General features: G+C 70.2%; 48 protein-coding genes and 1 pseudogene (2 of these 49 only partly in view). 33 read left to right on the top strand and 16 right to left on the bottom strand.

The annotated features are described in order from the left end of the window. On the bottom strand, nucleotides 1–840 hold the 5' portion of the coding sequence (locus H286_RS0107815) for an AraC family transcriptional regulator (RefSeq protein WP_028497443.1). Its footprint begins 36 nt before the window's first position; 840 of the gene's 876 nt are visible here — the first part of the coding sequence; the start codon lies at nucleotides 838–840; its stop codon lies beyond the left edge, outside the window. Between the two features lie 206 nt (nucleotides 841–1,046). On the opposite strand from H286_RS0107815, the gene H286_RS0107820 reads away from it, so the two are divergent. Next, nucleotides 1,047–2,210: an acyl-CoA dehydrogenase family protein gene (locus H286_RS0107820; protein ID WP_020097692.1), complete on the top strand. Its 1,164-nt coding sequence runs from the start codon at nucleotides 1,047–1,049 to the stop codon at nucleotides 2,208–2,210. A 64-nt stretch (nucleotides 2,211–2,274) separates the two neighbouring features. Then, nucleotides 2,275–3,615, top strand: a complete 1,341-nt coding sequence (locus H286_RS0107825; protein WP_020097693.1) for a CotH kinase family protein — start codon at nucleotides 2,275–2,277, stop codon at nucleotides 3,613–3,615. A 79-nt stretch (nucleotides 3,616–3,694) separates the two neighbouring features. Here H286_RS0107825 and H286_RS0107830 read toward each other — a convergent pair whose 3' ends face one another. Then, nucleotides 3,695–4,456: a GntR family transcriptional regulator gene (locus H286_RS0107830; protein ID WP_020097694.1), complete on the bottom strand. Its 762-nt coding sequence runs from the start codon at nucleotides 4,454–4,456 to the stop codon at nucleotides 3,695–3,697. A gap of 152 nt (nucleotides 4,457–4,608) precedes the next feature. Between H286_RS0107830 and iolC the strand changes: the two genes are divergently transcribed. The 8 genes from iolC (at nucleotide 4,609) to H286_RS0107870 (ending at nucleotide 13,898) form a co-directional block, all read left to right on the top strand. Continuing rightward, entirely contained in the window at nucleotides 4,609–5,571 is a 963-nt protein-coding gene (gene iolC, locus H286_RS0107835) for a 5-dehydro-2-deoxygluconokinase (RefSeq protein ID WP_020097695.1), read from the top strand. Beyond that, nucleotides 5,568–6,485, top strand: a complete 918-nt coding sequence (locus tag H286_RS0107840) for a Cgl0159 family (beta/alpha)8-fold protein (RefSeq protein WP_018187941.1) — start codon at nucleotides 5,568–5,570, stop codon at nucleotides 6,483–6,485. The genes iolC and H286_RS0107840 overlap by 4 nt, the downstream gene beginning before the upstream one ends. Beyond that, nucleotides 6,482–8,023, top strand: a complete 1,542-nt coding sequence (locus H286_RS0107845; protein WP_020097696.1) for a CoA-acylating methylmalonate-semialdehyde dehydrogenase — start codon at nucleotides 6,482–6,484, stop codon at nucleotides 8,021–8,023. Before H286_RS0107840 ends, H286_RS0107845 begins: the two co-directional genes overlap by 4 nt. Before the next feature lie 39 nt (nucleotides 8,024–8,062). Then, complete coding sequence (gene iolB, locus H286_RS0107850) at nucleotides 8,063–8,971, top strand: 5-deoxy-glucuronate isomerase (RefSeq protein WP_020097697.1); 909 nt, start codon at nucleotides 8,063–8,065, stop codon at nucleotides 8,969–8,971. Then, nucleotides 8,971–10,896: a 3D-(3,5/4)-trihydroxycyclohexane-1,2-dione acylhydrolase (decyclizing) gene (gene iolD / locus H286_RS0107855; protein ID WP_020097698.1), complete on the top strand. Its 1,926-nt coding sequence runs from the start codon at nucleotides 8,971–8,973 to the stop codon at nucleotides 10,894–10,896. Before iolB ends, iolD begins: the two co-directional genes overlap by 1 nt. After that, entirely contained in the window at nucleotides 10,893–11,810 is a 918-nt protein-coding gene (locus H286_RS0107860) for a sugar phosphate isomerase/epimerase family protein (RefSeq protein WP_020097699.1), read from the top strand. The genes iolD and H286_RS0107860 overlap by 4 nt, the downstream gene beginning before the upstream one ends. A gap of 33 nt (nucleotides 11,811–11,843) precedes the next feature. After that, complete coding sequence (iolG, locus tag H286_RS0107865) at nucleotides 11,844–12,854, top strand: inositol 2-dehydrogenase (RefSeq protein WP_020097700.1); 1,011 nt, start codon at nucleotides 11,844–11,846, stop codon at nucleotides 12,852–12,854. A 93-nt stretch (nucleotides 12,855–12,947) separates the two neighbouring features. Continuing rightward, nucleotides 12,948–13,898 carry a hypothetical protein gene (locus tag H286_RS0107870; protein ID WP_020097701.1) on the top strand — a complete coding sequence of 317 codons (951 nt, stop codon included), beginning with the start codon at nucleotides 12,948–12,950 and terminating at the stop codon, nucleotides 13,896–13,898. Nucleotides 13,899–13,970: 72 nt separating this feature from the next. On the opposite strand, the gene H286_RS0107875 is transcribed toward H286_RS0107870, so the two are convergent. The 7 genes from H286_RS0107875 to H286_RS0107905 all read right to left on the bottom strand — a co-directional run bounded on the left by H286_RS0107875 (nucleotide 13,971) and on the right by H286_RS0107905 (nucleotide 21,364). Continuing rightward, nucleotides 13,971–15,215 carry a saccharopine dehydrogenase family protein gene (locus tag H286_RS0107875; protein WP_020097702.1) on the bottom strand — a complete coding sequence of 415 codons (1,245 nt, stop codon included), beginning with the start codon at nucleotides 15,213–15,215 and terminating at the stop codon, nucleotides 13,971–13,973. Between the two features lie 22 nt (nucleotides 15,216–15,237). Further along, complete coding sequence (locus H286_RS0107880) at nucleotides 15,238–16,782, bottom strand: APC family permease (RefSeq protein WP_020097703.1); 1,545 nt, start codon at nucleotides 16,780–16,782, stop codon at nucleotides 15,238–15,240. Between the two features lie 144 nt (nucleotides 16,783–16,926). After that, complete coding sequence (locus H286_RS0107885) at nucleotides 16,927–17,721, bottom strand: energy-coupling factor transporter transmembrane component T (protein ID WP_020097704.1); 795 nt, start codon at nucleotides 17,719–17,721, stop codon at nucleotides 16,927–16,929. Further along, nucleotides 17,718–19,460: an ABC transporter ATP-binding protein gene (locus tag H286_RS0107890; protein ID WP_020097705.1), complete on the bottom strand. Its 1,743-nt coding sequence runs from the start codon at nucleotides 19,458–19,460 to the stop codon at nucleotides 17,718–17,720. The genes H286_RS0107885 and H286_RS0107890 overlap by 4 nt, the downstream gene beginning before the upstream one ends. Before the next feature lies 1 nt (nucleotide 19,461). Beyond that, nucleotides 19,462–20,016: an ECF transporter S component gene (locus tag H286_RS0107895; RefSeq protein ID WP_020097706.1), complete on the bottom strand. Its 555-nt coding sequence runs from the start codon at nucleotides 20,014–20,016 to the stop codon at nucleotides 19,462–19,464. Nucleotides 20,017–20,077: 61 nt separating this feature from the next. Further along, entirely contained in the window at nucleotides 20,078–21,052 is a 975-nt protein-coding gene (locus H286_RS0107900) for a pirin family protein (RefSeq protein ID WP_020097707.1), read from the bottom strand. A gap of 3 nt (nucleotides 21,053–21,055) precedes the next feature. Continuing rightward, entirely contained in the window at nucleotides 21,056–21,364 is a 309-nt protein-coding gene (locus tag H286_RS0107905; RefSeq protein WP_018187956.1) for a GNAT family N-acetyltransferase, read from the bottom strand. A gap of 196 nt (nucleotides 21,365–21,560) precedes the next feature. On the opposite strand from H286_RS0107905, the gene H286_RS0107910 reads away from it, so the two are divergent. The 8 genes from H286_RS0107910 (at nucleotide 21,561) to H286_RS0107945 (ending at nucleotide 31,868) form a co-directional block, all read left to right on the top strand. Next, the gene (locus H286_RS0107910; protein ID WP_020097708.1) at nucleotides 21,561–23,822 is read left to right on the top strand and encodes a carbon starvation CstA family protein; all 2,262 of its coding nucleotides are present in this window, start codon (nucleotides 21,561–21,563) and stop codon (nucleotides 23,820–23,822) included. 1 nt (nucleotide 23,823) lies between these two features. Continuing rightward, entirely contained in the window at nucleotides 23,824–24,060 is a 237-nt protein-coding gene (locus tag H286_RS0107915; RefSeq protein ID WP_196800634.1) for a YbdD/YjiX family protein, read from the top strand. Nucleotides 24,061–24,083: 23 nt separating this feature from the next. Next, entirely contained in the window at nucleotides 24,084–25,271 is a 1,188-nt protein-coding gene (locus H286_RS0107920; RefSeq protein WP_018187959.1) for a sensor histidine kinase, read from the top strand. Further along, nucleotides 25,268–25,987: a LytR/AlgR family response regulator transcription factor gene (locus H286_RS0107925; RefSeq protein ID WP_020097710.1), complete on the top strand. Its 720-nt coding sequence runs from the start codon at nucleotides 25,268–25,270 to the stop codon at nucleotides 25,985–25,987. Before H286_RS0107920 ends, H286_RS0107925 begins: the two co-directional genes overlap by 4 nt. Further along, nucleotides 25,984–26,349, top strand: a complete 366-nt coding sequence (locus H286_RS0107930) for a hypothetical protein (RefSeq protein ID WP_020097711.1) — start codon at nucleotides 25,984–25,986, stop codon at nucleotides 26,347–26,349. The genes H286_RS0107925 and H286_RS0107930 overlap by 4 nt, the downstream gene beginning before the upstream one ends. After that, on the top strand, nucleotides 26,346–27,803 hold the full coding sequence (locus H286_RS0107935; RefSeq protein WP_020097712.1) for a sodium/solute symporter: 1,458 nt from the start codon (nucleotides 26,346–26,348) through the stop codon (nucleotides 27,801–27,803). Before H286_RS0107930 ends, H286_RS0107935 begins: the two co-directional genes overlap by 4 nt. 283 nt (nucleotides 27,804–28,086) lie before the next feature. Further along, nucleotides 28,087–29,247: a glycoside hydrolase family 3 N-terminal domain-containing protein gene (locus H286_RS0107940; protein WP_020097713.1), complete on the top strand. Its 1,161-nt coding sequence runs from the start codon at nucleotides 28,087–28,089 to the stop codon at nucleotides 29,245–29,247. Nucleotides 29,248–29,369: 122 nt separating this feature from the next. After that, nucleotides 29,370–31,868 carry a DEAD/DEAH box helicase gene (locus H286_RS0107945; RefSeq protein ID WP_020097714.1) on the top strand — a complete coding sequence of 833 codons (2,499 nt, stop codon included), beginning with the start codon at nucleotides 29,370–29,372 and terminating at the stop codon, nucleotides 31,866–31,868. On the opposite strand, the gene H286_RS0107950 is transcribed toward H286_RS0107945, so the two are convergent. Beyond that, nucleotides 31,865–32,407, bottom strand: a complete 543-nt coding sequence (locus H286_RS0107950) for a pyridoxine/pyridoxamine 5'-phosphate oxidase (protein WP_020097715.1) — start codon at nucleotides 32,405–32,407, stop codon at nucleotides 31,865–31,867. The two genes, H286_RS0107945 and H286_RS0107950, sit on opposite strands and share 4 nt — an antisense overlap. Nucleotides 32,408–32,460: 53 nt before the next feature. Between H286_RS0107950 and H286_RS0107955 the strand changes: the two genes are divergently transcribed. Genes H286_RS0107955 through H286_RS0107965 form a run of 3 tightly spaced genes read left to right on the top strand, consistent with a single transcriptional unit; the run spans nucleotide 32,461 to nucleotide 33,739 of the window. Further along, nucleotides 32,461–33,003, top strand: a complete 543-nt coding sequence (locus tag H286_RS0107955; protein ID WP_020097716.1) for a DUF1697 domain-containing protein — start codon at nucleotides 32,461–32,463, stop codon at nucleotides 33,001–33,003. Then, on the top strand, nucleotides 32,988–33,473 hold the full coding sequence (locus H286_RS0107960; protein WP_020097717.1) for a GNAT family N-acetyltransferase: 486 nt from the start codon (nucleotides 32,988–32,990) through the stop codon (nucleotides 33,471–33,473). The genes H286_RS0107955 and H286_RS0107960 overlap by 16 nt, the downstream gene beginning before the upstream one ends. Next, entirely contained in the window at nucleotides 33,473–33,739 is a 267-nt protein-coding gene (locus H286_RS0107965) for a hypothetical protein (protein ID WP_018187968.1), read from the top strand. Before H286_RS0107960 ends, H286_RS0107965 begins: the two co-directional genes overlap by 1 nt. Here the strand turns inward: H286_RS0107965 and H286_RS0107970 are convergent. Further along, nucleotides 33,736–34,959, bottom strand: coding sequence for an HNH endonuclease signature motif containing protein (locus H286_RS0107970; RefSeq protein ID WP_036324246.1), 1,224 nt, complete (start codon nucleotides 34,957–34,959; stop codon nucleotides 33,736–33,738). The genes H286_RS0107965 and H286_RS0107970 overlap by 4 nt on opposite strands. A 71-nt stretch (nucleotides 34,960–35,030) precedes the next feature. Beyond that, nucleotides 35,031–35,483, bottom strand: coding sequence for a GNAT family N-acetyltransferase (locus H286_RS0107975; RefSeq protein WP_020097720.1), 453 nt, complete (start codon nucleotides 35,481–35,483; stop codon nucleotides 35,031–35,033). 87 nt (nucleotides 35,484–35,570) lie between these two features. Here H286_RS0107975 and recQ point away from each other — a divergent pair, with 87 nt between their 5' ends. Then, a complete protein-coding gene (gene recQ / locus H286_RS0107980) occupies nucleotides 35,571–37,631 on the top strand; it encodes a DNA helicase RecQ (protein WP_020097721.1) in 2,061 nt (686 codons plus the stop codon). Between the two features lie 21 nt (nucleotides 37,632–37,652). Here recQ and H286_RS0107985 read toward each other — a convergent pair whose 3' ends face one another. Continuing rightward, a complete protein-coding gene (locus H286_RS0107985; protein ID WP_020097722.1) occupies nucleotides 37,653–38,096 on the bottom strand; it encodes a MarR family winged helix-turn-helix transcriptional regulator in 444 nt (147 codons plus the stop codon). Nucleotides 38,097–38,155: 59 nt separating this feature from the next. Here H286_RS0107985 and H286_RS0107990 point away from each other — a divergent pair, with 59 nt between their 5' ends. Further along, nucleotides 38,156–38,524 carry a VOC family protein gene (locus H286_RS0107990; protein ID WP_020097723.1) on the top strand — a complete coding sequence of 123 codons (369 nt, stop codon included), beginning with the start codon at nucleotides 38,156–38,158 and terminating at the stop codon, nucleotides 38,522–38,524. A 6-nt stretch (nucleotides 38,525–38,530) separates the two neighbouring features. Here H286_RS0107990 and H286_RS0107995 read toward each other — a convergent pair whose 3' ends face one another. Further along, nucleotides 38,531–39,601, bottom strand: a complete 1,071-nt coding sequence (locus tag H286_RS0107995; protein ID WP_020097724.1) for a Gfo/Idh/MocA family protein — start codon at nucleotides 39,599–39,601, stop codon at nucleotides 38,531–38,533. Nucleotides 39,602–39,683: 82 nt separating this feature from the next. Next, on the bottom strand, nucleotides 39,684–41,192 hold the full coding sequence (locus tag H286_RS0108000) for a SulP family inorganic anion transporter (protein ID WP_020097725.1): 1,509 nt from the start codon (nucleotides 41,190–41,192) through the stop codon (nucleotides 39,684–39,686). A 128-nt stretch (nucleotides 41,193–41,320) separates the two neighbouring features. Here H286_RS0108000 and H286_RS0108005 point away from each other — a divergent pair, with 128 nt between their 5' ends. Then, nucleotides 41,321–41,689: a MerR family transcriptional regulator gene (locus tag H286_RS0108005; RefSeq protein WP_020097726.1), complete on the top strand. Its 369-nt coding sequence runs from the start codon at nucleotides 41,321–41,323 to the stop codon at nucleotides 41,687–41,689. 6 nt (nucleotides 41,690–41,695) lie between these two features. Here the strand turns inward: H286_RS0108005 and H286_RS0108010 are convergent, their stop codons facing one another. Beyond that, the gene (locus H286_RS0108010; protein ID WP_020097727.1) at nucleotides 41,696–43,834 is read right to left on the bottom strand and encodes an alpha-galactosidase; all 2,139 of its coding nucleotides are present in this window, start codon (nucleotides 43,832–43,834) and stop codon (nucleotides 41,696–41,698) included. Between the two features lie 235 nt (nucleotides 43,835–44,069). Here H286_RS0108010 and H286_RS0108015 point away from each other — a divergent pair, with 235 nt between their 5' ends. The 9 genes and pseudogenes from H286_RS0108015 to H286_RS0108055 all read left to right on the top strand — a co-directional run. After that, nucleotides 44,070–46,178 (top strand): acyl-CoA dehydrogenase family protein, encoded by a 2,109-nt coding sequence (locus tag H286_RS0108015; RefSeq protein WP_020097728.1) that lies wholly within the window; start codon nucleotides 44,070–44,072, stop codon nucleotides 46,176–46,178. A 35-nt stretch (nucleotides 46,179–46,213) separates the two neighbouring features. Beyond that, entirely contained in the window at nucleotides 46,214–46,777 is a 564-nt protein-coding gene (locus H286_RS0108020) for a DNA-3-methyladenine glycosylase I (RefSeq protein WP_036324347.1), read from the top strand. 80 nt (nucleotides 46,778–46,857) lie between these two features. Continuing rightward, on the top strand, nucleotides 46,858–47,133 hold the full coding sequence (locus tag H286_RS0108025; RefSeq protein ID WP_231370917.1) for a hypothetical protein: 276 nt from the start codon (nucleotides 46,858–46,860) through the stop codon (nucleotides 47,131–47,133). Next, nucleotides 47,130–48,713 carry a hypothetical protein gene (locus H286_RS0108030; protein WP_020097730.1) on the top strand — a complete coding sequence of 528 codons (1,584 nt, stop codon included), beginning with the start codon at nucleotides 47,130–47,132 and terminating at the stop codon, nucleotides 48,711–48,713. The genes H286_RS0108025 and H286_RS0108030 overlap by 4 nt, the downstream gene beginning before the upstream one ends. A gap of 77 nt (nucleotides 48,714–48,790) precedes the next feature. Further along, complete coding sequence (locus H286_RS0108035) at nucleotides 48,791–49,276, top strand: hypothetical protein (RefSeq protein WP_020097731.1); 486 nt, start codon at nucleotides 48,791–48,793, stop codon at nucleotides 49,274–49,276. 5 nt (nucleotides 49,277–49,281) lie between these two features. Further along, entirely contained in the window at nucleotides 49,282–49,923 is a 642-nt protein-coding gene (locus H286_RS0108040) for a hypothetical protein (protein ID WP_020097732.1), read from the top strand. A gap of 45 nt (nucleotides 49,924–49,968) precedes the next feature. Next, complete coding sequence (locus H286_RS0108045; protein WP_020097733.1) at nucleotides 49,969–50,409, top strand: cupin domain-containing protein; 441 nt, start codon at nucleotides 49,969–49,971, stop codon at nucleotides 50,407–50,409. Nucleotides 50,410–50,412: 3 nt separating this feature from the next. Continuing rightward, nucleotides 50,413–52,708 (top strand): annotated as a pseudogene (locus H286_RS14525) (ATP-binding cassette domain-containing protein). A 179-nt stretch (nucleotides 52,709–52,887) separates the two neighbouring features. Next, nucleotides 52,888–57,671, top strand: partial view of an Ig-like domain-containing protein gene (locus H286_RS0108055; RefSeq protein WP_020097736.1) — the 5' portion only. 1,321 nt of this gene lie beyond the right edge of the window; only the first 4,784 of its 6,105 coding nucleotides appear in the window; the start codon lies at nucleotides 52,888–52,890; its stop codon lies off the right edge, out of view.

Genomic DNA, 57,671 nt, shown 5'->3' on the forward strand with positions numbered 1-57,671 from the left:
CTCGCACGTCGCGGACGAGAAGTCGTCGGCGCGATCGAGGACGGCGACGATCGACGGCCCCGGTCGCAGTCGCCACGGGTTCGCCGGGAACCAGTCGGTCGCCGTCGCCGCCCACGTCGACTGCAGCGCCTGCGGGTAGGCGCCGCTCGTGCGGAACACCGCCCACGTCCCGGCGGGTACGTCGACGACATCGAGGTCCGCGGGAACCGTGCTGCCCTCGGCGCGAGCGACCCCGTGCAGATAGGTCAGCTTGCTGCCCTCGGTGTAGTCGGGGTCGACGTCGGCGCTGACCTGCAGCAGGCCGGCCGGGTCGGTGTCGCTCAGCCCCTTCAGTCGCGCGTGCTCGGTCGCGGGGAGCGCGGCGATGTGCGCCTGGATGGCGGGGTTCACCCCGCGATGCATGAGCGGCACGCGTGCCGCTCGCCCGATCAGGCGGAAGGCCGGTCGTTCGACGATGCGGGTGTCCATGGGGATGCTCCCTTCTACGGTCAGGCGGAACCTGAGCCGGGGTTGTGTGCGGAGGGGGCCTCCGTCACGCCGTGCGACGGAAGGGGCGATGCCGTGCACCGCCCGGAACGCCCGGGCGAACGCCTCGGTCGAGCCGTAGCCGTAGCGCACCGCGATCGTCAGCAGGTCTTCGCCCCCGACCACGTCGCCTGCCGCCGCGGTCATCCGTCGCCGCCGGACGTACTCCGACAGCGGCATCCCCGCCAGCGACGAGAACATCCGGCGGAGGTGGTACTCCGTCGTGCCGTGCGTCCTGGCCACTGCGCCGACATCCAGCTCGTCGCCGAGATGCGCCTCGATGTGCTCGACCGTGCGGGTGAGTGCGGTGATCACGGTGTCTCCCTCCGGCACCCACTCTCCTCTTCGTTTCACGACGATGCCCGATATCTGCGGACCGGAACGGTCGGCTGAGCCGCGGAACTGAGTCGCGCCCACCCTGGCATCCGATCCCACGACGCGCGTACAGTGGAGGCTGGCGACGCCGCCACGAGCGCAGCGTCGCGCGAGTGTGAGAGCACTGACACGAAGGGGGTCCGCGCATGGAGCGGAACATCTACGACGAGGATCATGAGGCGTTCCGCGACGTCGTCAAGGAGTTCGTCAAGCGGTACGTCACGAACGAGAAGCGCGAACAGTGGGATGCCGCGGGCGAGATCGACCGCGCCACGATGCTCGCGGCGGGCGAGGCCGGCGTCATCGGCCTGAGCGTCCCCGAGGAGTTCGGCGGCGCGGGCATGCTGCAGGACTACCGCTTCCGCACCGTCGTCAACGAGGAGATCATCCGCGCCGGAGCGGGTTCGCTCGCCGGCGCCTTCGGCATCCAGGACGACCTCGCTGTGCCGTACCTCGTGCACATGGGCACGCAGGAGCAGAAGCAGAAGTGGCTGCCGCGCATGGCGACCGGCGAGATCCTCGGCGCGCTCGCGATGACCGAGCCCGGCGCGGGCTCGGACCTGCGCGGCATCTCGACCACTGCGAAGAAGACCGACGGCGGGTACATCGTCAACGGCGCGAAGACGTTCATCTCGTCGGGGACGACGTCCGACATCTTCGTCGTCTTCGTCAAGACGGGCGAGGGCAACCGCCCCGACGCCTTCTCGCTCCTGCTGCTCGAGGCCGACATGGCCGGGTTCGACCACGGCAAGAAGCTGCACAAGATGGGCTTCCAGGGTCACGACACCGCCGAGCTCAGCTTCACCGACGTCTTCGTGCCCGATGAGAACCTCATCGGCGGCGAGGAGGGCAAGGGCTTCATCCAGCTGATGATGAACCTGCCGCTCGAGCGCCTGTCGATCGGCGTCGCCGGCGCGGCCGCCGCGCAGGCCGGTGTCGAATGGACCATCGCGTACACGAAGGACCGCGAGGCCTTCGGTCAGCGGATCATCGACTTCCAGAACACGCGCTTCGCGATGGCCGACCTCGTCACGACGGTCGACGTCATGTGGGCCTACATCGACCGCGCGATCGCCCTCTACGGCGATAACAAGCTCTCGGCGGAGGATGCCGCCCAGGTCAAGTTCTGGGCCACCGAGCGTGAGTGGGAGGTGCTCGACGCCTGCGTCCAGCTGCACGGCGGCTACGGCTACATCATGGAGTACCCGATCGCGCGCGCGTTCCTCGATGCCCGCGTGCACCGCATCTACGGCGGCACGAACGAGATCATGCGCGACATCGTCTCGCGCCGTATCGCCGGCAAGCGCTGAGTCCCGAAGGCTGCCTTTAGTCGCGTCTTAGGCGCGATTAAGGGAGGCGGGGTGTCATCGACGCATGCGCATTCGACACCTCCGCCTCACTCTCTCGCTCGCCCTCGTCTCGGTCGGTGCCCTCGTTCTGGCGGGATGCGTCGCGCCGGCCGTCGAGGAGGGGCGAGAGGGGACGGATGCCGCAGGCGCCGCGACCTCGACGGCCAGCTTCTGGGACTCCTCGACGGTGCATGCGATCTCGGTCGACGTGGATGAGGATGCGCTCGCCCAGCTTCTGAAGACGTACGGGAGCACGGGTGACAAGGAGTGGATCGAGGTCACCGTCACGATCGATGGCCAGGTCTACGAGCGCGCGGGGCTGAAGCTGAAAGGCAATTCGTCGCTGAAGAGCGTCACGAGCGATGACGACCCCAGCGGCATCCCGTGGGTCATCCGGCTCGACAAGTTCGTCGACGACCAGAACCACGAGGGCATCACCGAGTTCGTCGTCCGAGGCAACAGCTCCGAGACATCGCTCAACGAAGCCGTCGCACTCGATCTCCTCGACCGGGCGGGGCTCGCCAGCGAGCAGGCCGCGGCCACGCGGTTCACGATCGGGGGGTCCACGTCGCTACGCCTCGTCGTCGAGAACCCGGGCGAAAGCTGGAACGAGTCCACCCTCGGCGCGACCGCGCTCTACAAGGCCGAGTCGGGCGGGGATTACTCCTACCGCGGCGACGACGCGGAGTCCTACACGGACGTCTTCGATCAGGAGGCGGGCGAAGACGATCTCAGTCCGCTCATCTCGTTCCTGGAGTTCATCAACGATTCCGACGACGACACGTTCAGCGCCGAGCTGTCGGAGCACCTCGATGTGACGGAGTTCGCCACCTACCTCGCGTTCCAGGACCTCGGCGACAACTTCGACGACATCGACGGGCCGGGCAACAACTCCTACCTCGCCTACGATGCGGACACCGACCTGATGACCGTCGTCAACTGGGACCTCAATCTCGCCTTCGGCGCTTCGCCAGGGGATGCCGGGGCAGGCGGTGCCCGCGGTGACGGGATGGCGATGCCCGACCGCGGCGACGCGGGAGCGCCCGAGGGTGATGCCGGGGCGGACCGACCCGCCCGGCCGGACGATACCGGTGGTGTCGCCGGGCCGGAGATGGGCGGAGGCGGGGGTCGCGGCGGCTCCAACATCCTGGCCACGCGCTTCCTCGCCGACGAGGACTTCCACGCGCTGTACGAGAGCGAGCTGGAGAGACTGCGCGACCTCTTCTACGGATCAGGGGCCGCGGAGGAGATCCTCCAGACGTGGTCGGACGCGCTCGTGGCCGGTGCCGGCGACCTCGTCGACGCCGACGTCATCGCCTCGGATGCCGCGGATCTGACGGCCTCCTTCGAACGCCTCGCTGACTGACGTCTACCGAGGTCCCGATCGGGCCGGAAACGATGCGCTGTTTCCCGGCCCGATCGGGACCTCGATCGCGCGCGGCTTCTTACTTGGCGACGAGCGTCGTCTCGAAGCTGTAGAGGTCGGGGCGGTAGCAGTGGTGGCCGTACTCGAAGGCGCGGCCCGAGTCGTCGAACGCGACGCGCTCCATCGTGAGAACGGGACCCGCGGTGTCGATGTCGAGGAGTTCGCCCTCGTCGCCGCGCGCGCTGCGTGCGCCGATCTTCTGCTTGGCGACGCGGATGGTGATGCCACGCGCGCGAAGGATCTCGTAGAGGCCGTGCTCCTCGAGCTGCTCGCGGGTGATGTCGGCGAACTCCGGCGGCAGGTAGTTCTCGAGCACGGCGACGGGCACTCCGTCGGTGCTCCGCTGCCGACGGACGAAGAGGACGTCATCGCCGGGCGTCAGGCCGAGGCTGTGGGCGACGACGTCGGTGGCCGGGATGACCTCGTGCCCGAGGACGCGGGTCGCGGGGACGTGCGAGGAGTTCTTGAGGTCCTCGTAGAGGCTCGTCAGCTCGACCGCTCGCGTCACCTGCCCTTGGACGACCTGCGTGCCGATGCCCCGGCGTCGCACGAGGAGTCCCTTGTCGACGAGCTCCTGGATCGCGCGGCGGATGGTGGGGCGGGAGAGGCCGAGGCGCTGGCCGATCGCGATCTCGTTCTCGAGGCGTCCGCCGGCCGGGATCGCCCCGGAGTGGATGGCGGCCTCGAGCCGGCTGGACACCTGGAAATACAGCGGCACGGGACCGGTGCGGTCGAGGTCGGTGAAGAGTTCCGCGGGCCAGTAGGTGTCGGCATCGACCACAGCCCTCACACTCCTTCTGATGGATGACGGGTGTCGTCGGCGTTTGTACCGACAACATCACGTGACAGGCTAACGGCACATCGGTCCTGGCCTCCGGATTTGTCTATGTGTTATTGTTAGGACATGTTCGCGCCTCGAGACACGACCGTCGGATGACCTCTCGCGCCACCGCCCCCGAGGTCCTGTCGCTCGGCCGTCTCGGCGTCGACATCTACCCGCTGCAGATCGGTGTCGGCCTCGAAGAGGTCTCGTCGTTCGGCAAGTTCCTCGGCGGAAGCGCGGCCAACGTCGCCGTCGCAGCCGCCCGCTACGGGCACGACGTCTCGCTCGTCTCGCGCGTCGGCGACGACCCGTTCGGCCGCTACCTCCGCGCCGAACTGGACCGCCTCTCGGTCGACCCGACGCTCGTCGCCGTCGACGGCACCTACAAGACGCCGCTCACCGTCTGCGAGATCTTCCCGCCCGACGACTTCCCGCTGTACTTCTACCGCGAACCGAAGGCGCCCGACCTCGAGGTGACGCCCGACCAGCTGCCGGACGACGTGCTGGCGGAGGCATCCATCTTCTGGCTCACGGTCACCGGCCTCAGCCAGGAGCCGAGCCGGTCCACTCACTTCGACGCCCTGCGTCGCCGCGGCCGCGCGCGCCACACCGTTCTCGACCTCGACTACCGGCCCATGTTCTGGCCCGATCCCGCCGAGGCGAGCGCGCAGGTGTCCGCCGCCCTCGAACACGTGACGGTCGCCGTGGGCAACCGCGAGGAGTGCGAGGTCGCCGTCGGCGAGACCGACCCGATGCGGGCGGCCGACGCCCTGCTCGAGCGCGGCGTCGAGCTGGCGATCGTGAAGCAGGGACCCGAGGGCGTCTTCGCGAAGACCCGCACCGAGACCGTCGTCGCGCCGCCGCATCCCGTCGACGTGGTCAACGGGCTCGGCGCCGGAGACGCGTTCGGCGGTGCCCTCTGTCACGGCCTGCTGCTCGGCTGGGACCTGGAGCGGATCCTCCGCTTCGCGAATGCGGCCGGCGCCATCGTGGCGTCGCGCCTGGAATGTTCGACGGCGATGCCGACGACCGACGAGGTCGAGGCGATCCTGAGCGCGGGGAGCGCGACATGAGCGACCGAGTCATCAGCGAGGCCGCCTTCGCGCGTCTGCGCGAGTTGCGCGCTTTCGACCCCGAGGCGATCCGGCACGCTGTCGCGACCCGCACCCGGCGCCACCTCGACACCGGCGACGGCCGCCTCTTCATCGTCGCTGCGGATCACCCCGCCCGCGGTGCACTGGCCGTGGGGTCGGATGCCGCGGCCATGGCCGACCGCTACGAGCTGATCGAGCGCCTTGCCATCGCGCTCAGCCGCCCCGGGGTCGACGGTGTCCTCGGCACCCCCGATGTGATCGACGACCTCGCCGCCCTGGGCCTGCTCGACGGCAAGATCGTCGTCGGCTCGATGAACCGCGGCGGCCTGCGGGGATCCTCCTTCGAGATGGACGACCGCTACGGCGCCTACGACGTGCCCTCGATGATCTCCGCGAACCTCGACTTCGCGAAGGTGCTCATGCGCATCAACCTCGAGGACCCGGCGACGGCCGCGACCCTCGAGGCGACGGCGCACGCCGTGACCGCGGCGGCGGGCGCCGGCATCCCGATCATGCTCGAGCCGTTCATGAGCTCGTGGCGAGACGGCCGCATCGTCAACGACCTGTCGACGGATGCCGTGGTCCTGTCGGTCGCGATCGCGTCGGGCCTCGGCGGGTCGAGCGCGTACACGTGGATGAAGCTGCCCGTCGTGCCCGACATGGAGCGGGTCATGGCGGCAACGACCCTCCCGACGCTGCTCCTCGGCGGGGACTCGGGGGAGGACCCCGACACCACCTTCGCCTCATGGCAGGATGCCCTCGCGCTTCCCGGTGTCCGCGGACTCACCGTCGGCCGGACCCTCCTCTACCCGCCCGACGGCGACACCGCGGCTGCGGTCGACATCGCGGCCGGTCTCGTCCACTCCTCCCTCGTCACGAAGGAACACTCATGAGCACCCTCTCCACCCAGACCCGCGTCATCGGCCACTGGATCGGCGGCGCGCACCGTGCCTCGACGAGCGGGCGGACGGCTCCGGTGTACAACCCGGCGACGGGCGCGGTGCAGGCAGAGGTCGCCCTGGCCGACCAGGCCGAGATCGACGAGGCGATCGCCGCGGCCGAAGAGGGCTTCCGCGTGTGGTCCGCGTTCTCGATCGCGAAGCGTCAGGGCGTGCTCTTCGCGTTCCGCGAGCTGCTGAACGCACGCAAGGGCGAGCTGGCCGAGCTCATCACGAGCGAGCACGGCAAGGTCGTCTCGGACGCCATGGGCGAGATCCTCCGCGGCCAGGAGGTCGTCGAGCTCGCAACCGGGTTCCCGCACCTCATCAAGGGTGCGTACTCCGAGAACGCGTCGACCGGCGTCGACGTCTTCTCGATCAAGCAGCCCCTCGGCGTCGTCGGTGTCATCTCGCCCTTCAACTTCCCCGTCATGGTGCCGCTCTGGTTCGCCCCGATCGCGATCGCAGCCGGCAACGCGGTCGTCCTCAAGCCCAGCGAGAAGGACCCGTCGGCCGCGCTCTGGCTCGCCGAGCTGTGGGCGGAGGCGGGCTTGCCGGCCGGCGTCTTCACGGTGCTGCAGGGCGACAAGCTCGCCGTCGACGGGCTGCTGCACAGCCCCGTCGTGCAGTCGATCTCGTTCGTCGGCTCGACTCCGATCGCGCAGTACATCTACGAGACCGCATCGCGGAACGGCAAGCGCGTGCAGGCCCTCGGCGGCGCGAAGAACCACATGCTCGTGCTCCCCGACGCCGACCTCGACCTCGTCGCCGACCAGGCGGTCAACGCGGGCTTCGGCGCGGCGGGCGAGCGGTGCATGGCGATCAGCGTCGTCCTCGCTGTCGAGCCGGTCGCCGACGAGCTGATCGCCAAGGTGACCGAGCGCATCGCGAAGCTCCGCATCGGCAACGGCGCGGGCCAGGACGGCGTCGAGCCCGACATGGGACCGCTCATCACCGACGTCCACCGCGACAAGGTGTCCTCCTACGTCGACATCGCCGAGGCCGACGGCGCGACGGTCGTGGTCGACGGTCGCGGGTTCACGGTCGACGGCCACGAGGACGGGTTCTTCTTCGGACCCACCCTCCTCGACCACGTCCCGACGACCTCCCGCGCCTATACCGAGGAAATCTTCGGACCCGTCCTCTCGGTCGTCCGCGTCGAGAGCTACGACGAGGGCCTCGCGCTCATCAACTCGGGCGAGTTCGGCAACGGCACCGCGATCTTCACCAACGACGGCGGCGCCGCGCGCCGGTTCCAGCACGAGGTGCAGGTGGGCATGATCGGCATCAACGTGCCGATCCCCGTCCCCGTCGCGTACCACTCGTTCGGTGGCTGGAAGAAGTCGCTGTTCGGCGACGCGAAAGCGTACGGTGTCCACGGGTTCGACTTCTTCACCCGTGAGAAGGCGATCACCAGCCGGTGGCTCGACCCCGCCACGCGTGCCCTCGGCGAGCACGGCGGCATCAACCTCGGCTTCCCCCAGAACACCTGATCGCACGCCGCCCGGCGGCGGCATCCCGAGAGCGCGAAGATGAGCATCGAGAACACCTGGTTCCACCGCCGCGGCGACCTCGCCGCAGACGGCTGGGAGAGCGTCGTCGGCCGGGGCACCCCCGGCTGGCAGCACACCGGCATCCGTGTCGCCGACCTCGCGGACGGCGATGCCGTCGAGCTGGCCGAGACCGACGTCGAGCGCATCATCGTGCCGCTCGCGGGCTCGTTCGAGGTCGACCATGCAGACGGCGACGACAGCGCACGGACGACGCTGCAGGGTCGTCGGTCGGTCTTCGCCGGCCCGACCGACGTGGTCTACCTCCCGGTCGGACGGACGGCGACGCTCACAGGCCGCGGCCGTGTGGCCGTCGCGGAGGCCCCGGCATCCGTCCGCCATCCGTGGCGCCACATCGCCGCGGCGGAGACCCCCGTCGAGCTGCGCGGCGCGGGATCGTCGAGCCGACAGGTGCACAACTTCGGGACGCCGCAGGCGCTGGATGCCGACCGCCTCATCGTCTGCGAAGTGATCACCCCCGCCGACAACTGGTCGTCGTACCCGCCGCACAAGCACGACGAGCACGTCCCGGGGCACGAGTCGCGCCTCGAGGAGATCTACTACTTCGAGTCGGCGCCGGTCGCGGGGTCGGCGGCCGCCGAGGACAGTGCCTTCGGGATGTTCAGCACCTACTCCTCGCCCGCGGGCGAAATCGACATCGCCGCGATGGTGCGGACGGGCGACATCGCCCTCGTGCCCTACGGCTACCACGGCCCCGCCGTCGCCGCGCCGGGCTACGACCTGTACTACCTGAACGTCATGGCCGGGCCCGACCCCGGCCGGGCGTGGCTCATCAGCGACGACCCCGCGCACGCGTGGGTCCGCGACACCTGGACGGAGCAGGACGTCGATCCGCGGCTCCCGTACCCGACCGAGGAAGGCCGATCCTGATGGCAGAGACGAAGCGGATGACGGTCAGCCAGGCGCTCATCGAGTTCCTGGCCCACCAGTGGACGGTCGACGGCGACGTGCGCGAGCGCACGATCCCCGGGGTCTTCGGCATCTTCGGTCACGGCAACGTCGCCGGCATCGGCCAGGCGCTCACTCAGCTGAACGTCCACGATCCCGACCTCATGCCGTATCACCAGGCCCGCAACGAGCAGGCGATGGTGCACCAGGCCGTCGGCTACGCGCGGATGCACCGCCGCCGCGGCACGTATGCCGCCGCGGCATCCGTCGGTCCGGGCGCGGCCAACATGCTCACGGGAGCCGCCCTCGCGACGACCAACCGCCTTCCCGCGCTGCTCCTGCCGAGCGACACGTTCGCGACCCGCGTCGCCGACCCCGTCCTGCAGCAGCTCGAGCAGCCCTGGGACATCGGGCTCACGGTCAACGACGCGTTCCGCCCGCTCTCGAAGTTCTTCGACCGCGTGCAGCGGCCCGAGCAGCTCTACTCGATCGCGCTCGCCGCGATGCGGGTGCTGACCGACCCCGCCGAGACCGGCGCCGTCACGATCGCCCTCCCCGAGGACGTGCAGGCCGAGGCGCTCGACGTGCCCATCGAGTTCCTGCAGGACCGCGAGTGGCACATCCGCCGTCCGCTCCCCGAGCGCGGACCTCTCGAGCGCGCGGTCGCCGCGATCCGCTCGGCGAAGACCCCGTTCATCGTGGCCGGCGGTGGGGTCATCTACTCCGAGGCGGAGGAGCAGCTCCGCGCGTTCGTCGAGGCCACCGGCATCCCCGTCGGGACGACCCAGGCCGGCGGCGGATCCCTCGCGTGGGACCACCCGCAGTACCTCGGCGGCGTCGGCGCGACGGGCTCGCTCGCGGCCAACCGCCTGGCGGCCGAGGCCGACGTCGTCATCGGGATCGGCACCCGCTACAGCGACTTCACCACCGCATCGCGGACGGCCTTCCAGAACCCGGACGTCGTCTTCGTCAACATCAACGTCGCCGCCTTCGACGCCTACAAGCACGGCTCGGAGCTGCCCGTCGTCGCCGACGCCCGCGAAGCACTGGTCGCGCTGACGCGGGACCTCGAGGGCTTCCGCGTCACGGCCGACCACGCCGAGCGGATCGCCCGACAGAAGGCGGAGTGGGACGAGATCGTCGACCGCGCGTTCGCGCCGTCGGGTGCCGACCGTCCCGGTCAGCCCGAGATCATCCACGCCGTGCACGCCGTGACCGACCCCCGCGACGTCATCGTGCAGGCGGCCGGATCGCTCCCCGGCGACCTCCACAAGCTGTGGCGCGTGCGGGACCCGCTCGGCTACCACGTCGAATACGCGTTCTCGTGCATGGGCTACGAGATCGCCGGCGGGCTCGGCGCGAAGCGCGGGCTCGTCGCCGCGGGGGATGACCGCGACGTCGTCGTCATGGTGGGCGACGGGTCGTACCTGATGCTCAACAGCGAGCTCGTCACGGCGGTCGCCGAAGGCATCAAGATCATCGTGGTCCTCATCCAGAACCACGGCTTCGCCTCGATCGGTCACCTCTCCGAGACGGTCGGGTCGCAGCGCTTCGGCACGCAGTACCGCACCTACGACCCCGCCGCGAAGAACTTCCAGGGTGGCGACGTCCTCCCCGTCGACCTCGCCATGAACGCCCGCAGCTACGGCCTCGACGTCGTCGAGATCGCCGAAGGACCGGATGCCGCGGCGAACCTGACCGATGCCGTCGCCGCCGCGAAGGCATCCGATCGGTCGACGTTCATCCACATCAACAGCGATCCGCTCGTCTACGCTCCCGACAACGCCGGGTGGTGGGACGTGCCCGTCCCGGAAGTGTCGACCATCGAGTCCACGCAGCAGGCCCGCGAGGCCTACGTCGGCGAACGCGCCGCGCAGCGCCCCCTCCTCGGCGGAGGTCAGCGATGAAGGCGGTCGTCGCCGGCGCTCCGGTCAGCTTCGGTGTCTTCGAGCTCACCCCGGAGGGCGCCGAGACGATCTCGCCCGACGCGATGATGGCGGCGCTCGCCGAGGCGGACTACGCCGGCATCGACCTGGGCCCCCTCGGGTTCCTCGGTGAGGACGCCGCCCTCCGGGGCCGCCTCGAGCGGTTCGGCCTCGGGCTCGCCGGCGGTTGGGTCCAGCTGCCGTTCTCGGACGACGACGCCTTCGCCGCCGCCCTGCCCGACCTGCGCGCGGCGCTCCGCCAGTTCTCGGCGGGTGCCGAGGCCGGCGCCGGCCCCCTGCCGCTTCCGACGCTCGCCGACGACGGGTCGTCGCTCCGCCGCGGTGCCCCGGGTCGCGGCGCCGAGGTCGACCGGCTCGACACGGATGCCTGGGGCCGCCTCACCGACAACGTCGCCCGCGCCGCGCGCATCGTCCGGGGCGCCGGCTTCGAGCCGACGTTCCACCACCACGCGGGGACCTTCGTCGAGTCGCCCGACGAGATCGACCGGTTCGTCGCCGACACCGACGTCGACCTCACCCTCGACACCGGACACCTCTTCATCGCGGGCGGCGATCCGCTCGCCGCCGTCGAGCGCTGGGGCGACCGCATCAACCACCTGCACCTCAAGGACGTCGACCTCGCCGCGCTCCGACGGGTCCTCGCCGCAGGCGGGGGGATGCCGGAGGTCTGGTCGGGCGGCTCGTTCGTCGCCTTCGGCCAGGGCGACATCGACCTCGCCGCCGTCATGACCGCCCTCGACGCCCGCGGGTACGAGGGCTGGGTCGTCGTCGAGCAGGACGTGCTCAACGGACCCGACGTCGCCCTCGACGCCTTCGTCACCGCCCGCTCCGCCGATCAGGTCACCAACCGCGACGCCCTGCGCGCCTGGGTCTGACACCGAATCCCTCTCTCGACGAACAGGAACGACATGACCGCCACCCCCGTCCGCTTCGGACTCTTCGGCTCCGGACGCATCGGTCAGGTGCACGCCGCGAGCATCGCCGCCTCACCCGACGCCGAGCTCGCGTGGATCGCCGACCCGTTCATCGACGGGGCCGAGCGGCTCGCCGCCCAGTACGGCGGCAAGACCACGACCGATCCCGCCGAGGTGTTCGCCTCGGGCGAGGTCGACGCGGTGCTCGTCGCCTCGCCGACCCCGACGCACGTCGACCTCATCCGCGCCGCGGTGGAGGCCGGCATCCCGGTCCTCTGCGAGAAGCCGATCGACCTCGACATCGCCCGCGTCGAGGCACTCCGCCCCGTCGTCGCCGCAGCCGGGGTGCCCGTCGCGCTCGGGTTCAACCGTCGGTTCGACCCCGGCTTCCACACGGCGCGTTCGCGCGTCGCTGCGGGCGAGATCGGCCGCCTCGAGCAGCTGACGATCATCAGCCGCGACCCCTCGGCGCCGCCGGCGTCGTACGTCGCCGTGTCGGGCGGCATCTTCCGCGACATGACGATCCACGACTTCGACATGGCGCGCTACTTCCTGCCCGACATCGTGCAGGTCACCGCCTTCGGCACGACGACCTTCGACGACGGCGCCCGCGAGCACGGCGACTTCGACACGACCACCGCCATCCTCAAGTCCGCCTCGGGTGCGCTCGTCACGATCATCAACTCGCGCCACAGCACGACCGGGTACGACCAGCGCATCGAGGCGTACGGCAGCGACGGCGACCTCACCGTCGCCAATCAGGGCACGAGCCTCGTGAGCCTGTCGAACGCGAACGGTGTCGCCGCCGGTGCGCCGTTCGAGGCATCCATGGTCACCCGCTACACCCCCTCGTACCGGGCCGAGCTGGCGGAGTTCCTCAAGCTGGTGCGCGGCGAGGAGTCCGCGAGCCCGACGTTCGACGACGGCCGCGCCGCGCTGCTTTTGGCAGACGCGGCGCAGCGCTCGGCGACCGAGGGTGTGTCGGTCGCCGTCGACCTGACCTGACGTCGTGATGAGGTCCCGATCGGGCCGGGTGAGCGCACGCGTTTCCCGGCCGGATCGGGACCTCGCCGTCGCTGCCCCGTACGATCGACCCTCGTGAGGGATGCCGCCGACGATCGCCGCTCGTGGGCGTTCCCCGTCGTGGCCCTCGGGGCGGGACTCGCCCTGTTCGCCCTCGCCGTGGCGGTCGTCCTCGTGACGTCCGACCTGGACATCTGGTCGATCCTGCTGGCCGTCGTCGGCGGATGGGCGCTCGGTGCCGCTTTCGTCGGCGCGGTCGAGCGTCTCGGTGCGGCGGGCCTGATCGTCCACGTCGTCGTCGCGATCGCGGCGGGAGCCGTGCTCGCCACCGTCGGCTCGTGGGGCGGCCCGCAGGGCACCCCGGTGCTGCGCGCGGTCGTCGTCGCCGGCGGGATCGCTCTCGCCCCGGCATCCGCGTGGATCTGGATCGCCCTCTTCGGACGCGTCCTCGGCCGCATCCGGGTCGGGCGGCGACCATCGCCGCCGTCGACTCTCGATTGGCGTGCTGCGCCGGCGGGAGGCGCCGCCGTGGAGGTCCGCGCGGTGTCGATGTCGATGCGTGGCCTCGCTGCGGGGATCGTCCTCGCGATCATCGCCGCCGCCGTCCCCGTCATCGCCGTGCTGATCGGCCTCTCGGACGTCCTCCCGCGGCTCGGGCCCCGCTCCCTCGTCATCCTGGTCGCGCTTCCCTTCGCGGGGCTCGCCTACCTCGCTCTGTGGGCCGTCGTCCAGCGCCGGTCGGCGACATACACGATCACGTTCGGTGCCTCTGACGTGCGCATCGCGAACGCCGGGCGCGAGGAGCGGTTCGCCTACCGCGACATCGATCTGCTCCGCTGGCGCGAGCGCGGCGAGTACGCGCGCCTCGAGGTGCGGACCGCCACGACGCACCGCACTCTGCTCGTGGGACTCACCCGCACCCCCGCCCTGCCACCCCTGTCGCGGCGGACGGTCGGCCTGTTCGAGGCCGAGGGGCTCACCGCGCAGGTCTCGCGCGACCGCGCGCTCACGACCTACCGGCGCTGAGCCGCTGTCGAAGTCCCGTTCGGGCCGGGAATGCGCGCCCGTTTCCCGGCCCGATCGGGACCTCGCCCCTCCTCAGGCCTCGGACCGTACGGGATGCGGCTGCTCCCGCATGCCCCACGGCGAGCCGTAGCCCTCGGGCTTCGGTGCGGCGAGCAGCTCGAGAAACGGCTTCGCGTCGAACGCCTCGGGACCGAGCACGCCCGTCCCCGACCAGGTGCCGCGGGCGAGCAGCTCGAGCGCGATGACGGGGTTGATCGCCGTCTGCCAGACGACGGCCTGCGAGTTGTCCTCGCGCATCGTCTGCTCGTTGTCGGCCACGTGGTACAGGTACGTCGAGCGCGGCTGCCCGTCCTTGCCGGTTCCCGTCACCCACACGCCGGCGCACGTCTTACCGCTCATCTTGTCGCCGATGGTGGCCGGGTCGGGGAGGGCCGCCGCCACGACGTCGCGCGGTGAGACCTGCACCCCCTTCACGGTCAGCGGGTCGGTCTTGTCGAGGCCGAGCTTGTTGAGCACCCGCAGCACCTCGATGAACTCGTCGCCGAGGCCGTACTTGAATGTCACGCGCTTGGCCTTCGTCCACCGCGGCATGAGGAGCACCTCTTCGTGCTCGACGTTGACGCACTCGACCGGTCCGATCCCGTCGGGGAAGTCGAACACCTCCGGCTCGCTGAAGGGCTCGGTGACGTACCAGCCCTTGCCCTCCTCGTAGATCACGGGCGGGTTCAGGCACTCCTCGATCGTCGTCCAGATCGAGAACGAGGGCGCGAAGTCGTACCCCGCGACGACGAGGTTCGCGCCGTCGCGCACGCCCAGCTCGTCGATCTCGTCGAACAGCTCGTCCTCCGCGTAGCGGGCGAACACGTCCGACAGGCCCGGCTCGACGCCGATCCCGACGAGCGCCAGGCGCCCGGCATCCTGCCACTCCTGCTCCTTCGCGAACTGCGCGTCGCCGAGCTTGACGCCCACCTCCTCATACGGGCGATCCGGATGCCGCTGCGACAGGCTCATGGCCATGTCGAGGTACGTCGCCCCGGCCGCGAACGCGCCGTCGAAGATCGGCATGACGAACCGCGGGTCGACGGCGTTCAGCACGTGGGTGGCGGAGTGCTCGCGGAGGAGGGATGCCACGGACTCGGCGTTCGAGGCATCCACCTGCGCCGCGGCGAACCGCTCGTCGCCGAGCTCGTCCACGAGCGCCTGCGGGCGGGCCGGGTCGTAGTCGGCGATGACGACGGTCTCGAAGAAATCGCGTCGGCGGAGGATGCGGGCGGCGGCACTGCCGACACCGCCCGCGCCGATGATGAGGATGCGCATGCGGAGGGTTCCTTTCGGGCGGTCAGATGCCGCCGTCGATCGAACGGGGGAGCGAGCTGGTGTCGTCGGGGACGAGGACGGGGGTGTCGCGGTTGAGGCTCTCGCCGCGGAAGAAGCGCTTGGCCCGAGGGAAGAAGAACCAGACGACCATGAGGACCGCGCCCAGCGCGAGCGCCCCGATGCCGACCACGAACGTCGAGCCGACCCCGAGCAGAGTGCCGTAGTAGCTGTAGTCGGGGGCCAGCATGTCGATCGCCGACTGGATGAACGCGTACGTCAGCATGAGCGCGCCGATGAGCGGGAACAGCCCCTTGAAGAAGAAGTCGCGCGCGGAGCGGAAGAGGTCGGCCCGGAAGTACCAGACGCACGCGTACCCCGTGATGGCGTAGTAGAAGGCGATCGCGAGGCCGAGGGAGAGGATCGTGTCCTGCAGGATCGCGTCGCTGATCGTCGTCATCACGACGTAGTAGACGATCGCGACGACGCCCATGACGAGCGTCGAGAACGACGGGGTCCGGTAGTCGGGGTGGACGTCCTTGAACTTCGCGGGCAGCGCCCGGTAGACGCCCATCGCGAGGGTGCCGCGGGCGGTCGGGAGGATCGTGGTCTGCGTCGACGACACGGCCGAGATGAGCACCGCCACCACCAGAAGCCACCCCCACGGACCGAGCAGTCCGTCGCGGATGCCGAGGAAGAAGTCGTCCGCGTTCTCGGGATTGCCGAGCCCGCCGCCCTCTTCGCCGATGCCCGCGTACATCATCGCGGCGATCGTGACTGAGACGTAGGTGACGAGCAGGAGCACGCAGGTGAGCAGGGCCGCCAGTCCCGGGATGCGCTTGGGGTCCTTCGTCTCCTCGTTGAGGGCGAGGCACGTGTCCCAGCCCCAGTAGATGAAGATCGCGAGCAGGATCGCCTCGACGAACCCGCCCCAGTCGCCGAAGGCGAACGGGTTCAGCCACTCCCAGCTGAACGGCGTCGCCGCCGGTGCGTCGCCAGCGAAGAACTGCGTCAGGGCGGCGATGACGAAGACGATGAGGGCGAGGTACTGGATGCCGAGCAGCACGTTCTGGATGCGCTCGCCGATCTCGACCCCCCGCCACGAGATCCAGGTCATCGCCGCGATGAAGGCGACGGCCACGACGATGATGCGCCAGTCGTTCTGCTCCTCGAACTCCTGCCCGAGGAGCGCCCAGAAGTACACCGAGCCGACCTGAGCGAGGTTCGCGAGCACGATCATGCCGGCGATCGCGACGCCCCATCCGCCCATCCAGCCGACCCACGGCCCGAACGCCTTGGTCGCCCACGTGAACGCCGTCCCGCAGTCGGGGACGGCGTTGTTGAGCTCGCGGTAGGCGAAGGCGATGAGCAGCATCGGGATGAACGCGATCACGAACGCGATCGGCGCCTGCCCGCCGACGGCGAGGACGACGTAGCCGAGCGTCGCGACGAGCGAATAGACCGGCGCGGTCGAGGCCAGGCCGATGACGGTCGAGCCCCAGAGGCCGAGCGTGCCGGCGGCGAGCCCCTTGCCGTCCGGCCGGGTCAGGTGAACGGGTGTCGTGGTCACGCGGGCCTCCTCAGAAACGCGAGCCGCTCCCGCGATCGGGTGCGGCCTGCGGCATCGGGAGCGTCGGGCCCTGCGGGAAAGTTGCCTCACAGTAGCACCGGGTTCCTCGCGGCACGAGACCCGATTTCAGGAGGCCCGGTGCGCTCAGAGACCCCAGGGGAACAGCGCCGCGAGCGTCGCCGCCGACACCGCCCAGAACGCCAGCACGAAGACGGTGTCGCGGCGCCGCCAGGGCAGCAGGTACCGCTCGGTGCGGTCGGGGTGGGCGCCGAAGGCGCGGGCGTCCATCGCCAGGGCCACGCGCTCCGCGTGCCGGATCGCTCCGGCCAGCAGCGGCACCACGTAGCCGGCGCCACGGGCGACGGCGGCGAACGGGCCGCGTCCGCCGTGCGCGCCCCGCACCCGATGCGCCTGGCGGATCAGTTCGAGCTCGTAGGCGAACCGCGGCACGAAGCGGATCGCCGCGAGCGCCGCGTAGCCGATGCGGTACGGCACGCGCAGCTGCTGCACGGATGCGCGGACGAGGTCCGGCCCCGTCGTCGTGAGGCCGGCGATGAGCCCCAGGGCGAGGATCGCGGCGAGCCGTGCGCCCGTCGCGAGACCCACCTCGACCGCGCCGGCGTGCAGGGTCCACGCGCCGACCCGCAGCACCGCCGGGGTGTCGTCGACGAGCGCGGCATCGACCCACAGTCCGAGCGCGAGACCCATGATCGCCGCACCGATCGGGAGGCCGACGAACAACAGGGCGGCGACGCGCCACGACATCCGTCTGCCGACGAGGAGCAGCAGATAGGCCAGCGCGAGGAACGTGAGCGGCGTGACGAGGTCACGCGCGACCACGAGCACGATCATCGCCGGAAGCGGCGCAGCCAGCTTCGCGAGCGGCGAGAGATGGGCGAGGAAGCCCGGCGATCCGGCCGCGGAGGGGTCGACCGTCATCCGCGTCCTCCGGCGAGGTCGCGGAGCGCCGTGATCCCTGCGAGCTGCGGATGCCGGGTGACGCCCCGCAGCGCCCGTTGCAGCGCGGGGCGCCGCAGCCCCGCCTCGCGGAGCAGGGCCTCGTCGGCGAAGACGTCGCGGGTCGCGGCATCCGCCCTGATCCGACCGTCGTGCACGACGACGGTGCGCTCGGCGTACTCGGCGACCAGCTGCATGTCGTGCGTCACGACGATGACCGTCGTGCCCGCCTCGTTGAGGTCGCGGAGCAGCTGCAGCAGCTCGTCGGCGCGCGCGCGGTCCTGCCCGAACGTCGGCTCGTCGAGAGCGAGCACGGGCGCGCCGGCGATGAGCGCCGTGCCGACGGAGAGGCGCCGCTTCTGGCCGCCGGAGAGCAGGAACGGGTGCACGTCGGCCTTGGCCTCGAGGCCGAACCGCGCGAGCATCCGCGTCGTGCGGGTGCGGATCTCGGCGTCTTCGAGGCCGCGGCCGCGCAGGCCGTGGGCGAGCTCGTCGAAGACGGTGTGGGCGATGAACTGGTGCTCGGGGTTCTGGAAGACGAAACCGATCCGGCGCGACAGGTCGCGGAGCGCGGTGGTCGCGGGGTCGGCGCCGTCGACCCGCACGGTGCCATGGGGCGGTGCGAGCACGCCCGCGATCGCCTGCACGAGGGTCGTCTTGCCGGCCCCGTTCGCACCGACGACGGCGACGAACTCGCCTGCCCCGATCGTCAGGTCGACGTCGTGCAGCACCGTCCGCCGCCCGCGCCGCAGCGTCAGGCCGCTCACCTCGACCGCCGGGTGTGCCGAGTGCAGGTCGGGACGGGGCTCCGGGCGCTCTTCGACCCGCCCGAGCAGCGAATCACCTGCGCGGGGCACCGGAGCGTCGGCCGATTCGAGCGCCTCGTGCAGCTCGGGCGGGGTCAGGGGCAGCCGCGGCAGGTCCCAGCCCGCTCGGCGAAGGGCGAGGGCGGCCATCGTCGAGACGGGCAGCCACACGCCGAGGGCGTCGAGCTCATCGGCGCGGTCCCGCAGCACCTCGTCCACGCCGCCGTCGGCGATCGTGCGCCCGTCCGCGTCGAGCACGACGACCCGGTCGGTGAGCTCGGCGGCGGCGTCGAGGTCGTGCTCCACGAGCAGAACCGACCGGCCGTCGGCGGCGACGTCGCGGAGGGCCGCGTACACATCCTCGATGCCGGCCGGGTCGAGGTTCGCGGTCGGTTCGTCGAGGACGAGCAGCTCGGACCTCATCGCCAGCGCGCACGCGATCGCGAGCCGCTGCTTGCCTCCGCCCGATAGGCGGTCGGGGTTCTCCGCGCGCCTGTCCCACAGCCCGACCCGGCGGAGTGCCTGCTCGGTGCGGGCGAGCACCTCGGCCACCGGCATCTGCAGGTTCTCGGGACCGAAGGCGACCTCGTCGAAGACGCTCCCCGTCACGAGCTGCGCGTCGGGGTCCTGGAACACCATGCCGACGTGGCGAGCGAGGGTCGCCACCGGTGTCTCGCGGGTCGACAGGCCGCGCACCGTGACGGTCCCTTCGAGCCGCGCCGGCACGGCCTGCGGGATCAGCCCGTTGGACGCGAGCGCGAGGGTCGACTTCCCCGATCCGCTCGGACCCAGCAGCAGGACGACCTCACCGGGGCGAACGTCGAACGAGACGGATGCCGGTGCCGCGGCATCCGCTCCCTCGTGCGTGATCGCGACGCCGCGCAGATGCAGCAGCGGCGCCGGGTCGTCGGGCACGTCAGCCGGTCCTGACTCCGCGGGCGACGCCCGCCCGGCGCAGGCGCTCGCCGAGGGCGAGTCCCGCGGCCGTCCAGAGGATCGGGCCGGCGAGGGCGATGACCAGGTAGGCGATCTGGGCCCACACGGCGAGCTTGCCGAGGTCGGCGGCCGCGAAGACGACGGCGGCGACGAGGACGCCGATCACGAGGGCCGCGGTGAAGAAGCGCCACGCGCCCCACGAACGGTAGCGGGTGAGGGCGGCGACGCCCTCCTGGATCGCGCCGAACAGGAGGGCGGTGCCGACGAAGCGCCAAATCCATGCCGGGTTGACGGCGCTGGCGACGAGGGCGGCGAGCACGTGGGTCGTGAGGGCGACGAGCGGCAGGCGGAACACCTGCTGGGCGATGATCCCCGGCAGCACGTGCGATCCGAGCACGAGGCCGTACGCCCACGGGGCGCCGATGAGCACGAGAGGGGTGATCGCGCCCGCCACGCCGCCCAGGAGGCCGGTGGCCACCCCGAGCGCCGCGCATACGAGCAGCACGCGCGTGGACAGCAGGGGGGTCCGGGCCACGGTTTCAAGGCTATCCGCGCAGGGTGAACCGCCGGGCCGTGCGCGGGCCGTGGAAAACCGCTCAGAGACGCCGGCGACGTTTCGTGAGGCGCACCGTGGGCAGCGGGGGCGCCGGGATCCGCTCGTCGCCGTGCGTGACGACGTGTCCGAAACGCGGCGAGTCCGCCTCCCACTCGTCACGTGCGGCGACGATCTCCTCGTGGCTGCGCCCGACGAAGTTCCACCACATGACGATGTCGCTCTCGAACGGTTCGCCGCCGAGCACGAAGACCGTGACGTCGGTCGGTGCCTCGATCTCGATGACCTCTCGTGCGAGGCCCAGGTAGAGCAGGTCGTGGTCGCCGAGCGTCACGGACTCCTCGTCTCCGGCGTGGACGAGAGGAGCCCCGTCGACCCCGACGAGGGCGTGCTCCCACGCGGGGTTCAGTGGAATCCGCACCCGGGTCCCCGCGGGGATGAACACCTCCGCGCCGACGATCGGCGTGTACATCGTGGCGGGAGAGTGGATGCCGGCGAGCTCGCCGACCACGACGACCGCCGCTGCGCCGTCGCCCAGGTCCACGACGGGCAGGTCGGTGTGTCTCTCGAAATCGGGCCCGCCGTGGCGGCGCGACTCGGGGAGCGCGACCCAGAGCTGGAGGGCGTCGGTGACGGTGGGCTCGTCGCCCATCGAGTACTCGGAGTGGGCGATGCCCGCCCCGCTGGTCATGATGTTCAGCTGCCCGCGCTTGATGACGACGTCGGAGCCGATCGTGTCGCGGTGGCGGGTCTCGCCCGCGAAGGGCCACGTGACGGTCTGCAGCCCGATGTGCGGGTGGGGTTCGACGCGCATCGTCGTCACCTGAGGGCCGAACCGATCGAGGAAGCACCAGGCGCCGACCATCGGCAGCTCGCGCTGCGGCAGGGCGCGGTGCACCTGCATGCCGCGGACGCCGCCGAGGGGGACTTCGCGCGCGGTCAGCAGCAGTGCGCGCGGGCCGTCACAGGATGCCGGGGCGTCTACGGTCTCGGTCGGGTCGGCGTCGAGGCGGGTCATCCCTCACTCCGCGTCGGGGGAGGCGACCGTGAGGCCGGGGACGTCGTGCTCCGAGAGGTAGCCCGCGACGAACGGGCACTCGGGGACGACCGTCGCGTGCCGGTCGGCGAGGTCCGACAGGGCGTCGGCGACGAGGGTCGAGCCGAGACCCTGACCCTTGTAGGCCGGGTCGATCTTGGTGTGGGGCATCACGGTGCGGCCCGCGTCGTCGGTCGTGAAGAGCGTGTAACCCGCCACCGCCCCGTCGACGTGGATCTCGTAGCGGTTCTTCTCATCGTTGCGCGTGACCGTCGGTGCGGCGTCGTGTGCCACAGGGACCCCCTCTGTCGTGTGGGATCAACCGTAAGCGGCGTGACTGCCTTCCCGCCAGGACTGGACAGCGCGAGGTCCGACCGCTCGTCGCGCCGACCGTGCCGCTCGTCGCAGCGCCCATCGACCGCGCCCGGGGGAGCGGCATCCGTCTTCCTACCCTGACGTGTACGCAAAGACGCGCCCGAAGGAGTCGCCCATGTCTGCACCGTCGCGCCGTGGCAAGGCCGCCACGCTCGAACCCGATCCCTCCCTTCCCCCCGTCGCCCTCACCGAGGAGCAGAAGACCAAGGACGGCCGCTGGACGCCGCTGAAGATCGTCGTCTGGGCGCTCATCGCCCTCGCCGGTGGTCTCGGCTGGACGATGCTCGCGATCGTCCGCGGTGAGACCGTCAACGCGATCTGGTTCGTGTTCGCCGCCGTCGCGACCTACCTGATCGGCTACCGCTTCTATTCGAAGGTCATCGAGAAGCATCTGCTGCGCCCCGACGACCGTCGGGCCACCCCGGCAGAGGTGAAGCAGGATGGCAAGGACTACGTCCCCACCGACCGTCGCGTCCTCTACGGCCACCACTTCGCCGCTATCGCCGGTGCCGGCCCGCTCGTCGGTCCCGTGCTCGCGGCGCAGATGGGCTTCCTCCCCGGCACCATCTGGATCATCGTCGGCGTCGTGCTCGCCGGCGCCGTGCAGGACTACACCGTCCTGTTCTTCTCGATGCGCCGCGGTGGCCGGACGATCGGTCAGATGGCCCGCCAGGAGCTCGGCCGCATCGGCGGCACCGCCGCGATCGTCGCGTCGCTGCTGATCATGCTGATCATCGTCGCGATCCTCGCCCTCGTCGTCGTCAACGCGCTCGGCGAGAGCCCGTGGGGCGTCTTCTCGGTGTCGATGACGATCCCGATCGCCCTGTTCATGGGCCTCTACCTGCGGTACCTCCGCCCCGGCAAGGTCACCGAGGTCTCGATCATCGGCTTCGTCCTGCTGATCGCGGCGATCGTCGCCGGCGGCTGGGTCGCCGAGACCGCGTGGGGTCAGGAGTTCCTGCACCTCGACCGCAGTGTCATCGCCTGGGGCATCATCATCTACGGCTTCATCGCCGCGGTCCTCCCCGTCTGGCTGCTTCTCGCCCCGCGCGACTACCTGTCGACGTTCATGAAGATCGGCGTCATCGTGATGCTCGCGGGCGCGATCGTCCTCGTCCGTCCCGAGATCACCGTCCCCGCCGTCACCGACTTCGCGATCGCAGGAACCGGGCCGGTGTTCGCAGGTCCCCTGTTCCCGTTCCTGTTCGTGACCATCGCGTGCGGTGCGCTCTCGGGCTTCCACGCGCTCATCGCGTCGGGCACGACCCCCAAGCTCGTCGAGAAGGAGCGGCAGACGCGCTTCATCGGCTACGGCGGCATGATCATGGAGTCCTTCGTCGCGATCATGGCCCTCGTCGCCGCGATCTCGATCGACCAGGGCATCTACTACGCGATGAACGCCTCGGCCGCCTCGACGATGGGCACCGTGGAGGGCGCGGCCGCGTTCGTGAACTCGCTCGGCATCACCGGAGTGAACCTCACCCCCGACATGCTGACGAGCACCGCGGCGGCGGTCGGCGAGGAGTCGATCGTCTCGCGCACCGGTGGTGCGCCGACCCTCGCGCTCGGTCTCGCGCACATCATGCAGCAGGCCCTCGGCGGCCAGGCGATGATGGCGTTCTGGTACCACTTCGCGATCATGTTCGAGGCGTTGTTCATCCTGACGGCAGTGGATGCCGGTACGCGCGTCGCGCGCTTCATGCTGCAGGACTCGATCGGCCACTGGGTCCCCAAGTTCCGCGATGTCTCGTGGCGTCCGGGCGTGTGGATCACAACGGCGATCATGGTCGCCGGCTGGGGAGCGATCCTCATCCTCGGTGTGACCGACCCGCTCGGCGGCATCAACACGTTCTTCCCGCTGTTCGGCATCGCCAACCAGCTGCTCGCCGCGATCGCGCTCGCCGTGGTCCTCGCGATCATCGCGAAGCGCGGCCCGTCGTACGTCCGGTGGCTGTGGATCGTCGCCCTGCCGCTCGCGTTCGCGGCGGTCGTGACGATCACCGCGTCGGCGTACAAGATCTTCTCGCCGAACCCGGCGATCGGATACTGGTCGAACCACTTCCGCTACCGCGACGCGCTCGCTCAGGGCGACACGACGCTCGGCGAGCCGGCGGTCATGGAGGCCGTCATCCGCAACACCTTCGTGCAGGGCACCCTGTCGATCGTGTTCGTGACCCTCGCGATCATCGTGATCATCGCCGCCGTGTGCGTCACGATCGCCGCGATCCGCCGCGGCGGCGGCGAGAACCACGAGGACGAGGCGGTGCCCTCGCGCCGCTTCGCTCCCGCCGGGTTCATCGGCACGGCTGCCGAGCGCGAGCTCGAGAAGCAGTGGGAGCCGATCCTCGCCGACGAGCGCACCGCGAACCGGCACTGACATGAGTACACGGACGGATGCCGCGGTCTCGCCGATGCGGGCGATGCTCGACCTCGTGCTGCGGGCGGGTCGCGGCATCCGCTGGTACGTGACGACCCTCATGGGCGACACGGCGTACGCGACGTACGTCGCGCACCACCGCCGGGTGCACCCGGATGAGGAGCCCATGACCGAGCGGCAGTTCTGGCGTCAGAAGATGGACGACCAGGACCGCAACCCGGGCGCCCGCTGCTGCTGACGCCCGCGATCTAGGCTCGTCGCATGACCGATGCCGTCGTCCTCGCCGCTCTGCTCGGCGTGGTCGGCGGCATCGTGCTGTCCGCCCTGCTGCTCCTCGCCCGCCGCTACGCCCGGGGCGCGGGAGGGCTCGGCAGCGAGGCCGAGGAGGCCACCTACCGTGCCCTCCACCAGGCGAGCCTCGCGGCGCCCTACCTGCGCGGCGGGCTTGCGACCCCCGACGTCGCGCGCGCCGCGCGGCACCTGCGGGCCGTGCTCGGCAGCCCCGCCGTCATGCTCGTGGTCGGCGACGTCGTCGTCGCCCGCGACGGACAGACCGAGGGGCTGGATGCCGCGGCCCACCGCATCGCGGCGCAGGTCGCCGAGACCGGCAAGCGCCGCGTCTTCCCGCGCGCCGAGGGCGGGGACGGGCTCGAAGCCGTCGGCGCGCCGATCCGTGTGGACGGCGCCGTCGCGGGCGTGCTGGTCGCCTTCGCCGCCCCCGTGCGGGCCGCGCTCGTCCGCGCGGCGGGGGAGGTCGCCGAGTGGTGCGCCGCGCAGGCGACGCTCGGGGAGTTGGATGCCTCGCGCGCTGCACTCGCCGAAGCCGACCTGCGTGCGCTCCGGCAGCAGATCTCGCCGCACTTCATCTACAACGCGCTCACCGCGATCGCTTCGTTCATCACGACCGATCCGCCTCGCGCACGCGAGCTGGTGCTGGAGTTCGCCGACTTCACGCGGTATTCGTTCCGGCGCCAGGGGGAGTTCACGACGCTGGCGGAAGAGCTCCGCAGCATCCACTCCTATCTCGAACTCGAGCGGGCGCGCTTCGGCGACCGCCTCACCGTGACGCTGCGGATCTCGCCCGAGACGCTGTCCACCGTCATCCCGTTCCTGTCGGTGCAGCCGCTCGTCGAGAACGCCGTCCGACACGGGCTCGAGCCGGGGGAGGGCGGGGGGACGATCCTCATCGCCTCGGAGGATGCCGCGACCCACACCGAGATCACGGTCGAGGACGACGGCGCGGGCATGGACCCGGACGAGCTGCACGCGCTCCTGACGCGTGCCGGCGATGCGGCGAACGTGGGCCTGCGGAACGTCGACACCCGGCTCCGGCAGCTCTACGGAGCCGAGGGCGGACTCGTCGTCGAGACGAACACGGGCGCCGGTACCCTCGTGCGCATGCGGATCCCGAAATCGCAGCCGCACCACCTGACGCGAGGCGAGGAGTGAGCGTCGTGATCGACGTCCTGGTCGCCGACGACGAGAAGCCCGCGCTCGACGAGCTCGCCTTCCTGCTGCGCGGCGACGACCGCATCGGAGAGGTGCTCACGGCGTCGTCGGGAGCCGAGGCGCTGCGCCTGCTCACCGAGAGGCCGGTCGCGGCGGCTTTCCTCGACATCCACATGCCCGGGCTCTCGGGTCTGGACCTCGCGACCGCGCTGAGCGCGCTGGCGTCCCCGCCGGCCGTCGTCTTCGTGACCGCGGACGACGCGCACGCCGTCGACGCGTTCGAGCTGCGCGCGCTCGACTACCTGCTGAAGCCCGTGCGCCTCGAACGGCTGCGCCGCGCCGTCGACCGCATCGCGCAGAACGACCGTCCCACCGAGTCCGACGAGGTGCTGCCCGTCACCGTCGGCTCCGCCGTGCGGTTCGTGCACCGCCGCGACGTCCGCTGGGTGCGCGCCGAGGGCGACTACACCCGCCTGCACACCGACGGCGACTCCGGGCACCTCGTCCGCATCCCGATCTCGGAACTCGAGTCGCGGTGGGCGGATGCCGGTTTCGTCCGGATCCATCGCTCGTTCCTCGTGCGCGCGGCATCCGTCACCGAGGTCCGACTCGCGGGAGCGGAACCGACCGTCTGGGTCGGCGAGACCGCGCTGCCGGTGAGCCGGCGCCTGCTCCCGGCCGTCCGTGACGCCCTCGTCGGCCGGAGCGGGTCGTGAGCGCTCAGCGTGTGCGCGTCACCGCCGGGGCGGGGCGTCCGGGGGCACCGACCCGCGGCATCGCACTGCCGGGCACGCCCGTCGACGACGCCGAGGCCGCGTACGCGAGAGCGCTCCGCCGCTCGCAGCTGCGGCTGGCCGTGGGGACCGTCCTCGGGTTCGTGACCGTCGCCGCCGCCCTGCTCGCGGTGCTGGCGCTCGTTCCCGAACTCGACGAGATCGCGCTGCTCGGCGTTCCGCTGTCGTGGCTGCTGCACGCGTTCGGGTTCTACCCCGTGATCGCCGGGTTCGCGATCCTCTACGTCCGCGGCGCCAACCGCAACGAGCGGCGCTGGCGGGCGCTCCGGGACGAGGAGGCGTGAACGCGCTGCTCGACCTCGTCGCGGTCGCGGCCGTCGTCGGCGCGACCGTTCTCATCGGCGCGTACGGCCTGCGGATCTCGCGGACCACGAGTGACTTCTTCGTGGCATCCCGCACCGTCAGGCCCGTCTGGAACGCCTCCGCGATCAGCGGGGAGTACCTCTCGGCCGGGACCTTCCTCGGGCTGTCGGGACTCGTCCTGCTGAGCGGTGCCGAGGGGTTCTGGTTCCCCATCGGGTACGCCGCCGGCTACCTGCTCGTGCTGCTGTTCGTCGCGGCGCCGCTGCGTCGGAGCGGCGCGTACACGATCCCCGACTTCATCGAGGCGCGGCTCGAGTCCCGGGCGGCCCGGAGAGTGACGAGCGCCGCGTGCCTGCTCATCGGCTGGCTGTACATCGTGCCGCAGCTCCACGGCGCCGGCATCACGCTGGAGGTCGTGGCCGACGTCCCGCCGTGGGTCGGTGCAGTGCTCGTCGCGGTCCTGGTCGCCGCGGCCGCCGCGGCCGGCGGCATGCGGGCGATCACCTACGTGCAGGCGTTCCAGTACTGGCTCAAACTCACGGCGCTGCTCGTGCCCGCCGTGCTCATCGTGTTCGCGGTCGGCGGGGGTGCGCGCGACATCGACCCGCTCGTAGTCTTCCCCGCCGAGGCCGGGCCCTCGGGGCTCGACGCCTACGCCGCGGGATCGCTGCTGCTCGCACTGCTCCTCGGCACGATGGGCCTTCCTCACGTGCTCGTGCGGTTCTACACGAGCCCCACGGGCGGGTCGGCGCGGCGGACCACGGTGCTCGTCATCGTGATGGTCAGCGCCTTCTATGCCGTGTCGAGCGTGATCGGGCTGCTCGCACGGGTCGTCGCCCCCGATCTCGCCCAGCCGGGCATCGCCGACACCGTCGCGCTCGTCCTGCCCGCGCGGGTGTTCCCCGGTCTCGCGGGGGAGCTCCTCACCGCGCTCGTCGTCGCCGGTGCGTTCGCCGCGTTCCTCGCGACGTCGGCGGGGCTCACCGTCTCGCTCGCCGGCGTCATCAGCCAGGACGTGTTCTCGGGATCGGTCCGCTCGTTCCGGCTGTCGGCCGTCCTCGTCGCCCTCGTGCCACTCGCCATCGCCCTGCTGACCCAGCCGGCAGGACTCGTGGCCTCGGTCGGCGTCGTCTTCGTGTTCGCGGCATCCGCTCTGTCACCCGTCCTGCTGCTGTCGATCTGGTGGTCGCGGCTGACGGCGCGCGGCGCGGTGGCGGGAATGATGACCGGCGCGGTCGCGTGCGGCCTCGCGTTCGTCGTGCACGCGGCGGTCGGCGGAGTCGGCGTCGCCGCTCCGCTGCTTGCGCAGCCCGCCGCGTGGACCATCCCGCTGGCCACCGTCGTCACCGTCGTCGTCTCGCTCACCGACCGCGCCGGCGCACCCGTGCGAGCCGCCGCCTACCTCGCGAGACTGCACACGCCCGGGCGCGGCTGAGGCGCGCGTGTAGGCGAGGGCGCGTGTCGGGCGATCCGGTGCGCCTCTCCACGCGTTCGGTAGCCCCGCTGCCACGCGTTCGGTAGCCCCGCTGCCACGCGTTCGGTATTCAGTCTCGAGGCCGACCGGTGACGGGTGGGTGCCTGGAAATGCGGTGCGGCGCGGCCTTATGAGCATCCGCCGAGACTGAATACGGAACAGCGAGCCCGGCGCACGACGGCCGGTGCAGGCGCAGAATGTCTGTGTGCCTCGGTCGTGGAGATGGTCCGTACTCGCCACGGTGATGGCCGCGTCGATCCTTGCAGGGTGTGCCGCCTCTCCCACGGGGTCCTCGTCGCCGTCCGTCGCACCCTCCTCCGGGGCGTCACCATCGGCGCCCTCTCCCGCCACGTCGCCCTCGGCGGTCCCATCGCCGTCCCGGACGCCGGACGCGATCGACGCACTCTCGCTCGAGCAGCGGGTCGGCCAGCTCTTCATGGTCGGGACCCCCGCGACCACGGCGTCGCCAACGGCGCTGGCCGCCGTCCGCGACCGGCACGCCGGCGGCATCTTCCTGAGCGGGCGATCGCATGCGGGGGTCTCCGGTACGGCGGAGGTGGTCGCACGGTTCACGGCACTCGACCATCCCGAGGGGGCTCCGCTCTGGGTCGCGACCGACCAGGAGGGCGGCGAGGTCCAGGTGCTGCGCGGGCCGGGGTTCGATGCGATGCCCTACGGCATACGCCAGGCCGACCTGCCGTCCGATCAGCTGCAGGCGAAGGCCGAGGCATGGGGGCGCGAGCTCGCCGACGCGGGAGTCAACCTCGATCTCGCCCCCGTCGCCGACATCGTCACGAGCGAGGCGACCCGTTTCGACAACCCGCCGATCGGCGGGTACGGCCGCCAGTACGGCTACGACGCGTCGACCGTCGCCGACAAGGTGGGCGCCTTCGCGGACGGGATGCGGGATGCCGGCATCCTCCCCACGTTCAAGCACTTCCCGGGCCTCGGCCACGTGTCCGCGAACACCGACACCACGGCTGACGTCGTCGACAGGGCGGTGACGCCGGACGGTCCGGACGTCGACCTCTACCGGCCGCTCACTGCGGCGGGTCCGTCGGCGGTGATGGTCTCGTCGGCGATCTACGACCGGATCGACGGATCCACCCTGGCGGTGTTCTCGCCGAAGGTCGTGGGGCTCCTCCGGAGCGAGGTCGGCTTCGACGGTGTGGTGTTCTCGGACGACCTCTCGGGCGCGGTGGCCGTGTCGGCCTGGTCGCCCGCTGACCGCGCCGTGAAGGCGATCTCGGCCGGCGTCGACGTGGTGCTCGTCTCGGCGAAGCCGTCGGTGTTCCCCGCGATGTACGACGCGGTGCTTGCGAAGGCGAAGGCCGACCCGCAGTTCGCCGCACAGGTCGACGCCGCCGCCGCTCGCGTGCTTGCGGCGAAGGCCGACATGCCCTGACGCACTCGGGCCTGTGCCGAGTGCAGGGCGAGACGCCCCTGCGGAGCCGTTCGAGGGCGTCCGGGGTCGATCGGACCTGCACTGGGCACGCCGTCCCGCCGCCGGTGGGGCAGACTCGTGGGATGACCTCGACGCTCCGGGACCGCATTCCGGCGGGGTCGACCCCCGACGCCGTCTACGAGGGCTTCCTCGAATGGACGATCGAGCGTGGCATCGACCTGTATCCGGCGCAGGATGAAGCGGTCCTCGAGCTCGCGTCCGGATCGCACGTGATCCTCGCGACGCCGACCGGCACGGGCAAGTCGCTCGTCGCCGTCGCGGCACACGCGGCATCCCTCGCCCGCGGCGGCCGCACGTACTACACGGCTCCCATCAAAGCCCTCGTCAGCGAGAAGTTCTTCGCTCTCGTCGACATCTTCGGACCGGATGCCGTGGGCATGGTCACGGGCGATTCGTCGGTGAACCCCGACGCGCCGATCATCTGCTGCACCGCCGAGATCCTGGCGAACGTCGCACTGCGGCTGGGTCCCGACGCGGAGATCGACCAGGTCGTGATGGACGAGTTCCACTACTACGGCGACCCCGACCGCGGGTGGGCATGGCAGGTGCCGCTGCTGCTCCTCCCGAAGGCGCAGTTCCTGCTGATGTCGGCCACCCTCGGCGACGTCACGGTCATCAAGACCGACCTCGAACGCCGCACCGGGCGAGCGGTCGCGCACATCGCGGGTGTCGAGCGCCCGGTGCCGCTGGACTACTCCTACGCCCGGCGGCCCGTGCACGAGGTGGTGGAGGGGCTGCTCGAGAACCGCGAGACGCCGGTTTACATCGTCCACTTCTCGCAGGCCGCGGCGCTCGAGCGGGCGCAGGCGCTGTCGAGCGTGAAGCTCACGACCCGCGAGCAGCGCGACGAGATCGCCGACGCCATCGGCGGGTTCCGGTTCACGACCGGATTCGGCAAGACGCTGTCGCGGCTGGTGCGCGCCGGCATCGGCGTGCACCACGCCGGGATGCTGCCGCGGTACCGGCGGCTCGTCGAGACGCTCGCGCAGCGCGGGCTCCTCCGCGTGATCTGCGGCACCGACACGCTCGGCGTCGGCATCAACGTGCCCATCCGCACCGTGCTGATCACGGCGCTGTCGAAGTACGACGGGACGAAGATGCGCCAGCTCTCGGCGCGTGAGTTCCACCAGATCGCCGGACGCGCAGGGCGGGCGGGGTACGACACGCACGGCAGCGTCGTCGTGCTGGCCCCGGAGTGGGAGATCGAGAACGCCGTCGCTCTCGCGAAGGCCGGGGACGATGCCGCCAAGCGCAAGAAGATCGTCCGCAAGAAGGCGCCGACCGGCGTCGTGAACTGGGGCGAGGGCTCGTTCGAGCGTCTGGTCGCGGCGGAGCCCGAACCGCTGTCGCCGCAGCTGAAGCTGACCTCGGCGATGCTGATCAACGTCATCGGACGTGGCGGCGACGTGTTCGCGAACGTCCGCTCCCTCGTCTTCGACAACCACGAACCGCGCGCCCGGCAGTACGAGCTGGCCCGCCGGGCGATCGCGCTGTTCCGCACCCTCACGGCGGCGGACATCGTGGTGGCTGATGCCGACGGCATCCGTCTCACCGTCGACCTGCAGCCGAACTTCGCGCTCAACCAGCCGCTGTCGCCGTTCGCGCTCGCCGCGATCGACCTGCTGTCCCCGGACGACAGCGAGACGGGGACGGGTCACTACGCGCTCGACGTGGTGAGCGTGATCGAGTCGACGCTCGACGATCCGCGCGCGATCCTGTCGCAGCAGGAGTACAAGGCGCGCGGCGAGGCGGTCGGCGCGATGAAGCGCGACGGCATCGAGTACGACGAGCGCATGGAGCTGCTCGAGTCGGTGACGTGGCCGAAGCCGCTCGCGGAGTTGCTGGCGCAGGCGTACGAGACGTTCGCGTCGAGTCAGCCGTGGGTGCGGGACTTCGAGCTGTCGCCGAAGTCGGTCGTCCGCGACATGTTCGAGCGGGCGATGTCGTTCGGCGAGTTCGTGTCGTTCTACCAACTGGGGCGGAGCGAGGGCCTGGTGCTGCGGTACCTGTCCGACGCGTACCGGGCGATCCGGCAGACGGTGCCCGCCGAGGCGCGCACCGACGAGTTGCTCGATCTCATCGAGTGGCTCGGTGAGTTGGTGCGTCAGGTCGACTCGAGTCTCGTCGACGAGTGGAACGCGCTCATTAACCCGGCCGCCGACCCCGAGGCGCCGGTCGTTCCGCCCGCGCCGCCGTCGATCATCGCGAACCGGCGCGCGTTCGTCGTGCTGGTGCGCAACGAGATGTTCCGGCGTGTGCAGCTCGCCGCGCTGCAGAACGACGACGCGCTGGTCGAATTGGATCCGGATGCCGGTTGGCCCGAGGTCCTCGACCGTTACTTCGACGACCACGACGAGATCTTGACGGGCGGCGCCGCGCGCAGTCCCGGCCTGTGTGTCTTCGACGAGTCGGATGCCGCGAACGGCATATGGCGCGTCGAGCAGATCGTCGACGACCCGGCGGGCGACCACGACTGGCGGATCCGCGCAGAGGTGGACCTTGAGGCATCCGTCGAGGAGGGCGCTGCGGTCGTCCGGGTGACCGAGGTTGTGAGGCTCTAGACCTCGCGGGTCCAGTCGTCGCCGTCGCGCGTGAAGACGATGCGGACGTGGCGGCGGTCGGGCGAGCCCTGCCAGAACTCGATGCGCTCGGGGACGAGACGCCAGAGCGCCCATTCGCCGGGTCCGAGGAGTGCGCCGGCGGGGCTGCCGGCGATGTCGGCCGCGCTCTCGGCTGGTGCGGCTTCGTGCACGGTTCCGCGCACGCGCACCGCGCGCATGACCGGTTGCCACCAGAAGGTCAACGCGGCGGCGGGATTCTCGGCGAGCTGGCGCCCCTTCGCGGATGAGCGCGGGCCGGCGAACTCCCACCCGTCGGCGCTGACGCCCTTGAGGATGAGGGTCCGCGCGTCCGGGCGGCCAGCGGCATCCGCCGTCGCGAGGGTGGCGGCACGCACTTCGGGGATGCCGGCGTCGGCGGAGGCGCGGATCCAGCGGTCGAAGAGGTCGTGAGGGTCGGCCGGGAGGTCGGACAGATCGAGGGGCGGCGGGGTTCCGATGAGGGACGGTTGGTCGCGAAGCCAGCGCGTGAGCTCGTTCATGTCTTCATCCTGCTCCCTCGCGGGCTGTCGGCCGGTCCGGGCAGACTGGGCGGGTGACGACGTATCTGGCCTTCTTGCGGGCGATCAACCTCGGTGCGAAGCGGGTGTTCCCGAAGGAGGACATCCGCCGTGTCGTCGAGGCGGCGGGGTTCGAGGGTGTCGAGACGCACATCAACACGGGGAACGTGCGCTTCGATTCGCGGATGCGGTCGCGCGAACGGATCGAGCAGACGCTGGAGCAGGCGTTCGCCGCCGACCGGGGATTCGAGGTGCCGACGATCGTCTACTCCGCTGCGGAGTTCCGCGAGGTCGCTCGGCAGACCCGTGAGCTGGCCGAGGCGAATCCGGGGCTCGCCCGCCACTACGTGTATCTGCTGAAGGACGAGCCTGCGGCGTCGCAGACCGCCGACATCGAGGCGCGGGCCGATGAGCGCGGCCGGATGGTGGTGCGGGGGCGCGCGGCGCATGCGCTGCTGCAGCCCGGGTATCAGGACGGGGCGGTCGACCCGCTGGGCGCGGCGAAGCTGCTGGGCGTGGCGACGAACCGGAACGTGAACGTGATCGGCGCGCTGGCCGAGAAATGGGCCGGAGCGTGAGCGTGGTGGTCCGCGAACCGCAGCTGACGGATGCCGCGGCGGTCGCAGCCCTGCACGTGGCCGCCTGGCGTGAGACGTATGGGCATCTCCTCCCCGCGAGCTATTTCACCGACGAGGTGGCGGAGCGTCGGCTGCGGATGTGGACGCAGATTCTCTCCGACCGGCGGCCGGCGCATGTCGTCCGTATCGCCGAGGAGGACGACGAGCTGATCGGGTTCGCGATGTCCGGTGAGTCGGATGCCGGTGGCCGTCAGCTGTACATGCTCTACGTCCTGGCGGCGCATCACGGGACGGGTCCGGGTCAGGCGTTGTTCGAGGCGGTGCTGGCCGACGGGCCCGCGTCGTTGTGGGTGGCGCGGGAGAATCCGCGTGCGATCGCGTTCTACCGGCGCAACGGCTTCGCGTTCGACGGTGCGGAGCAGTCCGACCCGGGGACGCCCGGCATCGTCGAAGCCCGGATGGTGCGGTGATGCTCGGGGTGGAGGCTGTGCTGTCGGCACTGAATGAGGCGGACCCGTACGGGCTGCAGCCGGGATCGCCGGCGGGTGTGCCGGTGGACGAGTACGCGCGTGAGGCGCGCGACATCGCCGAGATCCTGGCGCAGCAGGGACGCGTCTCGCAGGACGACGTCGACGGCATCTGGGAGTCATGGTTCAACGAACCTCTCGTCGACGTGATCGGGATCGCCGAGGTCACCGCGCTCGTCGCACGGATGAACAGCCTCGCTCGGCCCTAGAACGGTGGTGGGTCGGTGGTGAACTGCGGGATGCGTCGTTCGGGCTTTACGAGGTAGATCCGGCCGGCGGGTGAGGTCCATTCGAGTGCGCCGCCGGGTTTGGCTGTGACCTGCCAGTCGGTGTGGTGTTTGAGGGTGTGATGCCCGCGGCAGAGGGGCGCGAGGTTGGTGGCGTCGGTGTGTCCGCCGTGATGCCAGTCGACGGTGTGGTCGATGTCGCACCGATCCGCCGGGATCCCGCAGCCGGGGGCCATGCACCGGGCAGCGCGCCACGCGACGAGCCGGCGGAGGTCGGCCGGAGGCCGGTAGTGCTCTCGTCCGACGGAGAGAACCACGCCGGTCTCAGGGTGGGTGAGGACCCGCATCCACCCGGATGCCGCCCCGCACAACTCCCGGGCACGGTCGAGCGGGATCGGGCCGACGCCGTCGACGTGCGCGGCAGGGCCGTCACCGTTCAGGAGTGTGAGAGCGGGCACCGTGACCGTGACGGTCGGGCGGATCCCGCGCACGGTGTTGGGAAGAGACGCGGTCTCCCCGTCGATGAGCAGGTCGCCGAACACGTCTGCGCGCTTCTGGTCGAGTGAACGTTCGTCGTCGAGGGTCTTCGCGATGGCGGTCAGCCGCCCGTGGATCGCGTGCGCTTCGACGGCGGGGAGGTGCGCGGTCAGCCACGCCATCCCGTCCACGCCGGGTTCGACGCGCACGCGCCGGTGGGCGACGGCATCCGCGTGACGTTTCGCGATCGTCGCTTCACGCTCCCGGTCGACGATGCATCGCACTGCGCGGCGGAACGGCCCGGTCGGCATCTCCTCCGCGAGTGCGAGCACTTCGGACACCAGCTCGTCGCGGACGATCTCGAGCTCATCGAGGCCGTCGACGATGATCGTCGCGTGCGTGTCGGTGATATCCGCGTGGCTCATCGCCTCCCACACCGCCGGGTACCGCTTCACCAACGCCCGCCCGACCCCCATGAGACGTCCCGCGGCGTGCTCGCTGATCCGCAACGCCGACGCGACTTCGAGGCGCACCGACCGTTCCACCAGCACCGACGCACCCTCATCCCGGGTCACCGCGCGGATCGCGTCATCCCACAACTCGACGATGCACGCATACCGCTGCGCCGCATGGATCGTCGCCATGTCCGCGCTCAACACAACCCAGTCCAGGGTCGTCGGGATCCCCTCGGGGACCTCATCGACATACGGGGAAGGACTGGACATAGTCCCAGACTAGAAGGGGGTTCCGACATCGGTTCTGGCACGTGGCGCCCCCGGCATCCGCCCCTCTTCCCCTACCCCAGCCCCCGCGTCCACGCGACCTCACGAACCAACTGCCCGGTCTCGGTGAACGTCCGCACCTGATGGGTCTCCGCCAGGACCCGAGCGAGCTCCGAACGGTCCGCCGCCGCAAAGCCCAGCGACTGCCAGAACGCACCCGACCGGCGGCTGAACAGCCACGCCGTCGTCGCGCCCTCCGCAGCGGCGTGTTCGAGCGCGAAACCGGCCATTTCGGTGCCTCGGCCGCGCGTGCGCGACGAGGCCGCGACGGCCACGCTCCGGATCAGCGCGTGCCGTCCGTCGCCGCTCAGCTCGTAGCCCGTGCTCGCGACGATGCGACCCGCCTCATCGCGCTCGACCCAGAGACGCACCGTGGGCGCGTCCAGCCCTGTCACGGTCAGGTCGACCTCACGCAGGAACGCCTCGACCTCACCGGCATCCGCCGCCGTGCACCTGATCAGTTCCATGACCGCCCCTCCTCCCCATCCTCGCAACCTCGTGGACGCTCTCCACATCCGCAGACCGTGTCGGATGCCGCGGCTAGGGTTGACCGGGTGAATGACGGCGGATGGCAGAACGACCCCTACGCCGATCTCGTGTGGGATCCCGACGACGTTCCGCCGCCGGACGACTTCGACTCGCCGCCGCCGCCCGACCCGCGGTACGACGACTACGCCGCGTCCGTCGCCCGCGCCACGCGCTCCGAACCCACCCGCGCCCAGCCCACCCGCCCCGCGGCCCCGCAGCAGCGCACCTCCGCACCCCCGGCATCCGTCCTGCGTCTCGAACGGCGCGACCACGTCGGCGACGACCCGGTCAAGGTGCTCACCGAGGTCTTCGGCTACACGGCGTTCCGCGGCGATCAGGGTGACATCGTCTCGCACGTCATCGCGGGCGGCGACGCGGTCGTCCTCATGCCCACCGGTGGCGGCAAGTCGATCACGTACCAGGTGCCTGCGCTCGTCCGTCCCGGCACGGGCCTCGTCGTCAGCCCCCTCATCGCGCTCATGCACGACCAGGTCGACGCGCTCATCGCCAACGGCGTCCGCGCCGCCTTCCTGAACTCCACGCAGAGCCCGGCCGAGCGTGCCGGTGTCGAGCAGGCGCTCCTCGACGGTGAACTCGACCTCATCTACGTCGCCCCCGAGCGGCTGTCCGTCCCCGCGACGACCGCGCTCCTGCAGCGCGCCCAGCTCAGTGTCATCGCGATCGACGAGGCGCACTGCGTGTCGCAGTGGGGTCACGACTTCCGCCCCGACTACCTCGCGCTCGGCGACCTCGCCGAACGGTTCCCCGGCGTTCCGCGCATGGCACTCACCGCGACCGCGACGCGCGCCACGCACACCGAGCTCACCGAGCGTCTGCACCTGCCCGATGCGCGCCACTTTGTCGCGAGCTTCGACCGGCCGAACATCCAGTACCGCATCGAGCCCAAGGTCGACTTGCGTCGCCAGCTCGTGCAGTTCGTCCGCTCGCAGCCCGAAGGCTCCGCCGGCATCGTGTACGCGCTGAGCCGCAAGTCCGTCGAGCAGACGGCGGAGTATCTGCGGACGCAGGGTCTCGACGCCCTGGCCTATCACGCCGGGTTGGATGCCTCGATCCGCGCCCGGCATCAGTCGCGCTTCCTCCGCGAAGACGGCGTCGTCATGGTCGCCACGATCGCGTTCGGCATGGGTATCGACAAGCCCGACGTCCGCTTCGTCGCCCACATCGACCTGCCCAAGTCCGTCGAGGGCTACTACCAGGAGACCGGTCGCGCCGGCCGCGACGGCGAGCCCGCGGTCGCCTGGATGGCCTACGGCCTCGGCGACGTCGTGCAGCAGCGCCGCCTCATCGACCAGTCGCCCGGTGACCGCACCTACAAGATGCGCATGGGTCAGCACCTCGACGCGATGCTCGGCCTCTGCGAGACGGTCTCGTGCCGACGCCAGAACCTCCTGAACTACTTCGGACAGTCGTCGGATGCCTGTGGCAACTGCGACACCTGCCTCACCAAACCCGACACCTGGGACGGCCTCATCGCCGCTCAGAAGCTCCTCTCGACGATCGTGCGACTTCAGCGGGAGCGGAATCAGGCGTTCGGCGCCGGGCACCTCATCGACATCGTCCGCGGCGCCTCGACCGAGCGCATCCGCCAGCAGGGGCACGACAAGCTCTCGACCTATGGGATCGGGAGCGACCTGTCCGAACAGGACTGGCGCTCGGTCGTGAGGCAGCTCCTGGCCCGCGGCATCCTGGTCGCACAGGGTGAGTACGGTGTCCTGACGGTCGGCGAGGCCGGCGCGTCGGTGCTCCGCGGCGCGGAGCCGGTGCCGCTGCGCCGCGACGTCCTCGGCCGCACCGGCGGCGGATCGACTCGCGCGAAGAAGCAGTCGGCCGCCGACGCGCTGCCCGAGGGTGACCGCGACCTCTTCGAGGCGCTCCGCGCGTGGCGTGCCGAGCAGGCGAAAAAGCAGGGCGTTCCCGCGTACATCGTCTTCGGCGATGCGACCCTGCGCGCCCTCGCCGAGCACCGTCCGACGTCGGTCGCCGACCTCGACGGCATCACCGGCATCGGTGCGAAGAAGCGCGAGGCGTACGGCGAGGCCGTCGTCGCCGTCATCGCCGAAGCCTGAGCGAGTCTGAGCCGAGCCGGATCAGCCCTCCCGCAGCGCCCGCGTCATGCGGGAGAGCACGTCGAACGCCTGAGCGCGCTCGTGCTCAGACAGCTCGGCCAGCATCCGATCCTCCACGGCTTTGACCACGGCACTCGCGTGCTCCCGACGCCGCTGCCCGGCGTCGGTCAGCGTGACCGGCAGCACACGACCCTCCACCGCCGTTGTCGGCCTCGTCACAAGACCCTCGCGCTCCAGCGTCTGCAGGAGGACGTTCATGCTCTGCCGTGTCACGAAGGCGCCCCGAGCGAGATCCGAGTTCGACGACCCGGGACGCTGCGCGAGGATCTCGAGGCACGAGTACGCGGTCACGGTCAGCTCGAGCGGGCGGAGAGCATCCTCCATTGCGACCCGCAGCGCGGTCGCCGCTTCCTTCAGGAGATAGCCGAGCGACGTCGGCAGATCGATCTCGTCGGACTGGACCATGTCAGTATTCTGACATACACTCATCCGTGTCAGATAACTGACATACGAAAGGATGCCTCATGCCCGCCATCGGACCCGACTTCATCTCCCTGCAGGTCAGCGACCTCGACGCCTCGCAGCGGTTCTACGAGCACTATCTCGGCCTCGTCCGCTCGCCCGCCGGCCCTCCGCACGCCGTCGTGTTCGACACCGCGCCGATCGCCTTCGCGCTCCGCGACATCGTGCCCGGCACCGACCTCGCCTCGGCCGCCCACCCCGGAATGGGAGCTGCGATCTGGCTGCGCGCGACCGACGTTCAGGACGTCCATGACGCGCTCGCCGCAGACGGCCACGAGATCGTCGCAGTGCCCATCGACGGTCCGTTCGGCCGGACGTTCACGTTCGCCGACCCGGACGGCTACCGGATCACCCTGCACGACAAGGCCTGAACCCCATCAGCTCCACACGTCAGGGGCGACCCGCACATCGGCGCCCGTCCGCGCCGACTCGCCGATCGCGAGACCCAGCAGGTGATCCTGGCAGGCGTCGGCCAGCGGATAGGGCTCCGCGCCGTCGCCGCAGGCCCATTGCCTGGTGAGCTCGAGCAACGACGCGACGGCGATGTCGTCCTCCGACAGGCGTGTTCCGACCCACGGGTTGCGGTAGACGATCCGCCCCTCGAAGGCGGCGGACACGACGTCGTTGCCTTCGAGGTTCAGGTCGACACCCGTCCGGCGGTAGGTGATCGGCGAGGTGATCACCTCGGTGCCCTCGAACCGGCGCACGGTGTCGTCGGTGAGTTCGCCGTGCGAGCCGCGGAGGACGATGCGCCGCGACAGGATCGGGTTCCACCACTGGTTGTCGACGAAGTCGTACAGGCCCATCCGACCATCGCCGAAGTCGAGTGTCGCAATCGTCGTCGTCCGATCCTTCGGCGAGACGTCGTCCGACCATCCGGCCGGCGTCAGTGGATCGACGAGTGGTGCGGTGAACGTCCGGGCCGACACCGTCGCCTCGGCCATGCCGGCATCCAGGAACGTCCGGATCATCGAGGTCGCGTGGTACAGATGCGTCGACGAGACCTGCACCCCGCCGATGGTTCCGAGCGCCCCCGAGCGCACCAACTCGAGGCGGGCGGCGTGCCCCGGCATGAGCATGTACTGCTCCGCCACCTGCACGAGCCGGCTCGCCCCGACGTCGTGCCACAGCTTCCGCAGGCCGTCGGCATCGGGCGCCGGCGGCGTCTCGGCGAGCACGCGCACTCCACGCTCCACGAGTTCGGTGACGACCCCCGGCATCGCCGGCCAGCTCACGGACGCGATCACGAAGTCTGGTCGCGCCGCGAGCAGGTCGTCGAGCGATCGATGCACCGGCACGTCCCACCCGGCGACTCGGGCAGCCGAGGCATCGGACCGGGCGAGCACGCCCACCGCCTGCAGCCGTTCGGGTGTCGCCGCGGCGATGCGAAGGAAGAACTCCGAACGCCACCCCGTGCCGATGATCGCGAATCGTGTCGGCTCTGCCATGGGACCCCTTCGTCGTGACGCTCCGAAGCGGGGCGCCCCCGGCATCCTTCAGGTATGCCGCACAGGGGTCAACCCCGGTGCCTCACTCGCCGGAGCCGAGCTTGCCGGTCAGCCGGCCGTGGAAGGCGGATGCCGTGTCGTTCAACCCGACGATCGTCACCGCCGTTCCCATCCGCTCGTACTTGTTCACGATGGCGTCGAGAGCGGCGACGGTCGAGGCGTCCCACACGTGCGAGCGGGACATGTCGATCACGACGTTCGCCGGGTCGTCCGGGTACGAGAACTGCGTCGTCAGATCGTTGCTCGAAGCGAAGAACAGCTCGCCGTCGACCGCGTAGTGCGCGGTGGATGCCGCGGCATCCACCGTTCGCGTGACGGTCACGAAGTGCGCGACCCGACGGGCGAACATGATCATCGCTGCGATCACGCCGAGGACGACGCCGATCGCGAGGTTGTGGGTCCAGACGGTCGCGACGACCGTGATGAGCATGACGGCGGTCTCGCTCTTGGGCATCCGGCGGAGCGTCGCGGGGCGGATGCTGTGCCAGTCGAACGTGCCGATGCAGACCATGATCATGACCGCGACGAGGGCGGCCATCGGGATGATCGCCACGACGTCGCCGAGTGCGAGCACGAGGATGAGCAGGAACAGGCCGGCGAGGAACGTCGAGATGCGCGTGCGAGCCGCTGAGGCCTTCACGTTGATCATCGTCTGACCGATCATCGCGCAGCCGCCCATGCCGCCGAAGGCGCCCGACAGGATGTTCGCGGCGCCCTGACCCAGCGATTCGCGGGTCTTCGAGGAGTGCGTGTCGGTGATGTCGTCGACGAGCTTGGCGGTCATGAGCGACTCGAGCAGTCCGACGACGGCCATCGCGAGCGCGAACGGGCCGATGATCTGCAGCGTCTCGAGCGTGAGCGGCACGTTCGGGATGAACAGGGACGGCAGGCTCTCGGGGAGCTCGCCCTGGTCGCCGACGGTCGGGACGTTCCACGCGAAGACGACGACGGCCGCGGTCAGCAGCACGATCGCGACCAGGGGAGCGGGCACGGCTTTGGTGAGCCGCGGCATCGCGTAGAGGATGGCCAGGCCGACGGCGAGCAGCGGCCAGACGAGCCAGGGGATGCCGTCGCCGAACAGCTGCGGCAGCTGGGCGAGGAAGATCAGGATCGCGAGCGCGTTGACGAAGCCGACCATGACGCTGCGGGGGATGAAGCGCATGAGCTTCGCGACGCCCACGAGCCCGAGGACGATCTGGATGACGCCGCCGAGGACGACGGTCGCGATGAAGTAGTCCATCCCGTACTCGCGGACGACGGGCGCGATGACGAGCGCGACGGCGCCGGTCGCCGCGGTGATCATCGCGGGGCGACCGCCGAGGAACGCGATCGCGACGGCCATGATGAACGACGAGAAGAGCCCGACCCGGGGGTCGACGCCCGCGATGATCGAGAACGCGATCGCCTCGGGGATGAGGGCGAGCGCGACGACGAGTCCGGCGAGGACCTCTCGGGTCAGCAGGCGCGGGCTGCGGAGGGCCTGCAGCACCGTCGGTTCGATGCGCGGGCGCACGGGAGTGGTGGTGGTCATGATGACTCCGTCGGGGAGGGAGGGGTGTGCGCAGGCCGATGGCGGCGCGGGAGAATGGAGGGCGCGAAGATCGCGCACGACCAAACCTAACGTAACGTGAGGTTTGCTGTCCACTCGGAGGGAACCGGATGACCGACGACACAATGCGCATCGGCGAGGTCGCCGAGCGGACCGAGCTCTCGTTCCGCACCCTCCGCCACTACGACGAGATCGGCCTGGTCACCCCGTCCGCGCGGACCGACGGCGGCTTCCGTCTCTACACGGAGGGCGACGTCGCCCGCATCCTGCTCATCCGTCGCATGAAGCCGCTCGGCTTCACCCTCGACGAGATGCGGGAACTCCTCGAGGTCGTCGACGCGATGGCGGGCGACGCCGACGACCCGCAGATCCGTGCCCGTCTCGACGGCGTCCGCGCCGAGGCCGCGGCCCGGCGCGAGAAGCTGCGCCGTCAGGTCGAGATGGCCGACGAGTTCCTCGACCAGCTCGAACGGATCTGACGGGTCTCAGACCGCGGTGACCTCGACGACGACCGACTGCTGAGGATTCTGCACGGGCGGACGCAGGCCGACGACGGCGAGCTGACGACCGGTCAGCACGGTGTCGCCGTGCGCCCACTCGAGCGGCGACTGCGCGGGGGTCTCGACGATCCCGCCGGGGGTGACGAGCTGCACCCGGTAGACGCGATCCGCGTCGAGTCCCGGCAGTCGCACGCGGCCCGCCGGCGACGAGATGAGCGTCTGCGTCTGTGTGATCGTGAAGAAGGCGGATGCCGCGTCCTCCGCGACGACCCCGCGGACGTCGAGTCCGGGGTCGGCGACGTCCGCGTTCACCAGGCGGCCCGTGGCGACGAGGGGGCGCACCCGCTTGGCCAGGGCGACCCACGCGCCGACGGTCGCGGCATCCGTCTCGGACAGGGTCGTGACGTCCCATTCGATGCCGAAGTGGCCGAACAGAGCCACGGCGCCGCTGAGGCTGAGCGATACGGTGCGGCCGGTGGAGTGCACGTGCGGGGTGGTGAGGTGCATGCCCATCATCTCTGGCGGGACGACGAGCGCGGTGTAGCGCTGGTTCTCGAGGCGCTCGACGGGGTCGAGGCAGTCGCTCGTCCAGATGCGGTCGGTGCGGTCGAGGATGCCGAGGTCGACGCGCGCGCCGCCCGAGGCGCAGCTCTCGATCTCGAGGCCGGGGTGGGCGGCCTTGAGTTCGTCGATCAGGCGGTAGACGGCGAGGGTCTGCGCATGGACGCGGGCCGCACCGCCGGGGCCGGCGGCGGCGTCGACGAGGTCGCGGTTGTGGTCCCACTTGACGTACGAGATCGGGTACGCGGCGAGAATGTCGGAGATGACCTGGCGGATGTACGCGTACGCCTCGGGGTGCGCGAGGTTCAGCACCTGCTGCTGACGCGCGGACGGCGGTAGGTCGGTGCGCCCGCGGAGGATCCAGTCGGGGTGCGAACGGGCGAGGTCGCTGTCGGGGTTGACCATCTCGGGCTCGAACCAGAGGCCGAACTCCATCCCCTTCGCGACGACGTGGTCGGCGATGGGATGCAGGCCGTCGGGCCAGACGGTGTCGTCGACGTACCAGTCGCCGAGGCCCGCGGTGTCGTCGCGGCGGTGACGGAACCAGCCGTCGTCGAGGACGTAGCGCTCCACGCCGATCTCGGCCGCCGCATCGGCGAGGGCGATGAGCTTGGGCAGGCGGTGGTCGAAGTAGACCGCCTCCCACGTGTTGAGGGTGATCGGCCGGGGGCGGGTCGGGTGCTGAGGGCGTGCTCGCCACTCTTCGTGGAATCGCACCGCGAGCTCGTCGAGGCCGTTTCCCCAGGAGCCGAGCAGTTCGGGCGAGGAGATCTCCTCGCCCTGCGCGAGACGGATCTCGCCGGGCAGGTAGAGCTCGCCCGCCGCGAGGAAGGACTCGCCCGTCGGCATCCGCTCCGCGAAGATCCGGGAGTTGCCGCTCCAGGCGAGGTGCGCGCCGTGCACGGTGCCGCGCTCGAACCCGAACCCGGGCGTCCCGGCGGCCAACAGCAGGGTGAAGTCCGCCCCCGGACGGCCGCGACGCGACTCCCTCACGTGCGTGCCGAACGTGAGCTCATGGCGTTGCGCCGAGCGCTCCCGCAGGTGGCGCCCCGTCGTGTCGAGGATCTCGGTCGCGTCCCACGGCAGCGGCAGCGTCGTGTGCAGGGCCTGCACCGTGTAGACACCCGCACCGTCGTTGCGGACCGTCGTCCGGGCCCGCACGAGACCGGATGCCGTGACCCGCAGCTCGTACCGGGCCGACAGCTGCATCTCGCTGTCCGTGAAGTGCAGCTCGAGGGTGTCCTCGGTCGCCCTCAGGTCGGTCAGCGCGAAGAGGGCGCCGACGTCCTCGCCGTCGCGGTGACCCTCCAGGGTCGGCGTTCCCGCCCAGCCGGATGCCGCGGTTCCGACCACGCCGAGGCGCACCGTGCGGTCGAGCCCGCCCGAGACCCGCTGCAGACGCGAGGCGGTCGCGAGCGAGACGAGCGTCTCGTGCGGCGCATCGCCGAGATCCGCGCCCCAGTGGGCGATGGCCGGGGCGGTGTCGGGCTGCAGGTCGACGACGACGCTGGTGCCGCCGGAACGGAGGTGGACGACGTTCGCGTCGGAGGGAAGAACGGGCATTGCTCAATCCTGGCAGGCGGCATCCGTGAACGTGCACACACCGCACGTCATCCGCCCGTCTGAACGGCCCGGAATGCCCCGGGTGTAGGCGCAGCACAAGGCGCACGGACCACGTCGGCGGTCGCGCTTGTCTTTCTCCCACAACCCAGTTGGTGAACAGTTGGAGGACTCCTACCGTGAATGTCGAACTTCCCTGTCCCGTCGCCCCGACCGGGCGTCCTCAGAAAGGCCAGTGATGACCGACACCGTCGTCCGCTCCTCCACTCCCGCCGCCGACAAGCGCACCCCCGCCGGAGGCGCTCCGACCGCGCCGCACAGCGCCGACGAGGCGCACGAGCCCCGCATCGACATCGACGCCGTGGGCGCGATGCTCCGTGGCACCTGGGGCGAGACCCGCCTGACCGTCCGCGAGCTCCTCAAGGACCCCGCCTACTGGCGCGTCGACGGCCAGAGCGTCGCCGAGCATCGCGAGCGCGTCATGGGTCAGGTCAGGTTGCTGGCGAAGAACAGCGGGTCCACGCGTGCGCTCCCGAAGGAGTACGGCGGCGACGAGGACAACGGTGCCAACCTCGCCGGCTTCGAGGAGCTCGTCGTCGCCGACCCGAGCATGCAGATCAAGGCGGGTGTGCAGTGGGGCCTGTTCGGCTCGGCCGTCCTGCAGCTGGGCACCAAGGAGCACCACGACAGGTGGATCCCCGACATCCGCGACGCCAAGCTCCCCGGCGCCTTCGCCATGACCGAGATCGGCCACGGGTCGGATGTCGCGGCGATCGGCACGACGGCCACGTACGACCCCGAGACCGAAGAGTTCGTCATCCACACCCCGTTCCGCGCGGCGTGGAAGGACTACCTCGGCAACGCCGCCGTCTACGGCCAGGCCGCGACCGTGTTCGCTCAGCTCATCACGAAGGGCGTGAACCACGGCGTGCACTGCTTCTTCGTCCCGATCCGCACGACCGACGGCGAGCTGCTCCCCGGCGTGCAGAGCGAGGACGACGGCGTCAAGGGCGGGCTGAACGGCATCGACAACGGCCGCCTCGCCTTCGATCACGTGCGTGTTCCCCGGACGAACCTGCTCAACCGCTACGGCGACGTCGCTCCCGACGGCACCTACTCGAGCCCGATCGAGAGCACCGGACGCCGCTTCTTCACGATGCTCGGCGCCCTCGTGCAGGGCCGTGTCTCGCTCGACGGCTCGGCCACGATCGCGTCCTCGCTCGCCCTGCACATCGCGCTGACGTACGCCAACCAGCGCCGCCAGTTCGACTCGGGCGCGGGCACCGACGAGGTCGTGCTGCTCGACTACGGCAAGCACCAGCGGCGCCTCCTGCCCCTTCTCGCCCAGAACTACGCGCAATACTTCGCGCACGACGAGCTGCTCCGCACCTTCGACGGCGTCTTCAGCGGCAGAGTCGACACCCCGGCCGAGCGGGAGAACCTCGAGACCCTCGCCGCCGCTCTCAAGCCCCTCAGCACGTGGAACGCCCTGAACACGATCCAGGAGGCCCGCGAGGCCTGCGGCGGGTCGGGCTTCATGGCCGAGAACCGCCTCGTCGGACTCCGCTCGGACCTCGACGTCTACGTGACCTTCGAGGGCGACAACAACGTCCTCCTGCAGCTCGTCGGCAAGCGTCTGCTCGCCGACTTCGCGAAGCAGTTCAAGGGGGCGGATGCCGCCACCCTCGCCAAGTTCGCGGTCGGCCAGACGGCGGGCAACATCTTCCACGGTGCGGGCCTGCGGAGGCTCGGTCAGACTGTCGCCGACTTCGGGTCGACCGCCCGCTCGGTCGAGCTCGGTCTGCGCGCCGAACAGCAGCACGAGCTGCTCGCCGGACGCGTCGAGCAGATGGTCGCCGACATCGCGGGTGCGCTGCGCCCGGCATCCAAGCTGCCCTCCGACAAAGCTGCCGCGCTGTTCAACCAGCACCAGGCCGAGCTCATCGAAGCGGCGCGGGCGCACGGCGAACTGCTGCAGTGGGAGGCGTTCTCGGATGCCGTGAAGGGCACCGAGAACGAGAGCACGCGCCAGGTGCTCACGTGGCTGCGCGACCTCTTCGGTCTGCACCTCATCGAGAAGCACCTCGCGTGGCACCTGATCAACGGGCGCCTGTCGACCCAGCGCGGTGCGGCGGTGTCGAAGTACATCGATCGGCTGTGCGCGCGGCTCCGGCCCCACGCGCAGGACCTCGTCGATGCGTTCGGCTTCGCCCCGGAGCACGTGCGGGCTCCCATCGCGTCGGGCGTCGAGCGTCAGCGTCAGGACGAGGCCCGCGCGCACTACGCGGACCTCGCGGCGCGCGGCGAGGCGCCTATCCCGGAGAAGTCGCTCAAGAAGAAGAAGTGAGCGTCGGAGGCCGTCGGTAGCCTGAGCGCGTGGACATGCGACTCGGGCCCGACGGCCTCCTTCGTTGCGGCTGGGTCGGGGACGACGCCGAGTATCGGAGATACCACGACGAGGAGTGGGGCCGCCCGCTGCGCGGCGATCGCGCTCTCTTCGAGAAGATGAGCCTCGAAGGGTTCCAGGCGGGGCTCTCGTGGATCACGATCCTCCGCAAGCGCCCGCGCTTCCGCGAGGTGTTCGCCGGCTTCGAGCCCGCGACCGTGGCCGCCTTCGACGAGTCCGACGTCGAGCGGCTCATGGGTGACGCGGGCATCATCCGCAATCGGGCGAAGATCCTCGCCACCATCGGCAACGCGCGGCTCGTCACCGAGATGGCCCCCGGCGAGCTCGACGCGTTCATGTGGTCGTTCGCCCCGGCATCCCATCGCCGGCCGTCCTCATTCGCCGAGGTCCCCGCAACGACGACGGAGTCCGACGCGATGTCCCAGGCCCTCCGCAAGAGGGGATTCCGATTCGTCGGCTCCACGACGATGTACGCGCTCATGCAGTCCTCGGGCATGGTCGACGACCACGTCGTCGGATGCCACCGCGCCGCAGACTGACGACGTTGCAGAAGTGGGGAGGAGTCCCCATGGGCGACTCCGCGTCGAATCGGTAGCGTCGATGCCGATCGGGGGTGACGATGAGCGACGTGCAGTTGGACCTGGCGGAGTTGGCCGCAGCCAGGGACCGCGCGATCGCCGCATACGACACCTTCTCGTCGGCGGATGCGGTGAGCGGGGACCTCGCCGACCTCACCGGCGAGGCACGGCTGGCGGGCAAGGTCCGAGACTTCGCGGCGAACTGGGACTACAACCGCGGAAAGCTCGAAGACCAGCTCGTCACCGTCCGCGATCTGCTCACGGCGATCGTCGACTCCTTCACGGAGCTCGACGCAGAGGGGGGACGCCAGCCGTGAGCGCGTTGTCGGTGGAGTTCGAGGACCTCTTCGACGGCCGTCCTGACGACCTCGAGGGTCGGGCTCGGGACCTGGGCCGGACCGCCGAGGCGATCGCCTCGGCGGCACTCGCGCTCCGAAACCTCGTGCAGCAGCAGCACAGTCTGTCGACGGATGCCGCGGGCACTGCCTCGAGCGAGGCTGCCGCCGGACTGCAACGCGCGCAGGATCGATATCAGGGGACATCGACTGCGCTCGTGACCTACGCGGTGGAGTTGGGGGACATCCAGCGCGTGGCGCGCGCGGCCATCGAGGAGGGTGACGCGCACCTCAGTCAGATCCCGCTGCAGGAGGCGGAGATCCACGACCTCGAGAACGCGCTCACGCTCGCCATCGCGAAGGGCGAGTCGACGAGCACCATCGAGGACCGCCTGGGGGAGGCGCGCTCGGCTCTCAGCACCGCGATGGGGGGCGCCGAGGATGCACGACAGGCCCTCAACTCGGCGCGGCGGCGACTGTGGGACGCCGCCGACCGCGCCGGCGAACAGATATCCACGGCGATCGAAGAGGGCGCCGACTCGTTCGGCGACAACTGGAACCAGTTCTGGGAGGGCGTCGGCGAGGTGTTCGCCATCGTCCGGGACTGGGCCGAAGGGGTGCTCGCGGCGATCGTCTTCGAGCTGGCGGAGCTGGTCAGCGCTCTCGTCTCGGCCGCGGTCGTCACGGTGATGATCCTCGTCGGCGTGCTGGTGCTCGGCTTCGTCTACCTGACGCTGGGCGGCGCGGGCCTGCTCCTGCTCATCGCTCTCGTCTCGGCATCCCTCATATCGATGGCGATCCGCGAGCTCATGGCGTCACCGGTCGTGCAGCGCACGGACCGCTTCGAGGTGTCCGACGACCTCGAAGCCCGCGACTACCGCGACCTGTTCGGCGAACTGGCCGCGCAGGACGGTGCCGGCGGCGAGGAGTACACCGAAATCCGGGTCGTCGCGGTGCGTGACGGATCCGGCGAGATCGTCGCCTGGCGTGTCCAGCTGCCGAGCACACAGCAGTGGTCGCCCTCCAACACCGACGGAGCGCTCAACGACCTCCGCACCGACGTGATGCTGTCGATGTTCCCCGAGCTGCAGACGCAGTACGAGCAGGCGGCCTGGCAGGCGATGACGGATGCCGGTGTCTTCCAGAGCGACGCCCCGATCATGTTCGCCGGGTGGTCGCTGGGCGGGATGATGGCGGGCGAGATGGCGACGGATCCGCGGGTGTCGGACCGTGTCGAGTCCGTCGTGACGGCAGGCTCGGCGATCGACAAGCACTACAGCGACATGCCTCCCGACGTCCGTGTGACGCAGTTCAACAACGGCATCGATCCGGTGCACACGCTCGAGTTCTTCGGGCTCGGCATCGAGGACTACGTCCGGCTGGACCAGGACTGGCAGACGTACCGGCCTCTCAGCTGGCCGATGCACGATGCCACGATGTACGGCGATGCCGCCGAGCGGTATCTGCCCGAACCACGGCCCGGGGACGACATCTTCTTCGCGGGTGCGGGAGACTCGGGCAGCGAAGAGGTCTACGTCGCCGAGTACACCCGAGGATCGTGAGGTTCGCATGCCCCGTCAGCGCCGCCCCCTGACCGTGTTCACCGTCGCCGAGTACACCCGAGGATCGTGAGGTTCGCATGCCCCGTCAGCGCCGCCCCCTGACCGTGTTCACCGTCGCGGCGATCACGCTCTGCGCCGGAGCGCTCGGCCTCTCCGGATGCGCCGCATCCGCGGACCCCGACACCGCGGGACTCGAAAGCGAGCTCGCGTCGGTCGGGGGAGTCAACGGTGCGTTCGTGTGGACGACGCATCCGAACGCACCGTGGGTAACCCGCGTGCAGGTGATGCTGTTCCTCGACGACCCCTCGGATGCCGGAGTCGTCGACGCCGTGCGCGCCGCCGCCCCCGTCCTGGCGGCCGATGATGCCGTCGCCGACGCGGATGCCGTGGCGCTGACGTTCATCGACGGCCAGCGAGGCGACTACACGGCCCGCGGTGAGGCGAACCGCGACGTCATCGGCCTCGCGCCCGAGATCGCGACCACCCTCGGTGTGACCGATGCCGGCAAGCGTCAGCTGCTCGTCTCGCCGGACGAACTGCGGGCGCTCGCCGGCACGGAGTGAGCGTGATGGCACGGCTGGCCTTCGCTCTGCCGGGGACCTGGCTCGCGATCGATCCGCGAGACGAAGAAGCATCCTTCGACCGAGTGGATGCCGCGGTCCGCGACGTCGTGGGAGTCGCGGACGATGCCGCCGCGGCCCGTCGGCGGCTGCGCGATCAGCTCCGGACTGTGGTCGGGTCGGCCCGGGCGTCGGATGCGCAGGGCGTCTTCCTCTGCCTCGAGGTCGCGCCGGGGGTGCGGTTGCCCGCGACGCTTACGGTGCACGCGCCCTCGGCGATGTCCATGACCCCCGCGATCGGCACCGCGTCGGCCGCCGTGCTCGACACCCTTCATCGCAGCCTCCAGACGCTGGAGGTGGCGGGGATCGACACCGCCGTTCGCGTACCGGCGCCCGACGGGGGAGCGCTGCGGATCCACCGGCGGGTCGACGAGACGGTCGACGGCGCGCCCGTCGAGGCGCCGCCCGTCGAGACGCCAGTGCAGCGGCTCGAGGTCGATTACTGGTTCGCCGTCCCCGGCTCCAAGCGCGTCGTGCTCGCGAGCTTCGCGGCGCCGCTCGGCCACCTGCACGACGCGATGCTGAACCTTTTCGACTCGATCGCCGCGGCCGCGAGGTTCGAGTCCGGCGCGCCGAGTCTTGCCCCGTGAGGTCTGCTCCCGGGATCATGTGGAGACGGCGACCGGGAGGCAGACATGACGGGGTACGAGATCACCGAGATCGGCGGGCTCGACCAGTGGCGCGACCACTTCGGCGGCTTCGCGCCGGCGCGCTCGCGTGACGGTCGACGCGTCGTCGATCACGAGCTGGCGATGCAGTACATCGGGTTGACCGCCAACGCCCTCGAACCGGGGGAGCAGGCCGGCTACTGGCACACCCACTCCGAGGTCGAGGAGCTCTACGTCTTCCTCCAGGGTCGGGGTCAGATGGGACTCGACGACGACCTCGTCGAGGTCGGTCCAGGCTCCGTCGTCCGGGTCGGCCAGGGCGTGTGGCGCACGTGGCGCGCCCACCCCGAGAGCCCCGGTCAGCTCCGCTGGCTGTGCATCCGCGCCGGCGGGGAGGAGCTCCCCGAGGTGCCGTCGGATTCGACGCGGGCCGAGCGGCCGATGCCGTGGTCCGCGCCGGAGGCGTGAGCCGTGGCATCCGATCGTCACGTCGCGGACGCGCACGACGTCATCCGCGTCGTCGGGGCGCGTGAGAACAACCTCAAGGACGTCGACGTCGAGATCCCCAAGCGACGCCTGACGGTGTTCACCGGGGTGAGCGGCTCGGGCAAGTCCTCGCTCGTGTTCGGCACGATCGCCGTCGAGTCCCAGCGCCTCATCAACGAGACGTACCCGACCTTCGTGCAGCAGTTCATGGCGCAGCTGAGCCGCCCCGACGTCGACGGACTCGAGAACATCAGTCCCGCGATCATCGTCGACCAGGAGCGCATGGGGGCCAACGCGCGGTCGACGGTCGGCACCGTGACCGACGCCTACGCCATGCTCCGCCTGCTCTTCAGCCGCCTCGGCGAGCCGCACATCGGATCGCCGCAGGCCTTCTCGTTCAACATCCCCTCCGCGCCGGGATCCGACACCGTCACCGGTGGCATGTGCCCGCGCTGCGAGGGGCTCGGCGAGGTGAGCGACGTCGACCTCGACGAACTCTTCGACAGCTCGAAGTCCCTGTCGGAAGGCGCGATCACCGTGCCCGGCTACAACGTGGACGGCTGGATGGTGCGCATCTTCACCGAGTCCGGGTTCCTGGATGCCGCCAAACCGATCGCGTCGTATTCGCCACAGGAGCGCGCGGACTTCCTCTACAAGGAGCCCACCAAGGTGAAGCTCCAGAACATGAACATGACCTACGAGGGTCTCGTTCCGAAGATCACGAAGTCGTTCCTGCAGAAGGATCGCGAGGCTCTGCAGCCGCACGTCCGTGCGTTCGTCGATCGGGCGGTCAAGTTCCTGCCGTGCCCGGAGTGCGGCGGCAGCCGTCTCAACGCCGGCGCCCGCTCGTCGAAGATCGGTGGGGTCCACATCGCCGAGGTCTCCGCGATGCAGATCACCGATCTGTCGGCCTGGCTCGACAGCGTCGACCCGACGGGTCGGTCCGCTGCTGTCGTCGCTCAAACGGGTCATCGCCTCGTTCATCGACATCGGCCTCGGCTACCTGTCGCTCGACCGCTCGTCGGGGACGCTGTCGGGCGGCGAGGCGCAGCGCACGAAGATGATCCGTCATCTCGGTTCCGCGCTGACCGACGTGACCTATGTCTTCGACGAGCCCACCGCGGGCCTTCACCCGCACGACATCCAGCGGATGAACGCCCTGCTCCTGCTGCTGCGCGACAAGGGCAACACCGTGCTCGTCGTCGAGCACAAGCCCGAGGTCATCGCGATCGCCGACCACGTCGTCGACCTGGGACCGCAGGCGGGCTCGCGCGGCGGGCAGATCATGTACAAGGGGGATGTCGCGGGTCTCCGCGCCTCGGACACGCTCACGGGCCGGCACCTCGACCACCGCGCGGCGCTGAAATCGAGCACGCGCACCGCGACCGGCTCGCTGCCGATCTGCGGTGCGACCCAGCACAACCTCACGGGCGTCGACGTCGACATCCCGCTCGGCGTGCTGACCGTCGTCACGGGTGTCGCCGGCTCGGGCAAGTCGTCCCTCATCCACGGGAACGTCCCCGCGTTCGATGACGTCGTCGTCGTCGACCAATCGCCCATCAAGGGTTCGCGCCGGTCGAGCCCCGCGACGTACACCGGCGTGCTCGACGCGATCCGGACCGCGTTCGCCAAGGCCAACGGCGTGAAGGCCTCGCTGTTCAGCGCGAACTCCGAGGGCGCCTGCCCCGCGTGCAAGGGGCTCGGCGTGATCATCACGAACCTCGGCTACACCCAGAGCGTCGAGACGCGCTGCGAGGTGTGCGACGGCTCCGGGTTCAGCGACGCCGTCCTGGAGTACACCCTCGACGGCAAGAACATCGCCGAGGTCCTCGCGATGTCGGCCGAGGAGGCCCACGGCTTCACGACGGGGTCGGCCAAGACGACGCTCGCCCGGATGGTCGACGTCGGCCTCGGCTACATCACGCTCGGTCAGGCGCTCAACACCCTCTCCGGAGGCGAGCGCCAGCGGCTGAAGCTCGCGATCGCCATGGCGAAGAAGGGGGCGGTGTATGTCCTCGACGAGCCGACCACGGGTCTGCACCTCGCCGACGTCGACAACCTGCTGTCGCTTCTCGACCGATTGGTGGATGCCGGCAACTCCGTCATCGTCATCGAGCACCATCAGGCGGTCATGGCGCACGCCGACCACCTCATCGACCTCGGTCCGGGCGCGGGACGGGACGGCGGACGGGTCGTGTTCGAAGGGACGCCGGCGGCACTGGTGAAGGAGCGGTCGACGCTGACGGGAGAGCACCTCGCACGGTACGTCGGCGCGGTCTGAACCGCCTCGGCACGGCCGAACCCACGAGCATAGATGGGGAGAACTCCCCACGTCACGCGCTCGCCCGATATTCGTCTCTCGCTTAGTCTTTATGGCGTCCACACGCCGTGGCAGTCGGTCTTCTCACCGGCCGCCACGGTTCTGCATGCATGACTGCCTCGGGGGAAGTCAGAACACTCATGAAGTCGTTCACCTGGCTGCGTTCTCGGCCCAAGACGTTCGCCTCGATCGGTGCGGTGACGGCCGCGGTTGTCGCTGTCAGCGTCCTCGCCCTGACCTACGACGGTGAGCCGACGACCGAGGTCGAGCTCAACGACGGCGGTGTCTGGCTCACCAAGCAGACGAGCTTGCTCGTCGGACACTTCAACAACGAGTCGCGCGTGCTCGACGGGGGTCTTCGCACGCTGTCGGCGGACTACGACATCCAGCAGGCCGGCAACCGGGTCCTCGTCACGGACGAAGCAGAGAACACCGCCACCGCGATCGACCCGTCACGGGTCGTGCTCTCGGACAGCGCCGACATCCCCTCGGGCGCGAACGTGGTGCTCGGCGGCCCCACCGTCGCGACGATCGACGAGGACGGCGCCCTGCGTGCCGCCCCCTTCACCTCGATCGCCGCGGTCGGCAAGGAAGCCGGCGATCCGATCGCGAAGCTCGGTCGCGGCGCCGCGGTGACCGTCAGCACCGCCGGCGTCGTCTACGCCGTCTCGGCGAAGTCCGGCAAGATCTTCGCCTACGGCCCCAACGCCGAGGGCACCTACGTGCAGACCGCCGAGCGCGAGCTGGAGGGCATCGACAAGGACGACGAGCTCTCGATCACCTCCGTCGGCGGAGTCAGCGTGGTCCTCGACCAGACCACCTCGATGCTCTACTCGACCGACGGCCTGCAGGCCGAAGTGCCGGGCGACGCGGTTCTCCAGCAGCCCTCCAACGCGACCGACACCGTGACGCTCGCGACGCCGTCGCAGCTCGTCCGCGTTCCCCTGGGCGGCGGCGACCTCGTGACGAAGGATGCCGGCAGCGGCGGCGGTGCTCCGGCCCAGCCGGTGTACGTCGCGGGCTGCGCGTACGGTGCCTGGTCGGGCACCGGCGCCTTCGTGCGCGACTGCACGGGCGACGGCGACGACGTGCAGAAGACCATCAAGGGCGTCAAGAAGTCCAGCCAGCTCCGGTTCCGCGTGAACCGGGACGTCGTCGTCCTGAACGACATCTTCGGCGGATCGGCGTGGATGGCGAGCGACGCACTGCAGCAGGTCGACAACTGGGAGGACATCACGCCTCCCGAGGGCGAGGGCGAGGAAGAGGAGGAGACGACGGAGGAGACCATCCAGTCGACCCTCCCCGAGCGCACCGAGCAGAACACGGCTCCCGTCGCCGAGAACGACCGCTACGGCGTCCGTCCGGGTCGCACAACGGTCCTCCCGGTCCTCGAGAACGACCTCGACGCCGACGGCGACGTCCTCGTTGCGAAGGTGGTCACGCCCCCGTCGGTCGGGAAGGTGACGCCGATCTACGACGGCACCGCCCTGCAGATCGCCATGCCCGATGACGCGAGCGGAACCACCTCGTTCACCTATGAGGTCTCCGACGGTCGCGGCGGCAAGGACTCGGCGCGCGTCGCGCTCACCGTCCGGCCGTTGAGCGAGAACTCCCCGCCGGTCCAGAAGCGCAAGACCGCGATCACCGTGGAGACGGGGGGCGTGGTCTCGTACAACGTGCTGACTGATTGGGTAGACCCCGACGGGGACGACATCTTCCTGCAATCTGTCACCCCCGACGGCGGCGACGAGGCCGAGTTCACCTCTGACGGCCAGATCACCTACCGCGCGATCGGCGGCACGCAGGGGCGCAAGGACGTGCCCATCGCGGTATCCGACGGCAGCGAATCCGCCCAAGGCATCGCACGGTACGACATCCGCCCCCTCGGAACTACCCTCCCGGTCACGAACGCAGACCACGTCGTGACGCGCCCTGACCGGCCGGCCACCGTTCGGCCGCTGACGAACGACACGAGCACCGGCAACGAGCAGCTCCGCCTCACCCGCGTCGACGACGTCGAGGGCGGCACCGTCACCCGCGACTACCCCGACAAGTCCTTCACGTTCCAGTCGTCGAAGACGGGGACTTACTACGCGACCTACCTGGCGTCGGCCGGCGCGAACTCCGCCCCCGGCATCGTGCGCATCGACGTCCTGCCCGAAGAGGATGTCGACGTCGCACCGATCGCCGTCCGCGACGTCGCGCTCCTGCCGGCCGGCGGCGACGTGCTCGTCAATGTGCTGGGCAACGACACCGACCCGGCGGGCGGCGTTCTGGTCGTTCAGTCCGTGGCCGTCGATGAGGACGCGGGTGTGGCCGCGGCCGTGCTCGGGCATGAGACCGTCCGCGTCAGCGACCAGGCGTCGCTCGACAAGCAGGTCCGCTTGACGTACACGATCTCGAACGGATCGCAGTCGGCCGAGGGCGAGATCATCGTCATCCCGGTGCCGGCGCCCGAGAAGCTCCGTCCCCCCATCGCCGTCGACGACGAGGTCGTCGTACGTACCGGCGACGTCGTGACCATTCCGGTGATGGACAACGACTACAGCCCGAACAACGACGAGATCCAGATCTCGCCCGAACTCGTGCCGCCGCTCGTCGACGATGCGGACGGCGACCTCTTCGTCTCCGAGGACACGCTGCGCTTCCGCGCCGGGCCGGAGCCGAAGACGGTCAACGCGACGTATGAGGTCGAGGACTCCAGCGGCCAACGCGACGCCGGTTACGTCACGATCCGGATCCTGCCCCGCGACGACAAGTCGAACGCCGCGCCGCGACCGCGCGACGTGACGGTCCGCACGCTCAGCGGGTCGGCGGTCACGGTTCCCGTCGACCTGAACGGGATCGACGCGGACGGCGATTCCGTCGAGCTCGTGGGTCTCGCATCCTCGCCGAAGAAGGGCCGGGTGTCTGCGATCGAGGCTGGCTCCTTCACTTACACCGCTTTCGAAGATGCGGTCGGTGTCGATCGGTTCCAGTACCGGGTACGCGACGCTCTCGGCAAGGAGGCGACAGCATCCGTTCAGATCGGCATCGCCCCGGCCCCGACGACCAACCAGGCTCCGTACGCAGTGCGCGACACGATCACGATGCGGCCTGGGCGCACGGTCGCCGTCGACGTGCTGAAGAACGACTCCGACCCCGACGGTGACAAGTTCACGTTCGCCAAGAACGCGGTGGAGGTCCCCGACGTCGCGGGGCTCAGCGCGAAGGTCTCAGGACAGCAGTTGCTCATCACCGCGCCTGAGAACCCGATGCAGACGAGTGTCGTCTACACGATCGCCGACGAGCGCGGGCTCCGCGCGACGACGTCCGTGCAGATCACGGTCGACCCCGATGTCCCTCTCGCCCGTCCGATAGCGCGAGACGATCGCGTCCTCCCCGACCAGGTGAAGGAAGACGGCACCGTGACGGTCGATGTCCTCGCCAACGACGATGACCCCGACGGCACAAGGTCTGCCCTTGAGGTGTCGCTTGGCAAGGGCGGAGAAAATGCGCGTGTCGGATCAGGCGGTCGCGTCAGCTTGACCGTGACCGATCAGCGTCAGCTCATCACGTATCTCGTCAAGGACGAGGACGACCAGGTCGCTGCAGCATTCTTCCACGTTCCGGCGCTCGTTGATCTTCCGCCCACCCTTCTCTCGACCGAGGGCGTGACTGTCAAGAGCGGCGAGTCGATCGACCTGCCCCTGTCGAAGTACGTACGCGCTTCGGGTAGCGGCAACGTCGTGATCACCGAGACCGAGAAGGTCTCGGCGGCACACAGCAACGGGGCGAGCCTCGTCAAGGACGAGTCGACGCTCACCTACACCTCTGCGGAGCGCTACTTCGGCTCTGATGCACTGACCTTCGAGGTCACCGACGGCTCCGGGCCCGATGATGACACCGGCCGCAAGGCGACGTTGACCATCCCCATTACGGTGTTGCCTCCCGACAACGAGCCGCCCACGATGACGGGCGCGTCGATCTCTGTCGCCCCCGGCGAAGATGCCACGACTCTCGGTCTGCGGGAATTGACGTCGGACCCCGACCCGGGCGACATGGAAAAACTGAAGTTCTCCCTCGCATCCGATGCACCTTCGGGCGTGAATGCATCGATCGACGGGCAGACGCTGCAGGTCTCGGCGCAATCGGATGTCAAGAAGGGGACCCGGTTCTCTCTGACCGTTCGCGTCACCGACGGCGAGACCGAGCCCGTCGAGGCCAACATTCAGGTCACGGTCACTGCGTCTACCCGCGAGCTCCCCTCGGTCAACGACGACGTCGTGCGACAGGCAGACCAGGGTGAGACCGTCTCGGTCAACGTGCTCCGCAACGACGTCAATCCGTTCCCGGAAAAAGCGCTCGAAATCGTGAAGACCCAGATCGAAACGGGTGACGTCACGAGCGTGAACGTGTCTGGCCCCAACGTAAACGTGACCACGGCGAAGGAGTTCGTCGGCAACGTCGTCGTGCGCTACACCGTGCAGGATGCGACGGGCGATGCCGATCGACGCGTTGACGGCCGCATCCGCATAACCGTCCAGGGGCGACCGGACGCACCCGGCAAGCCCACCGTTACGACTGTCCGAAGCCGGACGGTGGTTCTCAGCTGGACCCCGCCGGTGGACAACGGCCGTCGGATCTCGGGGTACACGGTCACGTCGACAGCGGGTGGGTACGCAAGGGAATGCCCGTCCACGACGTGCACTCTCGACGGGCTCACGAACAACGTCGAGTACAACTTCGTCGTGACAGCGACCAACAGCGTCGGCGAGTCCGAGCCGTCGGTTCCGTCCGAGACCGCGCGTCCCGACGTCCGTCCAGACCAGCCTGCGCCTCCCGCGCTCGCGTTCGGCGACCGCAGTCTCGACGTCACGTGGAAGACGCCGGCCACCGAGGGATCGCCGGTCGAGAGCTACACGCTTGAGATCTCGCCCGCGCC

The sequence above is a fragment of the Microbacterium sp. 11MF genome, from assembly GCF_000383475.1.
Classification (GTDB): Bacteria; Actinomycetota; Actinomycetes; order Actinomycetales; family Microbacteriaceae; genus Microbacterium; species Microbacterium aquilitoris.

What these genes read in the sequence shown, in the direction of transcription:
- H286_RS0107875 (WP_020097702.1), bottom strand. Translation starts at nt 15,215, where the DNA reads ATGCGCATCCTCATCATCGGCGCGGGCGGTGTCGGCAGTGCCGCCGCC.
- H286_RS0107840 (WP_018187941.1), top strand. Translation starts at nt 5,568, where the DNA reads ATGAGCGACCGAGTCATCAGCGAGGCCGCCTTCGCGCGTCTGCGCGAG.
- H286_RS0107940 (WP_020097713.1), top strand. Translation starts at nt 28,087, where the DNA reads ATGGCCGCGTCGATCCTTGCAGGGTGTGCCGCCTCTCCCACGGGGTCC.
- H286_RS0107900 (WP_020097707.1), bottom strand. Translation starts at nt 21,052, where the DNA reads ATGACCCGCCTCGACGCCGACCCGACCGAGACCGTAGACGCCCCGGCA.
- H286_RS0107950 (WP_020097715.1), bottom strand. Translation starts at nt 32,407, where the DNA reads ATGAACGAGCTCACGCGCTGGCTTCGCGACCAACCGTCCCTCATCGGA.
- H286_RS0107965 (WP_018187968.1), top strand. Translation starts at nt 33,473, where the DNA reads ATGCTCGGGGTGGAGGCTGTGCTGTCGGCACTGAATGAGGCGGACCCG.
- iolD (WP_020097698.1), top strand. Translation starts at nt 8,971, where the DNA reads ATGGCAGAGACGAAGCGGATGACGGTCAGCCAGGCGCTCATCGAGTTC.
- H286_RS0108025 (WP_231370917.1), top strand. Translation starts at nt 46,858, where the DNA reads ATGAGCGACGTGCAGTTGGACCTGGCGGAGTTGGCCGCAGCCAGGGAC.
- iolB (WP_020097697.1), top strand. Translation starts at nt 8,063, where the DNA reads ATGAGCATCGAGAACACCTGGTTCCACCGCCGCGGCGACCTCGCCGCA.
- H286_RS0107910 (WP_020097708.1), top strand. Translation starts at nt 21,561, where the DNA reads ATGTCTGCACCGTCGCGCCGTGGCAAGGCCGCCACGCTCGAACCCGAT.
- H286_RS0107990 (WP_020097723.1), top strand. Translation starts at nt 38,156, where the DNA reads ATGCCCGCCATCGGACCCGACTTCATCTCCCTGCAGGTCAGCGACCTC.
- H286_RS0107820 (WP_020097692.1), top strand. Translation starts at nt 1,047, where the DNA reads ATGGAGCGGAACATCTACGACGAGGATCATGAGGCGTTCCGCGACGTC.
- H286_RS0108020 (WP_036324347.1), top strand. Translation starts at nt 46,214, where the DNA reads ATGCGACTCGGGCCCGACGGCCTCCTTCGTTGCGGCTGGGTCGGGGAC.
- H286_RS0107845 (WP_020097696.1), top strand. Translation starts at nt 6,482, where the DNA reads ATGAGCACCCTCTCCACCCAGACCCGCGTCATCGGCCACTGGATCGGC.
- H286_RS0107860 (WP_020097699.1), top strand. Translation starts at nt 10,893, where the DNA reads ATGAAGGCGGTCGTCGCCGGCGCTCCGGTCAGCTTCGGTGTCTTCGAG.
- H286_RS0107960 (WP_020097717.1), top strand. Translation starts at nt 32,988, where the DNA reads ATGGGCCGGAGCGTGAGCGTGGTGGTCCGCGAACCGCAGCTGACGGAT.
- H286_RS0108015 (WP_020097728.1), top strand. Translation starts at nt 44,070, where the DNA reads ATGACCGACACCGTCGTCCGCTCCTCCACTCCCGCCGCCGACAAGCGC.
- H286_RS0108045 (WP_020097733.1), top strand. Translation starts at nt 49,969, where the DNA reads ATGACGGGGTACGAGATCACCGAGATCGGCGGGCTCGACCAGTGGCGC.
- H286_RS0108035 (WP_020097731.1), top strand. Translation starts at nt 48,791, where the DNA reads ATGCCCCGTCAGCGCCGCCCCCTGACCGTGTTCACCGTCGCGGCGATC.
- H286_RS0108005 (WP_020097726.1), top strand. Translation starts at nt 41,321, where the DNA reads ATGACCGACGACACAATGCGCATCGGCGAGGTCGCCGAGCGGACCGAG.
- H286_RS0107920 (WP_018187959.1), top strand. Translation starts at nt 24,084, where the DNA reads ATGACCGATGCCGTCGTCCTCGCCGCTCTGCTCGGCGTGGTCGGCGGC.
- H286_RS0107825 (WP_020097693.1), top strand. Translation starts at nt 2,275, where the DNA reads ATGCGCATTCGACACCTCCGCCTCACTCTCTCGCTCGCCCTCGTCTCG.
- H286_RS0108040 (WP_020097732.1), top strand. Translation starts at nt 49,282, where the DNA reads ATGGCACGGCTGGCCTTCGCTCTGCCGGGGACCTGGCTCGCGATCGAT.
- H286_RS0108010 (WP_020097727.1), bottom strand. Translation starts at nt 43,834, where the DNA reads ATGCCCGTTCTTCCCTCCGACGCGAACGTCGTCCACCTCCGTTCCGGC.
- iolC (WP_020097695.1), top strand. Translation starts at nt 4,609, where the DNA reads ATGACCTCTCGCGCCACCGCCCCCGAGGTCCTGTCGCTCGGCCGTCTC.
- H286_RS0107945 (WP_020097714.1), top strand. Translation starts at nt 29,370, where the DNA reads ATGACCTCGACGCTCCGGGACCGCATTCCGGCGGGGTCGACCCCCGAC.
- H286_RS0107885 (WP_020097704.1), bottom strand. Translation starts at nt 17,721, where the DNA reads ATGACGGTCGACCCCTCCGCGGCCGGATCGCCGGGCTTCCTCGCCCAT.
- H286_RS0107985 (WP_020097722.1), bottom strand. Translation starts at nt 38,096, where the DNA reads ATGGTCCAGTCCGACGAGATCGATCTGCCGACGTCGCTCGGCTATCTC.
- H286_RS0107915 (WP_196800634.1), top strand. Translation starts at nt 23,824, where the DNA reads ATGAGTACACGGACGGATGCCGCGGTCTCGCCGATGCGGGCGATGCTC.
- H286_RS0107970 (WP_036324246.1), bottom strand. Translation starts at nt 34,959, where the DNA reads ATGTCCAGTCCTTCCCCGTATGTCGATGAGGTCCCCGAGGGGATCCCG.
- iolG (WP_020097700.1), top strand. Translation starts at nt 11,844, where the DNA reads ATGACCGCCACCCCCGTCCGCTTCGGACTCTTCGGCTCCGGACGCATC.
- H286_RS0107995 (WP_020097724.1), bottom strand. Translation starts at nt 39,601, where the DNA reads ATGGCAGAGCCGACACGATTCGCGATCATCGGCACGGGGTGGCGTTCG.
- H286_RS0107975 (WP_020097720.1), bottom strand. Translation starts at nt 35,483, where the DNA reads ATGGAACTGATCAGGTGCACGGCGGCGGATGCCGGTGAGGTCGAGGCG.
- H286_RS0108000 (WP_020097725.1), bottom strand. Translation starts at nt 41,192, where the DNA reads ATGACCACCACCACTCCCGTGCGCCCGCGCATCGAACCGACGGTGCTG.